Source organism: Janthinobacterium lividum (assembly GCF_034424625.1).
Taxonomy (GTDB): Bacteria; Pseudomonadota; Gammaproteobacteria; order Burkholderiales; family Burkholderiaceae_D; genus Janthinobacterium; species Janthinobacterium lividum.
In genome coordinates this window covers 2283728-2341398 of the sequence record NZ_CP139976.1, presented here as the reverse complement: position 1 = coordinate 2341398, position 57671 = coordinate 2283728, and the positions used below count along the sequence as shown (strand labels likewise).

At 63.2% G+C, this 57671-nt stretch carries 53 protein-coding genes (2 of these 53 running past the window's edge); 20 read left to right on the top strand and 33 right to left on the bottom strand.

Annotated features, from left to right (window positions below):
• The 3 genes from U0004_RS10665 to apbC all read right to left on the bottom strand — a co-directional run.
• A protein-coding gene (locus U0004_RS10665) for an alkaline phosphatase family protein (RefSeq protein ID WP_070257749.1) crosses the window boundary here: on the bottom strand, positions 1-385 show its beginning. 1292 nt of this gene lie to the left of the window's left edge; the window shows 385 of its 1677 coding nt (coding positions 1-385); its start codon is at positions 383-385; its stop codon lies off the left edge, out of view.
• Positions 386-523: 138 nt separating this feature from the next.
• The gene (locus tag U0004_RS10660) at positions 524-931 is read right to left on the bottom strand and encodes a DUF4399 domain-containing protein (protein WP_070257750.1); all 408 of its coding nucleotides are present in this window, start codon (positions 929-931) and stop codon (positions 524-526) included.
• Positions 932-1018: 87 nt separating this feature from the next.
• Positions 1019-2107, bottom strand: a complete 1089-nt coding sequence (gene apbC, locus U0004_RS10655; RefSeq protein ID WP_034758315.1) for an iron-sulfur cluster carrier protein ApbC — start codon at positions 2105-2107, stop codon at positions 1019-1021.
• Positions 2108-2267: 160 nt separating this feature from the next.
• On the opposite strand from apbC, the gene metG reads away from it, so the two are divergent.
• The 5 genes from metG to panC all read left to right on the top strand — a co-directional run bounded on the left by metG (position 2268) and on the right by panC (position 7079).
• The gene (gene metG, locus U0004_RS10650) at positions 2268-4427 is read left to right on the top strand and encodes a methionine--tRNA ligase (RefSeq protein ID WP_070257751.1); all 2160 of its coding nucleotides are present in this window, start codon (positions 2268-2270) and stop codon (positions 4425-4427) included.
• A gap of 19 nt (positions 4428-4446) precedes the next feature.
• A complete protein-coding gene (locus U0004_RS10645) occupies positions 4447-4926 on the top strand; it encodes a GNAT family N-acetyltransferase (protein WP_034778216.1) in 480 nt (159 codons plus the stop codon).
• Between the two features lie 108 nt (positions 4927-5034).
• Positions 5035-5244, top strand: coding sequence for a DUF3460 family protein (locus tag U0004_RS10640; RefSeq protein ID WP_034778041.1), 210 nt, complete (start codon positions 5035-5037; stop codon positions 5242-5244).
• Between the two features lie 17 nt (positions 5245-5261).
• Complete coding sequence (locus U0004_RS10635; protein WP_070257752.1) at positions 5262-6185, top strand: segregation and condensation protein A; 924 nt, start codon at positions 5262-5264, stop codon at positions 6183-6185.
• Positions 6186-6239: 54 nt separating this feature from the next.
• Positions 6240-7079, top strand: a complete 840-nt coding sequence (gene panC / locus U0004_RS10630; RefSeq protein ID WP_034778037.1) for a pantoate--beta-alanine ligase — start codon at positions 6240-6242, stop codon at positions 7077-7079.
• Positions 7080-7132: 53 nt separating this feature from the next.
• Here the strand turns inward: panC and U0004_RS10625 are convergent, their stop codons facing one another.
• Entirely contained in the window at positions 7133-7585 is a 453-nt protein-coding gene (locus U0004_RS10625; RefSeq protein WP_139144204.1) for a YajG family lipoprotein, read from the bottom strand.
• 294 nt (positions 7586-7879) lie between these two features.
• On the opposite strand from U0004_RS10625, the gene U0004_RS10620 reads away from it, so the two are divergent.
• On the top strand, positions 7880-8632 hold the full coding sequence (locus U0004_RS10620; protein WP_081345726.1) for an SDR family oxidoreductase: 753 nt from the start codon (positions 7880-7882) through the stop codon (positions 8630-8632).
• 72 nt (positions 8633-8704) lie between these two features.
• Here the strand turns inward: U0004_RS10620 and cheY are convergent, their stop codons facing one another.
• The 14 genes from cheY to flhD form a co-directional block, all read right to left on the bottom strand.
• Positions 8705-9103 (bottom strand): chemotaxis response regulator CheY, encoded by a 399-nt coding sequence (gene cheY, locus U0004_RS10615; protein WP_010396677.1) that lies wholly within the window; start codon positions 9101-9103, stop codon positions 8705-8707.
• A gap of 147 nt (positions 9104-9250) precedes the next feature.
• Positions 9251-10321 carry a protein-glutamate methylesterase/protein-glutamine glutaminase gene (locus U0004_RS10610; RefSeq protein WP_034778028.1) on the bottom strand — a complete coding sequence of 357 codons (1071 nt, stop codon included), beginning with the start codon at positions 10319-10321 and terminating at the stop codon, positions 9251-9253.
• Positions 10322-10492: 171 nt separating this feature from the next.
• Positions 10493-11101 (bottom strand): chemoreceptor glutamine deamidase CheD, encoded by a 609-nt coding sequence (gene cheD / locus U0004_RS10605; RefSeq protein ID WP_034758343.1) that lies wholly within the window; start codon positions 11099-11101, stop codon positions 10493-10495.
• 9 nt (positions 11102-11110) lie between these two features.
• Complete coding sequence (locus U0004_RS10600; protein WP_034778025.1) at positions 11111-11983, bottom strand: CheR family methyltransferase; 873 nt, start codon at positions 11981-11983, stop codon at positions 11111-11113.
• Between the two features lie 71 nt (positions 11984-12054).
• Positions 12055-13776, bottom strand: a complete 1722-nt coding sequence (locus tag U0004_RS10595) for a methyl-accepting chemotaxis protein (RefSeq protein WP_070257755.1) — start codon at positions 13774-13776, stop codon at positions 12055-12057.
• Between the two features lie 188 nt (positions 13777-13964).
• A complete protein-coding gene (locus U0004_RS10590; RefSeq protein WP_034758356.1) occupies positions 13965-14471 on the bottom strand; it encodes a chemotaxis protein CheW in 507 nt (168 codons plus the stop codon).
• A 30-nt stretch (positions 14472-14501) separates the two neighbouring features.
• On the bottom strand, positions 14502-16703 hold the full coding sequence (cheA, locus tag U0004_RS10585) for a chemotaxis protein CheA (protein ID WP_070257756.1): 2202 nt from the start codon (positions 16701-16703) through the stop codon (positions 14502-14504).
• Positions 16704-16746: 43 nt separating this feature from the next.
• Positions 16747-17112, bottom strand: coding sequence for a response regulator (locus U0004_RS10580; protein WP_034758362.1), 366 nt, complete (start codon positions 17110-17112; stop codon positions 16747-16749).
• A gap of 83 nt (positions 17113-17195) precedes the next feature.
• Complete coding sequence (locus tag U0004_RS10575; RefSeq protein WP_034758366.1) at positions 17196-17744, bottom strand: hypothetical protein; 549 nt, start codon at positions 17742-17744, stop codon at positions 17196-17198.
• 46 nt (positions 17745-17790) lie between these two features.
• Positions 17791-18768 (bottom strand): flagellar motor protein MotB, encoded by a 978-nt coding sequence (motB, locus tag U0004_RS10570; RefSeq protein WP_034778017.1) that lies wholly within the window; start codon positions 18766-18768, stop codon positions 17791-17793.
• Positions 18769-18826: 58 nt separating this feature from the next.
• The gene (motA, locus tag U0004_RS10565) at positions 18827-19687 is read right to left on the bottom strand and encodes a flagellar motor stator protein MotA (RefSeq protein ID WP_034778015.1); all 861 of its coding nucleotides are present in this window, start codon (positions 19685-19687) and stop codon (positions 18827-18829) included.
• A gap of 219 nt (positions 19688-19906) precedes the next feature.
• On the bottom strand, positions 19907-20713 hold the full coding sequence (locus U0004_RS10560; protein WP_230522730.1) for an SAM-dependent methyltransferase: 807 nt from the start codon (positions 20711-20713) through the stop codon (positions 19907-19909).
• Between the two features lie 66 nt (positions 20714-20779).
• A complete protein-coding gene (gene flhC, locus U0004_RS10555; RefSeq protein WP_034778011.1) occupies positions 20780-21340 on the bottom strand; it encodes a flagellar transcriptional regulator FlhC in 561 nt (186 codons plus the stop codon).
• A gap of 146 nt (positions 21341-21486) precedes the next feature.
• Positions 21487-21804 (bottom strand): flagellar transcriptional regulator FlhD, encoded by a 318-nt coding sequence (gene flhD / locus U0004_RS10550; RefSeq protein WP_034758381.1) that lies wholly within the window; start codon positions 21802-21804, stop codon positions 21487-21489.
• A gap of 606 nt (positions 21805-22410) precedes the next feature.
• Between flhD and kynU the strand changes: the two genes are divergently transcribed.
• The 5 genes from kynU (at position 22411) to U0004_RS10525 (ending at position 28294) form a co-directional block, all read left to right on the top strand.
• Entirely contained in the window at positions 22411-23661 is a 1251-nt protein-coding gene (gene kynU, locus U0004_RS10545; protein WP_070257776.1) for a kynureninase, read from the top strand.
• A gap of 8 nt (positions 23662-23669) precedes the next feature.
• On the top strand, positions 23670-24557 hold the full coding sequence (gene kynA / locus U0004_RS10540) for a tryptophan 2,3-dioxygenase (RefSeq protein ID WP_034778007.1): 888 nt from the start codon (positions 23670-23672) through the stop codon (positions 24555-24557).
• A gap of 9 nt (positions 24558-24566) precedes the next feature.
• Positions 24567-25112 (top strand): RBBP9/YdeN family alpha/beta hydrolase, encoded by a 546-nt coding sequence (locus tag U0004_RS10535; protein ID WP_070257757.1) that lies wholly within the window; start codon positions 24567-24569, stop codon positions 25110-25112.
• Between the two features lie 96 nt (positions 25113-25208).
• Entirely contained in the window at positions 25209-27263 is a 2055-nt protein-coding gene (locus tag U0004_RS10530) for a toxin-antitoxin system YwqK family antitoxin (RefSeq protein WP_139144205.1), read from the top strand.
• Positions 27264-27265: 2 nt separating this feature from the next.
• A complete protein-coding gene (locus U0004_RS10525; RefSeq protein WP_070257759.1) occupies positions 27266-28294 on the top strand; it encodes a leucine-rich repeat domain-containing protein in 1029 nt (342 codons plus the stop codon).
• Here the strand turns inward: U0004_RS10525 and U0004_RS10520 are convergent.
• A complete protein-coding gene (locus U0004_RS10520; protein WP_081345727.1) occupies positions 28291-29337 on the bottom strand; it encodes a hypothetical protein in 1047 nt (348 codons plus the stop codon). The two genes, U0004_RS10525 and U0004_RS10520, sit on opposite strands and share 4 nt — an antisense overlap.
• 134 nt (positions 29338-29471) lie before the next feature.
• Between U0004_RS10520 and U0004_RS10515 the strand changes: the two genes are divergently transcribed.
• Positions 29472-30203: an alpha/beta fold hydrolase gene (locus U0004_RS10515; protein ID WP_070257778.1), complete on the top strand. Its 732-nt coding sequence runs from the start codon at positions 29472-29474 to the stop codon at positions 30201-30203.
• Here the strand turns inward: U0004_RS10515 and U0004_RS10510 are convergent.
• The 4 genes from U0004_RS10510 to U0004_RS10495 form a co-directional block, all read right to left on the bottom strand.
• Complete coding sequence (locus U0004_RS10510; RefSeq protein WP_070257760.1) at positions 30180-30545, bottom strand: hypothetical protein; 366 nt, start codon at positions 30543-30545, stop codon at positions 30180-30182. The two genes, U0004_RS10515 and U0004_RS10510, sit on opposite strands and share 24 nt — an antisense overlap.
• Positions 30542-30892: a hypothetical protein gene (locus U0004_RS10505; RefSeq protein ID WP_070257761.1), complete on the bottom strand. Its 351-nt coding sequence runs from the start codon at positions 30890-30892 to the stop codon at positions 30542-30544. The genes U0004_RS10510 and U0004_RS10505 overlap by 4 nt, the downstream gene beginning before the upstream one ends.
• 187 nt (positions 30893-31079) lie before the next feature.
• Complete coding sequence (gene htpG / locus U0004_RS10500) at positions 31080-32999, bottom strand: molecular chaperone HtpG (protein ID WP_070257762.1); 1920 nt, start codon at positions 32997-32999, stop codon at positions 31080-31082.
• Positions 33000-33088: 89 nt separating this feature from the next.
• Entirely contained in the window at positions 33089-34507 is a 1419-nt protein-coding gene (locus tag U0004_RS10495; RefSeq protein ID WP_070257763.1) for an aminotransferase-like domain-containing protein, read from the bottom strand.
• Between the two features lie 137 nt (positions 34508-34644).
• On the opposite strand from U0004_RS10495, the gene U0004_RS10490 reads away from it, so the two are divergent.
• The 3 genes from U0004_RS10490 (at position 34645) to U0004_RS10480 (ending at position 38574) form a co-directional block, all read left to right on the top strand.
• Positions 34645-35556, top strand: coding sequence for a DMT family transporter (locus U0004_RS10490; protein WP_070257764.1), 912 nt, complete (start codon positions 34645-34647; stop codon positions 35554-35556).
• Between the two features lie 176 nt (positions 35557-35732).
• Entirely contained in the window at positions 35733-36926 is a 1194-nt protein-coding gene (locus U0004_RS10485) for an aminotransferase-like domain-containing protein (RefSeq protein ID WP_070257765.1), read from the top strand.
• Positions 36927-37215: 289 nt separating this feature from the next.
• Entirely contained in the window at positions 37216-38574 is a 1359-nt protein-coding gene (locus U0004_RS10480) for a diguanylate cyclase domain-containing protein (RefSeq protein ID WP_070257766.1), read from the top strand.
• Here U0004_RS10480 and U0004_RS10475 read toward each other — a convergent pair.
• From U0004_RS10475 to U0004_RS10455, 5 genes are all read right to left on the bottom strand, one after another.
• Positions 38571-40841: a TonB-dependent hemoglobin/transferrin/lactoferrin family receptor gene (locus U0004_RS10475; protein WP_070257767.1), complete on the bottom strand. Its 2271-nt coding sequence runs from the start codon at positions 40839-40841 to the stop codon at positions 38571-38573. The two genes, U0004_RS10480 and U0004_RS10475, sit on opposite strands and share 4 nt — an antisense overlap.
• Before the next feature lie 248 nt (positions 40842-41089).
• The gene (locus U0004_RS10470) at positions 41090-42667 is read right to left on the bottom strand and encodes an FGGY-family carbohydrate kinase (RefSeq protein ID WP_070257768.1); all 1578 of its coding nucleotides are present in this window, start codon (positions 42665-42667) and stop codon (positions 41090-41092) included.
• A gap of 3 nt (positions 42668-42670) precedes the next feature.
• Complete coding sequence (locus U0004_RS10465) at positions 42671-43066, bottom strand: hypothetical protein (RefSeq protein WP_070257769.1); 396 nt, start codon at positions 43064-43066, stop codon at positions 42671-42673.
• Positions 43023-44591 carry a glycerol-3-phosphate dehydrogenase/oxidase gene (locus U0004_RS10460; RefSeq protein ID WP_070257770.1) on the bottom strand — a complete coding sequence of 523 codons (1569 nt, stop codon included), beginning with the start codon at positions 44589-44591 and terminating at the stop codon, positions 43023-43025. The genes U0004_RS10465 and U0004_RS10460 overlap by 44 nt, the downstream gene beginning before the upstream one ends.
• Positions 44588-46198, bottom strand: coding sequence for an FAD-binding oxidoreductase (locus tag U0004_RS10455; protein WP_070257779.1), 1611 nt, complete (start codon positions 46196-46198; stop codon positions 44588-44590). Before U0004_RS10455 ends, U0004_RS10460 begins: the two co-directional genes overlap by 4 nt.
• A gap of 127 nt (positions 46199-46325) precedes the next feature.
• On the opposite strand from U0004_RS10455, the gene U0004_RS10450 reads away from it, so the two are divergent.
• The 3 genes from U0004_RS10450 (at position 46326) to U0004_RS10440 (ending at position 49295) form a co-directional block, all read left to right on the top strand.
• Positions 46326-47399: an AraC family transcriptional regulator gene (locus U0004_RS10450; protein WP_070257771.1), complete on the top strand. Its 1074-nt coding sequence runs from the start codon at positions 46326-46328 to the stop codon at positions 47397-47399.
• Positions 47400-47491: 92 nt separating this feature from the next.
• Positions 47492-48274 carry a 3-hydroxybutyrate dehydrogenase gene (locus U0004_RS10445; RefSeq protein WP_070257772.1) on the top strand — a complete coding sequence of 261 codons (783 nt, stop codon included), beginning with the start codon at positions 47492-47494 and terminating at the stop codon, positions 48272-48274.
• A 172-nt stretch (positions 48275-48446) separates the two neighbouring features.
• Positions 48447-49295, top strand: a complete 849-nt coding sequence (locus U0004_RS10440) for a DUF2071 domain-containing protein (RefSeq protein WP_081345729.1) — start codon at positions 48447-48449, stop codon at positions 49293-49295.
• Here U0004_RS10440 and U0004_RS10435 read toward each other — a convergent pair.
• From U0004_RS10435 to U0004_RS10425, 3 genes are all read right to left on the bottom strand, one after another.
• A complete protein-coding gene (locus tag U0004_RS10435; RefSeq protein ID WP_115057447.1) occupies positions 49278-50918 on the bottom strand; it encodes a methyl-accepting chemotaxis protein in 1641 nt (546 codons plus the stop codon). The two genes, U0004_RS10440 and U0004_RS10435, sit on opposite strands and share 18 nt — an antisense overlap.
• A gap of 247 nt (positions 50919-51165) precedes the next feature.
• On the bottom strand, positions 51166-51762 hold the full coding sequence (locus U0004_RS10430) for a hypothetical protein (protein ID WP_070253877.1): 597 nt from the start codon (positions 51760-51762) through the stop codon (positions 51166-51168).
• A gap of 61 nt (positions 51763-51823) precedes the next feature.
• Entirely contained in the window at positions 51824-52189 is a 366-nt protein-coding gene (locus U0004_RS10425) for a winged helix-turn-helix transcriptional regulator (protein ID WP_034777962.1), read from the bottom strand.
• 114 nt (positions 52190-52303) lie between these two features.
• Here U0004_RS10425 and U0004_RS10420 point away from each other — a divergent pair, with 114 nt between their 5' ends.
• Together U0004_RS10420 and U0004_RS10415 are read left to right on the top strand one after the other, a co-directional pair.
• Positions 52304-53011 carry a glutathione S-transferase family protein gene (locus U0004_RS10420; RefSeq protein ID WP_070253876.1) on the top strand — a complete coding sequence of 236 codons (708 nt, stop codon included), beginning with the start codon at positions 52304-52306 and terminating at the stop codon, positions 53009-53011.
• A gap of 118 nt (positions 53012-53129) precedes the next feature.
• On the top strand, positions 53130-55214 hold the full coding sequence (locus tag U0004_RS10415; protein ID WP_070253875.1) for a S9 family peptidase: 2085 nt from the start codon (positions 53130-53132) through the stop codon (positions 55212-55214).
• A 173-nt stretch (positions 55215-55387) separates the two neighbouring features.
• Here U0004_RS10415 and U0004_RS10410 read toward each other — a convergent pair whose 3' ends face one another.
• Both U0004_RS10410 and U0004_RS10405 read right to left on the bottom strand, forming a co-directional pair.
• Entirely contained in the window at positions 55388-57442 is a 2055-nt protein-coding gene (locus tag U0004_RS10410; protein WP_070253874.1) for an esterase-like activity of phytase family protein, read from the bottom strand.
• 72 nt (positions 57443-57514) lie between these two features.
• Positions 57515-57671 carry the end of a helix-turn-helix domain-containing protein gene (locus U0004_RS10405; protein ID WP_070253873.1) on the bottom strand. The gene runs 770 nt beyond the window's last position, so the window shows 157 of its 927 coding nt (coding positions 771-927); the start codon falls outside the window, past its right edge; the stop codon is at positions 57515-57517.

Genomic DNA, 57671 nt, shown 5'->3' with positions numbered 1-57671 from the left:
AATTGCCATCTTCGGTGCAATACACGGATTTTTTCGTGACGGGATCGATCCAGTTATTGCCGATCACGCCGTGCTGGTCCGGATAGGCGCCCGACAGCACGGCCGAGTGGCCGATGGCGGTGACCGTGATGCCATGCGCCTGGTGGGCATCGCTGAACCACGCGCCCTGCTCCAGCAGACGGCGGAAACCGCCCTGGCCGAACTGGTCGCGGTAGCGCGTCACCTGCTCTTGCGGCAAACCGTCCACCACCAGCACCACCACCAGCTTCGGCTGCGCCGCGGTATTGGGAACCGCCTTGGCCGCATGCGCCTGGCACGCCGCCACGCCAGCGACCAGCAGCAGCGCCTGCGCCAGTTGCCGGGAAAGGGAGAAATGTTTCGTCATATCCGCTCATCAAAAGTTAGGCCACCGGGCAGCATACGCCGACTATATGACGCAATGATGACAAAAAGCAATACCATAAAAAAGGCCGGGCTCCATCGCTGGAACCCGGCCTTTGCCGCAACAGACAAGATATCTGACTTACTTGACCGTCACCTTGATGCTTTTGCTCAACTCCGGCCCATACGACTGGTGCGCGCCATTGGCGAACTGCATGGTGAGGGTGTACTGGCCCGGCGGCAAGGTGACGTCCGTTTCCGTCTGTCCTTTGCCGAAATGCAAATGCTTGTCATCCATGGGGATCATCTCGCCCGCCTTCATCGGCCCCATATTGATGAGCAGATGATGGTGACCCGTCTTTGCCGTCATGTCGCCGGCCGGCTTGACGTCCATGCCGCTGACCGCGAACTTGACCTTGAACGGGCTGCTCACTATCGCGCCATCGACGGGCTCGACGAACGAGACGGATTGCGCAAAGGCGCTGGCGGCCAGCAGGCTGCCGGCGATTACGGCTGCGGCTTGGCGCAGGAATACGGTGGTCAATTGCATGATGTCTCCTCTTGTTTAATAACAACACGGACTGCATGAAACCATATTCCTGCTGACACTGGCGCATGGGAGCGCCACATCCGATGTTTAATCGTTCTTGATGACGATGCTCGGGAACTTGCTCGTCATGTCCTTTGCCTTTTCCGCCACCTTGATGGCGATGGTGCGGGCGATCTGCTTGTAGATCACGGCGACGGGACCTTCCGGCTCGGCCACCACGGTGGGCGTGCCCGAATCCGTCTGCTGGCGAATCGCCATGGTCAACGGCAAGGCGCCGAGGAATTCCACGCCGAAGTCCGCGCACATCTTCGCGCCGCCGCCGGCGCCGAAGATTTCTTCCGCATGGCCGCAGTTCGAGCAGATGTGCGTGCTCATGTTTTCCACCACACCGAGGATAGGGATGCCGACCTTCTCGAACATTTTCAAGCCCTTGCGCGCGTCCAGCAGCGCGATGTCCTGCGGCGTCGTGACGATGACGGCGCCCGTGACGGGCACTTTCTGCGACAGGGTCAGCTGAATGTCGCCCGTGCCCGGCGGCATGTCGACGATCAGGTAATCGAGGTCGCGCCAGTTGGTCTGGTCGAGCAATTGCTGCAAGGCTTGCGTGACCATCGGGCCGCGCCACACCATCGGTTCGTCCGGATCGATCATGAAGCCGATCGACGACACTTGCAGGCCGTGGTTTTCCATCGGCTCCATGCTCTTGCCGTCCAGGGTCTTCGGCTGGCCGCTGATGCCCAGCATCATCGGTTGCGATGGACCATAGATGTCGGCGTCCAGCATGCCGACCGTGGCGCCTTCAGCTGCCAGGGCCAGGGCCAGATTGACGGCCGTGGTCGATTTACCAACACCACCCTTGCCGGAAGCGACGGCGATGATATTTTTCACGTTGCTCATCGGCTTCAAGCCGCGCTGCACCGTGTGCGAAATGATTTTCGACGACACGCCCACGCTGACATTGCCCACGCCCGGCAGCACGCGCAGGGCGGCCAGCACGGATTTGCGGATCAGGTCGATCTGGCTTTTTGCGGGGTAGCCCAGCTCGATGTCGAGGGAAATATCATCGCCATCGACTTTCAGATTCTTGACTGTTTTACTGGAAACGAAATCTTTATGTGTATTTGGATCAATAACCTGGGCCAGCGCGGCCTTGACGTCTTCTACTGTGATGCTCATGTAAATCTCCGTGTGTACTACATATGTGCAATACGCGCAGTCTAGCGCAAAATCGCCAGGCGCGATGGCGGCAAAAGCAGCACTTGCCAGCGCTGTATCTGCTCATATTGCCTTTCCGCTGTTAAAATGTCCTATTATCCATCCCAAAAGTGCATCAATCATGACTCGCAAGCTGTTCGTCACCACTGCCCTGCCTTACGCAAACGCCGCTTTTCACATTGGCCATATCATGGAATACATCCAGGCCGATATCTGGGTCCGGTTCCAGCGAATGCAACGCGATGGCGCAGCCGGCCGTGAAGTGCACTTTGTGGGCGCCGACGATACGCATGGCACGCCCATCATGATCGCCGCCGAAAAGGAAGGCATCACGCCGCAGCAATTCGTCGCCAATATCGCCGCCGGCCGCGCCCAGTACCTCGATGGCTTCCATATCGCCTTCGACAACTGGTATTCGACCGACTCGCCGGAAAACGTCGACCTGTCGCAATCGATCTACCGCAAGCTGCGCGATACGGGCCTGATTGTCACGAAAACCGTCGACCGCTTCTTCGATCCGGTCAAGGGCATGTTCCTGGCCGACCGCAACATCAAGGGCGAATGCCCGAAATGCGGCGCCAAGAACCAGTACGGCGACAATTGCGAAGTGTGCGGCGCGGCCTACCAGCCGACCGACCTGGTCAATCCGTTCTCCGTGTTTACCAATGCGACGCCCGTGATGAAGCCGTCGGAACAGTATTTCTTCAAGCTGTCCGACCCGCGCTGCTTCGAATTCCTCAAGGATTGGCTCAACACGCCAGGCCGCTTGCAGCCTGAAATGGTCAACAAGGTCAGCGAATGGCTGGGAGAAGCGGGCGAAAAGCTGGCCGACTGGGATATCTCGCGCGATGCGCCCTACTTCGGCATCCCGATTCCCGATGCGCCGGGCAAGTTCTTCTATGTGTGGATGGACGCGCCCGTCGGCTACCTGGCCAGCCTGAAAAACTATTGCGACAAGAAAGGCCTCGATTTCGACGCCTTGCTGAACGATCCTGCCACGGAACAGATCCACTTCATCGGCAAGGACATCGTTTCCTTCCATTTGCTGTTCTGGCCCGCCATGCTGAAATTCGCCGGCCATCCGGTGATCGACAAACTGAAAGTCAATGTCCATGGCTTCCTGACGGTCAACAACGAAAAGATGTCGAAGTCGCGCGGCACAGGCATCTCGCCGCTGCGCTACCTGGACCTGGGCATGAACCCGGAATGGCTGCGCTACTACATCGCCTTCAAGCTGAACTCGAAAGTGGAAGACCTGGACTTCAACGGCGACGACTTCGTGGCCCGCGTGAACAGCGACCTGATCGGCAAATACGTGAACATCGCCAGCCGCTGCGCCGGCTTCATCGCCAAGCGTTTCGACGGCAAGCTGGCATCCACGCTGTCGGAAGGCGCGCAAAGCTGGATCAACCGCGCGCTGACGGTGGACGTCAACGGCGTCATCGTCGAGCGCCAGGCCAGCATCGCCGCGCACTTCGAGAACCGCGAATTCGGCAAGGCCTTGCGCGAGATCATGGAAATCGCCGACATCACCAACCAATATGTCGATGAAAACAAACCGTGGATCCTGGCCAAGGACGCGGACAAGACCGCCGAACTGCACGACGTGTGCACCACGGCCCTGATCCTGTTCCGCCAGCTGACGATCCTGCTGTCGCCGGTCCTGCCGGGCGTGGCGAAGAACGTGGCCTCGTTCCTCAACGACGCCGAATTCACCTGGGCCGATACGCAAGTGTTCGGCGACGCCGTCTCGAACAGCATGCTGGGCCGTACCATCGGCGCCTACAGCCACTTGATGACGCGCATGGATGCGAAGATGATCGAAGCGCTGTTTGACGCGCCGCAAGCGGCCGCTGCCATTGCCGCACCGGCTGGCGACGCCGCGAACGACGCCGCAGCGGTCGCTGAAACACCGGCCTCCGCCATCGAGGAACTGGCGCCCGAGATCAAGATCGACGACTTCCTCAAGGTCGACCTGCGCATCGCCAAGATCGTCAACTGCGAGCCGGTGGACGGCTCCGACAAGCTGCTGCGCCTGACCCTGGATGCGGGCGAAGGCCGCTTGCGCAATGTCTTCTCCGGCATCCGTTCGGCTTACCAGCCGGAAGAGCTGGTTGGCAAGCTGACGGTGCTGGTGGCCAATCTGGCGCCGCGCAAGATGAAGTTCGGCATTTCGGAAGGCATGGTCATGGCCGCCTCCGCCGCCGACGAGAAAGCCAATCCGGGCATCTACATCCTGAACCCGTGGCCGGGCGCCGAACCTGGCATGCGCATCCGTTAAGCCACCTCAAGGACCGATGATGAATATCGTGGTGCGCGAAGCAACGAATGCCGATGCACAGCTGATGGCCGAGCTGACCCGCGCCGCGTGGGCCGGCAAGGTGGCCGCCTCGTCCAGTGGACACCACGAGACGGCGCAGCAGGTGGAAGAGCAATTGCGCCACGGCGGCGGTTTTCTGTTGCTGATCGACGACATTCCCGCCGGTTCGCTGCGCTGGATGCCGCTCGACAGCGACCCCGCCATCTGGAAGATTTCGCGCATGGGCGTGCTGCCCGCCTACCGGGGCAGCCACGTTTCGCAGCACTTGCTGGAAGCCATCATTCATCACGGACTGTCGTGCCAGGCCGAGGAATTGCGCCTGGCCGTGCGGCGCGACCAGCGCAAGCTGATCGATTTTTATGCGGCCTTCGAATTCGACCTGGCCGAAGAACTGGAATATTCGCACGCCAACCCCGCCGAACCGGCGCCGATGGTGATGCGGCGTTTGTTGCGTTATTGATTTTTAGCAATTTCACCCCCGGACTTGCCGATACAACAACCCGCCAAGCGGCACGGCGCGGTAAAATACGGCCGGCTGACCTTACCGATAAGACACTCAGAAGAGAATATGAAACTGCCTGCAAAACACAACAACTACGTATCCGACCACACCTTGTTCATCGCTGAGCTGAAGGCCAAGAACCCTGGCATGGAAGCGGGCCAGCAAGCGGGCCGCGCCCTGCTGTGGGACAAGCCGGCCGTCAGCATCGATGAGCAGGAACGCCAGCTGGCGTCGGCCGTCAAGCAACAGGCTTACGTTTACCAGAACAAGAACTAAGATCTGGAACCGGCACGATGTTGCCTGAAGAGTCTGCAGTCACGCCGGAAGTCGATGCTCCCGGCGCCGGCGCAGTCATCGAGTCGCCCCAACCTGTCGCTGAAGGCGACGGCAGCGGCGACCCTGCAACAAAGGTAACGGACGCGGCGCCCGCCGCCGACCCGCTGGGCATCGCCCGCCTGTATGGCGAGCCGATGATGCGCATGCCGACGGATTTGTACATTCCGCCGGACGCGCTGGAAATCTTCCTCGAAGCCTTCGAAGGCCCGCTCGACTTGCTGCTCTACCTGATCCGCAAGCAAAACTTCAACATTCTCGATATTCCGATGGCGCAGGTAACCCTGCAATATCTGAAATATGTAGACCAGATCCGCGTGCGTAACCTGGAACTGGCCGCAGAATACCTGTTGATGGCGGCCATGCTGATCGAGATCAAGTCGCGCATGCTCTTGCCTTCGCGCAAGAGCGACGTCGAGGAAGATGGCGGCGACCCCCGTGCCGAACTGGTACGCCGCCTGCTCGAGTACGAGCAGATCAAGCTGGCCGCCTACGACCTGAATGCCATCCCGCAGTTCGAGCGCGATTTCGTGCGCACGCAGATTTTCATCGAGCAAAGCCTGACGCCCACCTGGCCCGACGTGGAACCGGTGGACTTGCAGCAGGCGTGGCTCGACGTGCTGAAACGCGCCAAGCTGACCCAGCATCACCGCATCAGCCGCCAGGAACTGTCCGTGCGCGAGCACATGTCGAGCATCCTGCGCCACTTGCAATCGTCGCGCTTCGTCGAATTCAGCGAGCTGTTCGACATTGCCGGCGGCGTGCCCGTGGTGGTGGTCAACTTCGTGGCCCTGCTGGAACTGGCCAAGGAAACCCTGATCGAAATCACGCAGGCAGAACCGTTTGCCCCCATCTACGTCCGGCTGGCGTATTCGCCCGCCTGACCCCTTCCCTTTGTCACTGACCACCGTACAACGGGGTTTTAGCGAAAGCAATCCATGAAAATTATTTCCGACATCGAAGAATTGCGCGACCAGCTCAGCGGACAGCTGCGCACGGCGTTCGTCCCCACCATGGGCAACCTGCACGAAGGCCATCTGTCATTGATGCGTCTGGCGCGCAAGCATGGCGACCCCGTCGTCGCCTCGATCTTCGTGAACCGCCTGCAATTCGGCCCGAACGAAGACTTCGAGAAATATCCGCGCACCATGGCGGCCGACATCGCCAAGCTGGAAAAGGAAGGTGTGTACGTGCTGTTCGCGCCGACGGAAAAGGAACTGTACCCGGAGCCGCAGGAATACCGCGTGCGTCCGCCCGATGACCTGGGCAATACCCTGGAAGGCGAATTCCGTCCCGGCTTCTTCGAAGGCGTGTGCACGGTCGTCACCAAGCTGTTCTCGTGCGTGGGTCCGCGCGTGGCCGTATTCGGCAAGAAGGATTACCAGCAACTGATGATCATCCGCAACATGGCGCGCCAGTTCGCGCTGCCGACGGAAATCATCGCTGCCGAAACCTACCGCGCAGACGATGGCCTGGCCTTATCGTCGCGCAATATGTACTTGTCGGAAAGTGAACGGGCGGAAGCGCCGGAACTGTTCAAGGGCCTTAATTTCGTCGCCGAGGAAGTGCGCAAGGGTAACTTGGCCGTCGCTGAACTGGAACAGGCCAGCATGCAGCTATTGAACAGCCGCGGCTGGAAATCGGACTACATCGCCGTGCGCAAGCGCGCCAACCTGCAGGCGCCAAACGCCGCCGAACTGGCCGCCGGTGAACCACTGGTGGTGCTGGCTGCCGCCAAGCTGGGCCAGACCAGACTCATCGACAACCTGGAAATTTAAGCGCCATCTCCAAGCGTCACTTGGACGGGGCCATTCGGCCCCGTTGCTTTTTCTTACTTCTCCATCCCCACCAGCTTGAGTTCCGCAAACAGCGGCTTGTTGCTGCCGCGTGCCGCTTGCAACATGTCGTAGCTGGCTGCATCGAGCACGATTTCCTCTCCCGCCCACAGCTTGCGCTGGTGCGCAGGCAGCCTCAGGCTGCGCAGGATGGCCCGGACCTGGGCCGGATCCGCCGCCAGCAGGCGGATGGCGCGGGCATGGCGCTGCGTGCCCGTGAGTATCGGCAAGCCGCCCTCCGGGCCATTCTGGCTCAGGCTGACATAATCATGGCCGCCCACGCGGTGCAGATATGCATGCCGGCCATCAGCTTCGACAGGCAACGGCGCGGCCGGTTCCTGCATTTCGACAGACGCGACAGGCGCAACGGCGGTTTGTTCAAGGCTCACGCCACAGGCCGCCAACAGGGCCGTGCTCAGGGCAAAAAATAATACGGGTGCTCGGCGCATCGTGCGCTCCTTCTTGTCGGGGTCGGGGACAGAGGTGGAATACTGCAGCGATCATGGGCCAAATTATTTGACGTGTAAAGTTAACTTTAGGAAATATTTCATTCCTTTGCGCAATGACTTATGCTCGGCGGGATCTTGCCTGTCCATATCAACCTGGCCGAGAACAATTGTTAATGAAATTTGCACACTGAAACTATCATCACTATCTTTATCCATGAACCAATAAAGATCACAATGGCTGCACTGGCTCGCAGCGACAGCATGCGGGCTTCCCACCACGACAGGAGAGCAGCCATGAACACCACATCCACCCCCGCCAGGGTCGCCATCGTCACAGGTGCCTCGCGCGGCATCGGTGCGGCCATCGCCCGCCGCCTGGCACGCGACGGCATGCAGGTCGTCATCAATTACGCCAGCGGCAAGGATGCGGCGGATGAGCTGGTGGCGGCCATCGTGGCCGGCGGCGGCGCCGCCATCGCCGTCCAGGCCAACGTGGCTGACGCGGGCGAGGTGCAAGCGCTGTTCGATGCGGCAGAAGCAGCCTTTGGCGGCGTCGACGTACTGGTCAACAACGCCGGCATCATGCCGCCCATGCTGCCGGCCCTGGCCGACACGGACGACGCCACCTTCGACAGCCTGTTCGCCATCAACGTCAAGGGCAGCTTCAACACCATGCGCCAGGCGGCGACGCGCTTGCGCCACGGTGGCAGCGTGGTCAACTTCTCCACCAGCGTGATTGGCCTGGCCCTGCCCGGCTATGCCGTCTACGGCGCCACCAAGGCGGCCATCGAGACGATGACGAATATCTTTGCCAAGGAATTACGCGGCAAGAACATCACCGTCAATGCCGTCGCCCCCGGCCCCACGGCCACTGCCCTGTTCTTGAACGGCAAGACGGAAGACACGATACAGCGCATGGGCAAGATGGCGCCCCTGGAACGCCTGGGCACGCCGGACGATATCGCCGCCGCCGTGGCCTTCCTGGCAGGACCGGATGGCCGCTGGGTGAATGGCCAAACGTTACGCGCGAATGGTGGCCTGGTCTGAGTTTTTTGCGGACAAAAAAAACGCTGCCAATTTGCACTGGCAGCGTTTTTTTTGATAACGGTCAAATCTGGATTAAGCGCCGGCTTTTTCCAGCTTCTCGAAAATCTTGTTCAGCTTTTCATCGAGGGTCGCGGCCGTGAACGGCTTGACGACATAACCGCTGGCGCCAGCTTGCGCGGCGGCGATGATGTTTTCTTTTTTCGCTTCGGCGGTCACCATCAGCACGGGCAGCTTGGCCAGTGCCGGATCGGCGCGGATATGCTGCAGCATCGTCAGGCCATCCATGTTTGGCATGTTCCAGTCCGAAACGACGAAATCGTACGATTCCGCGCGCAGCTTGGCCAGGCCCATCACGCCGTCTTCCGCCTCATCGACGTTGGCATAACCCAGTTCCTTCAACAGATTCCGGACAATGCGGCGCATCGTCGAAAAATCGTCAACGACTAAAAATTTCATCTTTGGATCAGCCATGAATAACTCCGTTGTTTCTGTAGCGGTTTGTTAATAATATCGACATGAATGCCGACATTATGGTCGACACTACGGCAGCAAGTTGTAGGATAGCATTTTCGTTGCTTTTAGGCGAACAAACTTGCCTCAGATCATATAAAACGTGGCTTACACGCGCAAAGCACGCATGCCATGCGCAGCCAGGTGTCCCAGCACCATGCCAGGCAGCGCCGTCAAAGCGCCGACCTCATGCGTAGCACCGACAGCGATCGCCTCGCGCGGCATGCCGAACACCACGCAACTGGCTTCATCCTGCGCAAAATTATACGCTCCTGCGGCCTTCATCTCCAACATGCCTTGCGCGCCATCCTTGCCCATGCCGGTGAGGATCACGCCAACGGCATTTTTACCGGCCGATTGCGCGGCCGAACGGAACAGCACATCAACCGACGGGCGGTGGCGGTTCACCGGCTCGCCCTGGTCGATCTTGGTCATGTAATTGGCGCCGCTGCGCGTCAGGGTCAGGTGCGAATGGCCGGGCGCGATATAGGCGTGGCCCGGCAGTACCCGTTCGCCGCCTGCCGCTTCCTGCACCGAGATCTTGCACAGCGAATCGAGGCGGCGCGCAAACGAGCGCGTAAAGCCTTCCGGCATGTGCTGCGTGATCAGGATGCCGGGGCAATCGGAAGGCATCTGCATGAGAAATTCGCGGATCGCTTCCGTGCCGCCTGTGGACGCGCCCACGATGATCAGCTTTTCGCTCGACGTCAATGGGCTGCGCAGCGCAGGCAGCGGTGCAGCCACCTTGTCGCTGGCCGACGGCAGGGTGCGCGCGCGGATGCGCGCCTTCGAGGCGGCGCGGATCTTGTCGGCGATCATGTCCGTGTACTCGCGCATGCCGCTCTGGATGGAGATCTTCGGCTTGGTGACGAAATCGACGGCGCCCAGTTCCAGCGCGCGCATGGTGATTTCCGAACCGCGTTCGGTCAGCGACGACACCATCAATACCGGCATCGGACGCAAGCGCATCAGCTTTTCCAGGAAATCGAGGCCATCCATCTTCGGCATCTCGACGTCGAGGGTCAGCACGTCGGGGTTGGTCTGCTTGATCATCTCGCGTGCCACCAGCGGATCGGGCGCCGCACCCACCACTTCCATGTCGGGCTGGCTGTTCACGATTTCCGTCATGACGCTGCGGATCAAGGCCGAATCATCCACGATCAATACTTTGATCTTCATATATTTTCCTTTGGGCCTACCGGCCCATTAAAGCACCTGATCCCACCTACTGCGCGTCGCGATTTGCGGCCTCCGATGCTCACTGTGCTAAAGCACAGCTGCGCGTCTCGGCCACAACTCCCATCCGCTCGCTACGGTGTGATCAGGTGTTGTTATCTATATCTCACACTATTAAAACAACTCGACCTCGCCGCCCACCGGCGCAACTTTCAAACGGCTGGCGTAATCGAGTTCGCGGCGTACCAGCGTATCGTTATGCGTCTGCATCAGCTTTTTCACCAGCACCTTGCCGCTGCGGGGGAAAAAATACACCTTGCGCGGGTGGATGTCGTTCAGGTCTTCCGCCACCACGCGCATCTTTTCCGCCTTCAGGTAATTGATGACGAAGGCCGCATTGCGCTCACCCACGTTGATCGCCGTGAAGCCGCGCAGCACGGCGCCGCCGCCGAACACTTTCGCTTCCATGTTCTCGCGCCGCGCGCCGGCCTTCAGCAAATCGTTGATCAGGATTTCCATGGCGTAGGTGCCATAGCGCATCGACGCTGAAATCGGGCTATTCGGATCGCTGCCGCCATCGGGCAGCATGAAGTGGTTCATGCCGCCCAGGCCCGTGACGCGGTCGCGGATGCAGGCCGAGACGCAGGAGCCGAGCACGGTGACGATCAGCATGTCCTTGTTGGTAAAGTAATACTCACCAGGCAAGATCTTGGCGGCGTCACAATTGAACGTCCTGTCGTAATAGACGTTAGTGGCAAATTGCTCTTTGGATTCCAGGCTCATATTTCACTCTCATGTACGATGCGACGATGCCTTGGGCGCGGCGCCCCGAGGCTGATCGAGCTCATAGACTGTTTTACCGCGCAGCTTCAATGAATCCGACACGTACAGGAAATTCTCCGAATGGCCCGCGAACAGCAGGGCATCCGGCTTCATCAACGGCACAAAGCGCGACAGGATCTTGCGCTGCGTCGCCTTGTCAAAATAAATCATCACGTTGCGGCAGAAGATGACGTCGAACTGGCCTGTCAATGGCCAGCTGTCGGCCAGCAGGTTGAGCGGCTTGAAAGTGATCATCTGGCGCAGTTCCGGGCGCACCCGCACCTGTCCCTCGCGATCGCCCTTGCCGCGCAAGAAAAAGCGCCGCGCACGGTCGGCCGGCATCTTGTCGAGCCGGTCCAGGTTGTAGACGCCATTGGCGGCCGTGGCCAGCACGTTCGTGTCGATGTCCGTGGCGATGATGGTGACCGGCGGCGTGAGCGTATTGAACGCCTCGCACACCGTCATGGCGATCGAATACGGCTCCTCGCCGGTGGAACTGGCCGAACACCAGATGGTGATCGGCCCGCTCAGTTTTTTCACATGCTCGGCCAGCAGCGGGAAGTGATGCGCCTCGCGGAAGAACGACGTCAGGTTGGTCGTCAGCGCATTCGTGAACGCTTCCCACTCGTCGCCCATGCGGCCAGCTTCCAGGTCGTCCAGGTAACGGACGAACGAGGAAATGCCGGTCGCGCGCAGGCGCCGCGCCAGGCGGCTGTAGACCATCTCCTGCTTGCTGTCGGCCAGCGCGATGCCGGCCCGCTTGTAAATCATGGCGCGGACCCGTTCGAAGTCCTTGCCAGTGAAATCAAATTCCTTGACCGAATCCGTTTTAGTTTGCGGCATTTTGTTTTTACCTCTCTATGACTACTCTGACCAATGCCTTTGCAAGTATAACTAGCGGGACCGGGTTGGCGTCAGAACTCTTCCCAATCGTCGCCGCCGGCCGCCGCCAGCTTTTTCGCGGGCGGTGGCGTGCCGGCTTGCGCCGTCGTTGCCAACCGCCGTGCCGTTGCCGCCACGCTCGGCGCCGGCCGTGCCGCCGCCTTGACTACTGGCGCGGGCACGGGCACGGCTGCCTGCGCCGCGCTCTCGCCATCGAGCTTGAAGATGCTGACGGCGTCGGCCAGTTTCTGCGCCTGGTCCTGCATGCTTTCAGCCGCCGCCGCCGCTTCCTCGACCAGCGCCGCGTTTTGCTGCGTCATCTGGTCCATCTGCGCGATGGCCTGGTTGACCTCTTCGATGCCATGGCTCTGTTCCTGCGTTGCCGCCGTGATCTCGCCCATGATGTCGGCTACCTGCCGGATCGACGTGACGATCAGGCCCATGGTCTGCCCCGCCTCGTCCACCAGGCGGCTGCCGGCATCGACCTTGTCGACCGAGTCGCCGATCAGGCCCTTGATCTCTTTCGCCGCGCCAGCCGAGCGTTGCGCCAGATTGCGCACTTCCGACGCCACCACCGCAAAACCGCGTCCCTGCTCGCCTGCGCGCGCCGCTTCGACGGCCGCATTCAATGCCAGGATATTCGTCTGGAACGCGATGCCGTCGATGACGCCGATAATGTCGACGATCTTGCGCGAACTGTCCTTGATGGAACCCATGGTATCGACCACTTGCGCCACCACCTTGCCACCCTGCTCCGCCACCGACGACGCCGACACGGCCAGCTGGTTGGCCTGGCGCGCGTTGTCCGCGTTCTGCTTCACGGTCGACGTCAGCTCTTCCATCGACGATGCCGTCTCTTCGAGCGAACTGGCCTGCGTTTCCGTGCGCGCCGACAGGTCCGCATTGCCGCTGGCGATCTCGCGCGACGCCACGGTGATGGTGTCCGTCCCATTGCGCACATCGCTGACCGTCTGCACCAGGCTTTCGTTCATGTCCTTGAGCGCCTGCTGCAGCGCGCTCGTTTCATCTTTGCCTTCGACCACCACGCGCGACGTCAGCTCCCCGGCAGCGACCTTCTGCGCCACGGCCAGTGCGCCAGACAGCGGCACCGTGATCGAGCGCGTGATGAAGATGGCGCACCAGGCGCCGATCGCCACCGCCGCGCCGCCCAGGATGAACAATACCGTCATCAGGCGCGCATCGGCCGCCAGCGAGTCGTCCATGAAGCTTTGCTGCGCCACGTGCTGCAGGTCGAGCAGCTTGTTGATATCGGCCAGCGTCGTCTTGTTCAAGGGGTCGATGCGGGTGGCAATCACCTTCGCCGCGCCCTCGCTGTTAAACGCCAGCACCTGTCCCATCGCTTCCTTGAAGGCCGCATCGACATCGCCGTCGACCTTGGCGATATTGGCCAGCAGCGCCTTCTCGCCCTCGGACAGGCCCAGGCTGGACAGCTTGCCGCGCGCGCCGTCGTACAGCTTGCGCTGCTCGCGCACCTTGCCCTCTTCCGCCTGCATCAGCCCCACATCGCCCTGCAGGCCGATATTGCGCATCGCTATACCGGTTTCCAGCATCGCGCTTTTCATCAGCGATGCCTGCGTATTCTTTTCGCTTGCCAGCTCCAGGCCCGTGAGCAACTGGGCCTTGTTACGGTAATTCAGTGCATTCGCCGAAACGATCACTACCACCAGGATGGCGAGGATGCTGCCAAAACCTATCCCCAGCCGGGTGCCTATCTTGAAATCGCGCAAACTCATTACAGTCTCCAATATTTATGTGAACGGCGCCCGTTCAACCGGACGGCGCCGTGTTGTGGCCTGGTCTCTGACGGACCTTGCAGCCTGCCGGCGCGCCTCTGCTCGCGCCGGTACATGCATATCTGTAGTGATTCTTTGCGTGCCAAAACGGCGGCGCACCGGGCGCCGCCTTGCTGCCATGCGGCCGTTTACGCCGCCAGCTTGTCGATCAGGCCCATCTCGCTGCTCGACATCAGCTTGTCGATGTCGACCAGGATCAGCATGCGCTCGTCGATGGTGCCCAGGCCGATCATGTAGTCGGTCGAGAAGGCGGTGCCCATTTCCGGCGCCGGCTTGACCTGCTCCGGCGTCAGGGTGGTGACGTCGGAAACGCTGTCGACCACCATGCCGACGATGCGGCCGCCGATGTTCAGGATGATCACCACCGTGAACTGGTCGTACACGGGCGTGCCCAGGTTGAACTTGATGCGCATGTCGACCACGGGGATGATGATGCCGCGCAAGTTGATCACGCCCTTGATGAATTCAGGCGCGTTGGCGATGCGGGTGACCGCTTCGTAACCACGGATTTCCTGGACCTTCAGGATATCGATGCCGTACTCTTCGGAGCCCAGCGTAAAGGCCAGGAATTCACGGCCGGCGATGTCCTTGCCATCGCCCGCATTGCTTCCGGATGTTTGTTGAGTATCTGACATGGTGCGTTTTCCTATCTTTATCTATCGGTATTACGAAAAAATGGACTCGTCGGCCAGCTGGCGAGAGGAACGGATCAGGGCGGCGACATCGAGAATCAGCGACACACCGCCATCGCCCAGGATGGTGGCGCCGGAAATGCCCACCACCTTGCGGTAATTCGATTCGAGGTTTTTCACCACGACTTGCTGCTGCCCCACCAGGTCGTCGACGAACAGGGCCGCCTTGCGCCCTTCCGTCTCGAGGATCACACAGATGCCTTCCGAGGGACTGGTAAAGCGCGGCGCGATGTCGAACATCTGGTACAGCGGAATCAAAGGCAGGTATTCGCCGCGCACCTTCACCACCTGGCCTTTACCGCTGATGTCCTTGATATCCTCAACGGCCGGCTGCAGGGATTCGATGACAAAGCCCAGCGGCAAAATATACACTTCGTCACCGACTCTGATCGACATGCCGTCCAGGATGGCCAGGGTCAGCGGCAGCGAGATGGAAATCGTCGTGCCGAAGCCCTTCGCCGAACGGATGTCGACGACGCCGCCCATGGCGCTGATATTGCGCTTGACGACATCCATGCCCACGCCGCGGCCCGACACGTCGGTGACCGCTTCGGCGGTGGAAAAGCCGGGCGCGAAGATCAGCTGCCACACGTCGGCGTCGCTCATCGTCTCGGATACGTCCAGGCCCTGCTGCGCGGCCTTGGCCAGGATGCGCTCGCGGTTCAATCCCGCGCCGTCATCGGACACTTCGATGATGATGTTGCCGCCCTGGTGGCTGGCCGAGAGGAACAAACGGCCCGCCTCGGTCTTGCCGGCGGCCACGCGGGCGGCCGGCATTTCCACGCCATGGTCGATGCTGTTGCGCACCAGGTGCGTGAGCGGGTCGACGATGCGCTCGATGAGGCCCTTGTCCAGTTCCGTGGCGGCGCCGTTCGTGATGAAATCGACCTTCTTGCCCAGTTTCGTGGCCAGGTCGCGCACCATGCGCGGGAAGCGCGAAAAGACGAAATCCATCGGCATCATGCGGATCGACATCACCGCTTCCTGCAAGTCGCGCGTATTGCGCGTCAGGTGGCTGACGCTGTCGAGCAGCTTTTCATGCAGCATCGGGTCGAGCGCGCTGGCGCGCTGCTCGATCATCGCCTGCGTGATCACCAGTTCGCCCACCAGGTTGATCAGCTGGTCGACTTTCTCGATCGAGACGCGGATCGACGACGATTCGGCGCCGGCCTTGTCGCCCTCTTTCTTGGCCGGTTTCTTTTCCTGCTCCGCTTCGGCCACGGCGCTGGCCACGACCGGCGCGGCGGCAGCGCTGGCGTTGCCCGCCTTGGCCGCGTCGGCGCGAATCTGCTCCAGGGGCTGGAAAAAACCATAGCCCTGTTCGGCGTCGCTCTGCACGCCGGCGGCGGCGCGGATATCCTCGAGCGGCTGGAAGAAGCCATAGCCAGGATCGGCTTGACCCTGCGCACCAGGCGCGCCTGGCAGCGGGTCGAAGAAGCCGTAGCCCTGGGCTTTTTCCTGCGCCGCGCGGACCGCATCGGCTTCGCCTGGCGCCAGTGGCGGCGCCTGCGTGATCACCATGTCGTCCGGGTTGAGCACGAACGAGCAGATGGCCAGGATATCGTCCAGGCTTTCATGCGTCGTCACTTCCAGCACCTTGCGCGCGTCGGGCAAGGTCGACACGGCAACGTCGCCCAGCAAGCCCAGTTCGGCCGCCAGCGCATCGACTTCGCGCGGCTCCATGGCCGGCAGTTCCAGGCGGATGCGATGGCCGCCGGCATGGCTGACGGCGGCCTTTTCCGCCGTATGGAAGGCTGGCGCGACAGGCGTGAGGGCGGCCACGGGCACATCCTGCGAAAACGACTGCAGCATCATGCGCACATTGGCCACGGCATCCTGGTCGACGGCGCTGCCCAGGCGATGGCCGTCGAGCTGCATCTTGAGGATATCCTTGGCCGCCAAAAAGGCGTCGACGTGTTCCGCCGTCAGAGCCATCTGGCCCTGGCGGATACGGTCGAGCAGCGACTCGAGGATGTGCGTGACCTCGCTCATGTCGGAGAGGCCGAACGTCGATGCGCCGCCCTTGATCGAATGGGCGGTGCGGAAAATGGCATTCAGGTCTTCGGCGTCGGGCGCCGCAATATCAACGGCCAGCAGCAGCCGTTCTTTTTCAGCCAGCAGTTCTTCGGCCTCATCGAAAAAGACCTGAAAAAACTGGCTAATATCGATGGTCATAGGGTGACTCCGTCAATTGCATCGTTGTGCTGCGCGGCTGGCATCAGCCGATCACCTTCTTGACCACTTCGATCAGGCGTTGCGGATCGAAGGGCTTGACCAGCCAGCCATTGGCGCCGGCGGCACGTCCCTTCGACTTCATCTCGTCCGACGACTCCGTCGTCAGCATCAAGATGGGTACCTTCTGGTAGGTCGGCAGTTCGCGCAGCAGCTTGATCAGCTCCAGGCCATCCATGCGCGGCATGTTCTGGTCCGTCAATACCAGGTCCACGGTTTGCAGCTTGGCTTTTTCCAGTCCATCCTGGCCGTCGACGGCCTCCACCACCTGGTAACCGGCGGCTTTCAGGCTGAACGCCACCATCTGGCGCAATGAGCTGGAATCGTCCACTGCAAGTATCGTTTTGGCCATCTTTGCTCCCACTTATTCCGGGCATCCTGCCCGAGTATTTGATTAATCAATCCATGCAACCACAAGCGTTCCGCACTGGCATGCTAGAACAGCTCGATGTCGCCACTTTCCAAATGCTGTTGACTGACAGCCTTGCGCAGCACGCTGCGCAACTCCAGGCTTTGAATCGCCAGCGCCATGCTGACCCGCCCCAGCAGGGCGACAATTTCTTCATTGTCGCTCTCCGGCAACATCTCCGCGCCATGCTCGCCCAGGGTTCCGAGGAACTCCCGCAAGCCCGTCACGCGCTTCAAGGTGCGCTCGATCAGCTGGCTGGTCATGTCCTGGAACTGCAGGCTGGTGATGGCGGCATTCACATAGCCCCCCACCTCATCCTGCAATGCCAGCAATTTTTCCCGCTGCTGCTCGGCTGGAATACCGCCGTCGAGCAACAGGGCGATGGTGTCTTGCTGCGCAGCAACGGCTGCGTGTATCGCCATGAAATTGAAGGACAGCTTCTCGATCGCCTCTTCCAGCAAGATGCCGGTCTGCACCAGGTCGGTTTCCACCTCCGTCAAGTGCTTGCGGCCATGGTCCGACACGCCAGACAGCAGGCGCTTTACATGCGAGCCAAGTATTTTCTTTCTTGTCATAAAGGTCTCATTGTTTCAATACACCACGCGTCGATAGCCTTGCGTGTTATTTTTTCGCCGCTACCGGGCTGGGGGCTGGTGCCGCCGCGGGGGGCGCACCGGCCGCCAGCCCGGAAGCGACAGCGGCGGAAGCGGCATCGGTCACCGGCAGCTCGATCGCCGAGCCATCGCGCAGGACATTTTCTTCCGTGCGTTTGTTCATGACGATGATGCTGATGCGCCGATTGATCGGATTGAAGGGGTCGAGCTTGTCCAGGTGGGCGGCCGAGCCCAGTCCCACCACGCGCAATACTTTCTCTTCCTTCATGCCGCCAATCACCAATTCGCGCCGCGACGCATTCGCGCGGTCGGCCGACAATTCCCAGTTGCTGTAGCCGGCATCGCTCATGTAGGGCGTCGAATCCGTATGGCCGGACAGGCCGATGCGGTTCGGCACTTCATTGAGCACGAAGCCGATGGCGTGCAGGATTTCCTTGGTGTACGGTTGCAGATTCGCATTGGCGAGCGCAAACATCGGACGGTTCTGCTCGTCGACGATCTGGATGCGCAAGCCTTCGCTGGTGATATCGAGCAGCAGCTGGTTCTTGTATTTTTTCAGCAGGGGATTGGCGTCGATGGTCGCTTCGATGCGCGCCTTGAGCGCCTGCAGGCGCTTGCCCTCCTCGCGTTCGAGCGCGGCCTTGGCGGAATTGAGGTCGAACGATTTGCGCTGCTGCTCTTCCTGCGCCTTGCGCACTTGTCCATCCTGGCGCGACAGGTCCTGGCCGCCGCCCTGGATGACGGAATTGCTTTCCCCGCTGCCGGAACCGCCCGCCATTGCCACTTTCAAGGGCGTCTTGAAGAATTCGGAAATGCCGTTCAAGTCGCCCTTCGAGGTGGAGCCCAGCAGCCACATCAGCAGGAAGAAGGCCATCATGGCCGTGACAAAGTCGGCGTAGGCGATTTTCCACGCCCCGCCATGGTGTCCGCCAGCCGTCTTCTTGATACGCTTGACGATAATCGGGCGCATGCCTTCATCGGCCATGGCGTCCCCCTTCCGTGTGCTGCAAATGACTCATGGTGTCCAGGCGTATATTCACTGCTTACTTCGTTTTCGATTTCTTGATGTGGTCTTCCAGCTCATTGAACGTCGGGCGCTCGGTCGAGAACAGCACCTTGCGGCCGAACTCCACGGCCAGCGCCGGCGCATAGCCGTTCAGGCTGGCCAGCAGGGTCACTTTCACGCACTGGAACATCTTGCTCGACTCTTCCAGCTTCTGCTCCAGCAGGCTGGCCAGCGGGCCGACGAAGCCATAGGCCAGCAAGATGCCGAGGAAGGTGCCGACCAGCGCGTGCGCGATCAGCATGCCCAGCTCAGCTGGCGGGATGCCCACCGATTCCATCGTGTGCACCACGCCCATCACGGCGGCGACGATACCGAAAGCGGGCAAGCCGTCACCCACCTTGGCGATCACGTGGGCCGGCACGGCGCCTTCGTGATGGTGCGTCTCGATTTCGTTGTCCATCAGATTTTCGATCTGGAACGCATCCATATTGCCCGATACCATCAGGCGCAGGTAATCGGTCATGAATTCGATGATATGGTGGTCGGCCAGCACGGCCGGATACTTGGAAAACAGCGGGCTTTCTTCGGGCTTGTCGATATCGCCTTCGATCGACATCAAGCCTTCCTTGCGCACCTTGCTGAGCACTTCGAACAGCAGCGACATCAGTTCCATGTACAGCTCTTTGGTATAGCGCGAACCCTTGAACAGGCTGGGCAAGGCGGCGATCGTTGCCTTGATGGCCTTGTTATTGTTACCAACAAGGAAGGCGCCCAGGGCGGCGCCGCCGATCATCAGCAACTCCAGCGGCTGAAACAGCGCCGCCAGATGGCCGCCGGCCATTGCGAAGCCGCCAAAGACCGAGGCGCAGACGATGATGTATCCGATTATGACTAACAAGTGCCCTGACTCCCAATAATGGCCGGGGCTGTGTGCCCGGCATGTTCAAACCTGTTCCTGTCTTCTGGCGGCTGCGCCGCCGGCGGAGACAGCGGCAAAAAAAGCAACCGGAAGTTAATTGAAATGCGCTGCTTTTCAATGCAATTCCGAGAAAATGCCGTGTGGAACTACAATAACGTGAGATTGCCCCACGGGCAAGCAAATAACGCAGACAATTGCTTAAAAGCACCATATGTAAAGTAAAGGGCCACCCTCTGTGGCGGCGATGGTCTTATCGGGCTCGCGTGCCGCAATCTGGAATTCGTAACTAAGAAGCATGCTACCGGGCAACATTTCCCTTTCCGCCTTGCTCCACAGGGCCGCCATCGCCGCCGGCGACAGGTAGGCAAACACGGCGTCGTAGCGGCCGAAATCGAGCGCTTCGTAGTCGCCGCGCAGGAAGCGCGCGCGGCTGCCCGCCAGCCATGCGCGCAAGCGGCTTGCCAGCCACGGCAGCGGCGCCAGCTCGATGCCGGAAAACTGCCCGTCGGGGCGGCGCCGCGCCAGGTCGAGCACCAGGCCGCCCAGACCGCTGCCGATATCGATCAGCCGCACGCCGGGACGGTCCGCGATCAGCTCCGCCACCGCCTGCCATACCTTCGGCCCCGACGGGTAAAACGGCACTTGCGTGCGGAACGTGGACCAGTACAAACTCAGCAGGAAAACAAAGGCGACCAGGAACACGGCCGGGGGCAAATCGAGCCAACTGGCCGCCAGCAAGGCGGGCGCAAACAGCAGGCCGATGGCGCACCACCAGCGCGCCAGTCCCGCGCGCCACGTGATGACAGCCGCCAGCACGCCCTGCACCAGCGCCACGGCCGGCAGCGACATGGCCACGCCCGCGCGCGCCAAACCATATACCAATAGCAACATCAAGGGAAAGGCCAGCACCTGGATCAGGATGGCCTTGAGCGCGGGCGCGCGCAGGATCTGTTGCAGCATGGAATAGCCAAAGGAGGAAAACGCCAGTGTAAGCGAAAGCAGCATGAAAAAGCCGGAGTGCGGTCAGGCGACCGGCTCCGGCTTGCTCTCTGTCTTATATATATGTACGGCTCAGGCAACCACGCCCGGCACGGCAGCGGCCGCTTCATCGCGCGCCTTCTTGGTCTTGCCGGCACGCGAAGGCATGTGGCACAGGCCGCATACATAATCGGCGTTCAGGTCGAGGCAGTTGACGACAAACTTGCCGCCGCACTTGCCGCAGGGCGCCATGTCCAGCATCTTGCTGCTGAAAAAGCGCACCAGGGTCCAGGCCCGCGTCAGCGACAGCAGCGGCTCTTCACCCGCTTCGGGCGGCATTTGTTCCAGATACAGTTTATAGGCCTTCATCACGGCTTCGATGCCCGTGGCGCCGGCGTGGTCGACGAGGAATTTATGGATATTGATGAACAGCGAGGAATGGATATTCGGTTGCCAGGTAATGAACCAGTCGGTGGAAAATGGCAGCATGCCCTTGGGCGGCGAGACGCCCTTCAATTCCTTGTACAGATTCAGCAGGCGTTCGCGCGACAGCGAGACTTCCGTCTCCAGCAGTTGCAAACGGGCGCCCAGCTGTATCAATTCGATGGCCAGCTGGATTTCCTGCGCTTCCGATACGACACTTTTTTTGGCCATGCTGTGTACTCCACTACTGACTGATACTGACTGATACTGCCTAACAAGGTTGCCAGAAAAATGTTCAGGGCAAGGCGCGTTGCCGACGACAGTACGAATGTACGGCGAGGCAATGCAACACCGCCATGGACGTTTTGATGGGAACCTTAGGCGATTTCTTCGACGCCCTGGCCGGCCATCAGGATGGCAGCATGCGATTGTGCCAGCGAACGGTCTTTATTGTAGTTCGTCAACATGCCCAGGATGGCGCTGTCGTCGAAGCGGAAACGGGCCAGCATCATGTTGCCACCAGCCAGCTTCAGTATCTGGGCATTGCTCATGCCTTCGATCAGTTCGGCGATTTCGGCGGCAATGCCCAAACGGAAGATGGCCGTTACTTTGTCCGCACGAATCATTTGCTGGGCCAGCATCAGGTAGCTCAGGTTAGCGTCGCGAATCTCAGCCATCATGTCGTTAGCAGTCATTTCCATCTCCTCAATCCGTTGAATTCAGCTGGCGTTGTGTGTTGCCAGTGAGATACATTCTGCAGGAGCAACATTAAACGCAACAGAGGCGTAGCGCTGTATTTTTGGTCGGGGAATAGCGGATGGGATCGTAGGTGTTTGTCTGACAAACACTACTCGATCATGGTCGCACGCCAGTAACGGCGCGGATGTGGGAGGTTGGCCCTGTGCCGGATTTGCCCGACTTTTGGCCTGTAAAAAATATCACTTTTTTACAACAACTTGATAAGAATCAAGCCTGTCTACTGAGATAACGGCCGCCTTGGCAGGAACTTTAGGGCTTTTTTTAAAAAATATTTAAAATATTTCCAGCGCTGCCCTGACCGATTACCGGCGTTCATGTATCTGTTGTCGGCAGCGAATCGCAGAACTTTAGGGGTTTTTGAAAATATTTTTAAAAATCGTGATTTCTTTCGTTGACGCCCCACAAGCGGGCATTTTTCGCCGTCTTTCCATGCCCGGAACCGCGCTTCGCGGCGAGGATTTGCTACACTGCCACTTCCGCGTGATACTTTAAGCCTCAAGCAATATCATGCCATCCAGATAAGTATCAATATGAAAGCCACCATGATTTCTCGACAAGACTGCAGCGCGCGCGATCTCGATGATCCCCTCGCGCCCCTGCGCCAGCAATTCGATTTGCCGCAGGGCGTGATTTACCTCGACGGCAATTCCCTGGGTGCGCGGCCGAAGGCGGCGCTGGCCCGCGCCCAGCACGTCATCACGGCAGAATGGGGCACGGACCTGATCCGCAGCTGGAATACGGCCGGCTGGTTCGACCTGCCCAAGCGCCTGGGCGATCGCCTGGCTCCGCTGCTGGGCGCCGGCACGGGCGAAGTGGTGATCACCGATACCACCTCCGTCAACCTGTTCAAGGCCCTGGCCGCCGCCCTGCAGATGCAAGCCAGCGATCCTGCGCAGGCCGCGCGCAGAATCATCGTCAGCGAACGCAGCAACTTCCCCACCGACCTGTACATGGCGCAAGGCCTGGCCGCCTGGCTCGACCGCGGCTACCAGCTGCGCCTGGTCGACAGCCCCGACGAACTGGCGCAAGCCATCGATGCCGATTGCGCCGTCGCCATGCTCACGCACGTCAATTACCGTACGGGCTACCAGCACGACATGGCCGCCATCAGCAGCCATTGCCACGCGCAGGGCGCGCTGGCACTGTGGGACCTGGCCCATTCGGCCGGCGCCGTGCCGCTGGACCTGAACGGCGCCGGCGCCGACCTGGCCGTCGGCTGCACCTATAAATACCTGAATGGCGGTCCCGGCTCGCCCGCCTTCATCTGGGTGCCGGAAAAACACCAGGCGCGCTTCCGCCAGCCTTTGTCCGGCTGGTGGGGCCACGCCACGCCGTTCGCCATGGAGCCGGGCTTCGCGCCCGCCGACGGCATCGCCCGCGCCCTGTGCGGCACGCAGCCGATACTCTCGCTGGCCCTCGTCGAATGCGGCCTCGATATCTTTGCGCAAACGAGCATGGAAGCCATCCGCCGCAAGTCGCTGGCCCTGACGGACCTGTTCATCGCGCTGGTGGAACAGCGCTGCGCCAGCCATCCGCTGGGCCTCGTCACCCCGCGCGAGCATGCGCGGCGCGGCAGCCAGGTCAGCTTCACGCACCCGCACGGCTATGCCGTGATGCAGGCGCTGATCGCGCGCGGCGTGATCGGCGACTACCGCGAACCGGCCATCATGCGCTTTGGCTTCACGCCCCTGTACACGAGCTTTGCCGACGTGTGGGATGCCGTGGAAATCCTGCGCGACATCCTCGACACACTAGCCTACGACATCGCCGCCAAGCGCGATGCGGTCACCTGAGCCATCCCATGAGCGACGACAAGAATATGAACAAGGAAAACACCAGCGGCTGCCCCATGCATGCCGGCGGCCAGGATGCGCAGTGGCATGGCGCGCAGATGGATTTCAGCGAATCTATGAGCTACGGCAACTACCTGGCGCTGGACCGCATCCTCACGGCCCAGCATCCGCTGTCGCCGAACCACAACGAGATGCTGTTCATCGTGCAGCACCAGACGAGCGAATTGTGGATGAAGCTGATGCTGCACGAAATGCACGCCGTGCGCGCCAACCTGCAAAGCGGCGACCTGGCGCCCGCCTTCAAAATGCTGGCCCGCGTGGCGCGCATCATGGACCAGCTGGTGCATGCCTGGGACGTACTGGCCACCATGACGCCGCCCGAATACACGGCTATCCGCCCCTATCTGGGCGCCTCGTCCGGCTTCCAGTCCTTCCAGTACCGCGAAATCGAATTCATCCTGGGGAACAAGAACGCCGCCCTGCTCAACGTGCATACGACGGCACCGGAAAACTACAAAGTGCTCGACGCCGCCCTGCGCGCGCCATCCGTCTACGATGAGTCGATCAAGCTGCTGGCGCGCAGCGGCTTGCCCATCTCCGCCGAGCGGCTGAACGCCGACTGGACCCTGCCGACCGCCTCCGACGCGTCGGTAAAGGCGGCGTGGCTGGAAGTCTACCGCGACCCGTCGAAACACTGGGCCCTGTACGAACTGGCCGAAAAGCTGGTCGACCTGGAAACGGCCTTCCGCTTCTGGCGCTTCCGCCATGTAACGACGGTCGAGCGCATCATCGGCTTCAAGACGGGCACGGGCGGCACGGCGGGCGTGAGCTATTTGCGCAAGATGCTCGACGTGGTATTGTTCCCGGAGTTATTCGCCTTGCGTACCGAACTTTAAGGAGCATCGATGTCGCCTCTCGTCCTGACCCTGGCCGGCCTGTGGAATTCCGGGCCGCTGCACTGGCAAACCCATTGGGAAGCGCGCCACCCGCAATGGTCGCGCGTGCCGCACCGGGAATGGCAGACGCCGGACAAGGACGAATGGGTGGCGGAACTCGATCGCGCCATCGCCGCCTGCGAGCGCCCGCCCGTGCTGGCCGCGCACAGCCTGGCTTGCACGCTGGTGGCCCACTGGGCGGCCAGCGGCTCGCCGCACAAGATCGCCGGCGCCTTCCTCGTCGCCCCCAGCGATGTGGAAGCGCCCTCCTACCCGTCCGGCACGACGGGCTTTGCGCCGATGCCGCTGCAAGCCTTGCCGTTTCCCAGCCTGGTGGTGGCCAGCAGCGATGATCCCTACGTCAGCTTCGCGCGGGCACGCGCGTTTGCCGCCGCCTGGGGCAGCGATTTCACCATGATCGGCGACGCCGGCCATATCAACGGCGACGCCGGCTACGGCCCCTGGCCGGACGGCGAACAGCTGCTGCTGGATTTTTGCGCCGCGCACCAGCCTTGAACCGGGGCGCGCACGATAGGGGCGTATTTGCCCACAAGTAAGAACGCAGGCAGAATCGTGGCCTTTCCATTGCGGCGCCCCGGCGCCAGCCCCACGATGAAACGTCTGCTTCTGCCCTTGCTGCTTTGCTCCGCCCTCGCCCACGGCGCGCCCTTTTATGAAGGCAAGAGCCTCGCCCATCCCGCCATCAGTGCCTCGCAGGACAGCGGCCTCGATATCGCCTTCCTCAAGGAAAAAGAAGGCGTCAACGGCTATTACTGCGAGTGCAAGAGCGGTAGCGCGAAACCCATTTTGCTCGACCAGTTCGGCAACGCCGTCATCCGCTCCGTCTTCTACGCGTCACTGGACCAGGAGACGGACGACAGCGTGCAAACCATGCTGGTGCTGCTGCGCCAGGGCGACAAGAACGGCTTGCGCGCCTACCGCTATCACCGCAGCTCCGGCAAATACCGGCGCCTCGATGGCTTGCAGCCAGCCTTGAACCGCATCGTGGCGCAAAGCAGTGCTCCCAACGCGGGCCAGGTCAAGGCCGCGCTGGCCAAGCTGGCGCCGATGGACTACAGCGTCCCGCGCGGCAAGAGCGGCAATGCGGACTTCGACGCCATCGACCATACGCAAGGCACCATCGTCGGCTACTACAGCGATGACGGCAAGCCCGTGGCGGCCGGCGGCAAGAACGCCATCACCTACAAGAAAACCTTCCAAAAGAAAGGCGAGCGTTTTCTCACCGCCAGCTACACCCTGTACAGCGATGCGGGCGCGGGCATCCTGCCCAACTACCGCCTGTGGCAAGTGACGTGGGAAACGGCGCCGAAGCAATTCACGGGCAGCGCAGATGGCCCGTCCGTCATCTACAGCCTGGCCTGGGACGACGGCTCGGTGGTCGAGCGGGGCGAATACGTGAAAGGCAAGCGCCAGGGACTGTGGGTACGCGAAGGCATGCACGAAGGCAGCGAAAAAGGCCATTACGTCAACGGCCTGCAGGAAGGCATGTGGCACTTCAATTATCCCAGGCAGAGCGAGAGTGGCATGTACCGGGCCGGCAAGCGCGAAGGCCGCTGGATCGTCGTCAACTATGCCGATGCAGAGGAAGTGACGGGCTTCGACACCTATGCGGGCGGCCAGCTGAACGGCCCGCACGAACGCAGCATGGGCGGCAAGCTGCAAACGCGCGGCAACTACGTAAACGGCACGCGCCATGGCGCGTGGATCACGGAAGACGGCGACGGCAGCTTTATCGACGGCTTGCGCGACGGGCCGTGGAAGCTCAAGCTCAAAGACAAGGTCACGCAAAGCGTCACTTTCGTGCAAGGCAAAAAACAGGGCGAGGCCCTCGACAAGGATGCGCAAGGCGCGCTGCGCGTGCGCGACCATTACCAGGCGGGCGTGCTCGATGGCAGCCGCACCCGCTATCTGGGCCCGGCCGGCAAGGAATACGTGGTCTACACGGCTATCTACCGCAACGGCCAGCTCGATGGGCGCGAGCAGGCGTTCGACGACAGCGGCAAGATCCTGCGCCTCGATACCCTATGGGACAACGGCAAGAAGCAGGGCCTGGATGCGCGCTACTACCCGAACGGCAAGCCGGAACGCCTGGCTGTCATCGACCAGGGCCGCCTGCTCACGCACCTGCGCGAGTATTATGAGGACGGCCAGCTGCTCAACGACATCCACCGCTGCACCTTCAAGGAGTACGGCAGCACGCGCGACGACGTATGCGAGTACCACCACATGTACTACCCGGACGGCAAGCCGCAGTATTACTATGCATTCCAGTATGGCCAGCGCCAGGAAGGCTATTCGAACTACCCGAACGGCAAGCGCAAGGACGAACTGCTGGTCGACCGCGCCGCCGACACCTCCGTCGTCAACGCCTATTACGAAAGCGGCCAGCTCAAATGCACGGAGCCGCGCAGCGGCCACAGCACGCGCACGGTGAATGGCCAGACCATGATCAGCTATGGCTCGGCCGACCGCGACGGCGACAATATCTGCTACCACCCGAACGGCAAGGTGGCCAGCGTCTACACCTTCCGCAAGCGCGTGCTCGTGGAGTGCGGCAAGCGCTACGACGACACGGGCAAGCAGACGTTCCCCGGGCCGGAAGGCTGCCCGCCCCCCAGGAAGGTGGACTATCCGATAGGACTATGACAATGACGCAAACAAGACAGCCGCAGTGCATCCAGAACCCCGAGCGCATCGACGCGGAGGCGATCCGCGCCGCCATCGCCAGCGGCCAGCAGGTGCTGGTACAGTTCAATACCCTGGCCGAGCCAGGGCCGCTGCTGGCCGACCTCGACGCCCTGGCCGCCACCTGCGGCACGGCGCTGACCATCCGCATCTACGGCTATGACCCGAGGGTGTTCGATGCCCGCATCCTGCGCGCGCTGCCGCATGTGGCCAGCCTGTCCATCGATTGCCACTGGCAAGCCATCCATCTGGAAGTGCTGGGCGAGCTGCGGCATCTCAAGCGCCTGAGCCTGGGCGTCTACCAGCTGGCGGAGGGCGACATCCTGCAGCTGGACAATTTGCGCGGCCTCGAATACCTGAACCTGGGCGAATCGGCCAAGAACAATATCGACCTGGCACCCCTGCGCCACTACGCGCACCTGGCCAGCCTGGTCATCGAGGGCCACCATCAGCACATCGACACTCTGGCCAGCCTGCCGGCGCTGCATGAGCTGTCGCTGTATCGCATCAAGAACAAGGTACCGCTGGATTTCATCTCGGCGATGGGCCGTCTGGACCGGCTGCTGCTGCAATTGGGCGGCCGCGAATCGCTCGCGCACATCGAGGCGCCGCTGTTGAAGAAACTGGAAGTGATACGCGTGCGCGGCCTGGAAACGCTGGGCGATATCGGCCGTTTCCCGCTGCTGCAGGCGCTATGGGTGGAAGACCAGATCAAGCTGCGGCAGATCGCGCTGGGGGCCAATCCCGTGCTCGAACGCCTGGACCTGCACACCTGCAAGACACTCGACAGCCTGCCCGGCCTCGCCGCCCTGCCCGCACTGCGTCAGCTGTCGGCATCCGAGACCATGCTCGACGTCGACGCACTGCTGCAGGATATGCCCGCGTCGCTGACGCACGTGCGCCTGCGCACGGGCAGGAAAACACGCGACGACGCCATCGCCGCGCAGCTGGCGCAACTGGGCTACGACAGCGCGCGCGCAGTATTGACCTAGCGGACCTGGCGGCTGGCTACCAGCTTGCGCTGCCACAGCGCCACGTCGATCATCACGCCATCAGCGCCCGTGTTGCGGATGTAGACGCGGTAGCTGCCCTGCCCCATGTCGCCATCGAGGTAGGCCGTGCGCTCATTGCGCTGCAGCCTGGCGCCCTTGGCCAGCTGGCGGTAGCGCTCGACCACCGTGTCGAAGCTGGCATAGCTGCGCAGCGCCACTTCCAGGTCGCGCGGCGGGCGGCCTTCGGCATGGTCCAGCACATTGTTCTGTTTCTTGCCCTTCAGCGTGAGCGGATAGGCAAACACGCCGGCGCCGGCCGACGTCAGCACCGTGGATTTATCGAGCAGCAGTGGCAGCAGCGCCGGCGGATACGCGGGCGGCAGCTGGGCGCGGTTCCAGCCCGGCAGGGCCGGCTGCGCCAGCACATATTCGACGCTGGCGATCTTCTGCCCGTCGGCGCCCGCTTCCTTGTCGCCCGCGATCAGCGCCAGCATGGGCGGCAATTGCCGGGCCCAGGCCAGCAAGGGCGCCGCATCCCCGACCAACATGCCCTTGCGGTGGAACACCGTCAGCACCGCATTCGGATCGGGATTGCAGACTTTCGCCAGCGGCTGCCCCTCCAGGCGGCAATGCCCGTTGACCAGGCCAAAGGCAATGATGGCGCCGCGCTTGTCGAGCAGCATGGCGCCGCGTTCGCGGCCCTGCTTGCGGTCATTCATCGAGGCCAGCAACTGGCGGCCATCGGCCAGCACGCTGCGCGTGGCGTCGCGCTTTTCGCTGATCGCTTCAAGCGCCTGCGCCAGCAGCAGTTCATCGTCTTCCGTGTAGCTGCCGCGCGCGTAACCGAAGAAATCGAACAGGGCGGCGCGCACTTGCGGGTCTTCGCTCAGGCGCGGCAAGGGGCCGCCTGTCAACAGGGAAGACAGGCTTTTCCCGACCGGCGCCGAGGGTGCCGCCGTGGCGCGGGCAGGCTGGGAAAGGACGCAAGCCGCTGCCAGCAAGGCGCCGCCCAGGGTGCGGTAATTCGAAAAAATGATATGCATGATTCTGTCTGTCGGTGATTTGACCGCGATTCCGGCCACGCATGGCGCGCCGGCGATTCTAGCATGGCGCCAGTCCCCATGCGGTGCGGCTGGCGGACGGCGCGTGTGCCGGCGTGGCTGTTATGATGGCCGCAATGACGATACCAACCCACGCCTCGCCCCTGCTTGTCCTCCTGCCCGGCATGGATGGCACGGCACGGCTATTCCAGCGTTTTGACGCCGCCTTGCGCGCACAGGCCGCCATCGACACCCAAGCCATCGCCTATCCGGCCGCGCCACTCGATTACGCGGCGCTGGAAGCATTCGTGCGCGAGCGCTTGCCGCGGGACCGCCCCTTCGTCGTGCTGGCCGAATCGTTTTCGGGCCCGCTGGGCGCCGCCCTGCGCGCCGAGCCGCCGCCCGGCATGCGCGCCCTGGTCCTGTGCTGTTCGTTTGTGCGCAATCCGCGCCCGATGCTGGCGCCGCTGCGCCACCTGCTCGGCCTTGTGCCCTTTGGCGCCATGCCCGGCTTCGCCCTGCGCCAGGCGCTGCTGGCGCCCTGCTCCACGCCGCAGTTGCAGGATGAACTGGCAGCGGCGCTGGCGCAAGTGCCGCCCAGCGTGCTGCGCCAGCGCCTGCGCGCCGTGCTGGAAACAGACGCCTCGCGCAGCTTCGCGCGCGGCACCTTGCCGGTGCTGTATCTGCGCGCCCGCCACGACCGCCTGGTGCCGCATGCGAACGCGCTGCAGATACTGCGCCTGGCACCCGACGCGCAACTGGCCGACATCGCCGCACCGCACATGCTGCTGCAGGCGGCGCCGGAAGCGGCGGCCGTCGCCGTCACCGCCTTTCTCGCGGGCCTGTCAGCCGCGCAGGTATCCGCTTAAACGCGCGCTGGCCAGCACGGCCAGCCAGCTCACGCCGCCCGACAACACGCTGAAGTAGATGGCCCGCAGCGGATGCTGGGGCAGCAGGTACGCGAGCACGGCCGCGCCCAGCAGACCGCACAGCGCAGGCTTCCACCAGCCGGGCGGCAGCAGCGCCAGCAGCAGATTCGTGCCCGCATACACGTAAAACACCAGCAGCAAGGCCAGGCCGCCGGCCACGCCGCGCGAGCCCAGGCTGCCAAACAGCTGCGTGTACAAATAAAACCCCAGCCAGCTCAATGCGATAAACAGCAGGCAGCCCAGCGCATGCGCGCCCAGGCCGGTCATCAGGCGGATTTTCACGGTTGCTTGAGTACAGGAATGAAGCGGTGGCCGCAGGCATGGCACATGAAGGTACGCGCATACTTGTCCTGCAAGGCGGCGGCCTCCTTGTCCCAATTGGCGACGAAGGTCGTTTGCGACAAGGCGATGGAGGCGATGCCCCCTGCCACGAATATCCAGAACAGGCCATTCGCGCCGGCCTGGTAAAAGACGACGGCGGCAATGACAAAAATGATCACGCCCAACACGATCAGCCCTGCCTTCTGGTGGGTCTGCATCGTCGGCCCTGCGGCCTGGCGTGACAGCAAGGTCTGGCTGCGCGTATGCGCATGGCCATGGATGAAATCACCATCGATCCTGCCGGACATATGGGTCGATGTGCCTGAAATGCCGGAGGCATGCACCATGGAGAGGCGTTGAACGTTGGAACTGTCACATGCCGGGCAATGCGCCATTGCTTTTTCCATAAAATAAAATAATCGCGCACTGTAGCATAAAAAAAGCCGGCCCTTTCACGCAGAAAGGGCCGGCTTGCTTACGTCGACAGCCAGGCGTTTACTTCGCCGAATTGAGCAGCAATTCGTTCAGGCGTTTCACGAAGCTGGCCGGGTCGGCCAGAGAACCGCCTTCGGCCAGCATGGCCTGGTCGAACAGGATGTTGGCCCAGTCGCCGAACTTGCCGCCTTCGGCATCTTCGTATTTCAGGCGCGTCACCAGCGGGTGGTTCGGGTTGATTTCCAAAATCGGCTTCGATTCCGGCGCGCTCTGGCCAGCAGCTTTGAGCATGCGCAGCAGGTTGCCCGACAATTCGTTTTCATCGGCCACCAGGCAGGCTGGCGAATCGGTCAGGCGGAACGTCACGCGCACGTCCTTGGCCTTGTCGGCCAACACGGTCTTCATCTTGCCCACCAGGTCGGCGTACGAGGTTTCCGTTTCTTCGTGCTCTTTCTTTTCCGCTTCGTCTTCCAGCGCGCCCAGGTCCAGGCCGCCTTTTGCGACGGAGACCAGTTCCTTGCCTTCGAAATCCTGGATAAACGACAGCATCCATTCATCGACGCGGTCCGTCAGCAGCAGCACTTCGACGCCCTTCTTGCGGAAGATTTCCAGGTGCGGGCTGTTCTTGGCGGCGGCGTAGTTGTCGGCCGTGACGTAGTAAATCTTGTCCTGGCCTTCCTTCATGCGCGCCACGTAGTCGGCGAACGAGGTGATTTGCTCGTCGCTGTCGTTGGCCGTCGACGCAAAGCGCAGCAGCTTGGCCAGGCGTTCCTTGTTGGCCGCGTCTTCGCCGATGCCTTCTTTCAGCACCTGGCCGAATTCCTTCCAGAAGACGGCGTACTTGTCCTTCTTGTCCTGCTCGTCGGCGTTCGCCAGTTCTTCCAGCATGCCCAGCACGCGCTTGGTCGAGCCTTCGCGGATCACCTTGACGTCGCGCGACTCCTGCAGGATTTCACGCGACACGTTCAGCGGCAGGTCGGCCGAGTCGATCACCCCGCGCACGAAGCGCAGGTAGGTCGGCATCAGCTGCTCGGCATCGTCCATGATGAAGACGCGCTTGACGTACAGCTTGATGCCGCCGCGCTTGTTGCGGTCCCACATGTCGAACGGCGCCTTGGCCGGAATGTACAGCAGCTGCGTGTATTCGCTGCGGCCTTCCACGCGGTTGTGCGTGTGCGTCAGCGGCGACTGGAAGTCGTGCGACACGTGCTTGTAGAATTCGTCGTACTGTTCCGGCGTGATGTCGGCCTTGTTGCGGGCCCACAGGGCGCTGGCCTGGTTGACGGTTTCGAATTCGTCCTTCAGGACGGTTTCTTTTTTCTCGTCGTCCCACTCTTCCTTCTGCATCACGATCGGCAGCGAGATATGGTCCGAGTATTTGCGGATGATGGACTTGATCTTCCAGCTCGACAGCAATTCGTCCTCGCCTTCGCGCAGGTGCAGGATGATGTCCGTGCCGCGCGACGGCTTGTCGATCGATTCGATGCTGTAATCGCCTTCGCCGGCCGACTCCCAGCGCACGCCTTCGGAGGCGTCCACGCCGGCGCGGCGCGTTTCGACGGTGATCTTGTCGGCGACGATGAAGCCCGAATAGAAGCCCACGCCGAACTGGCCGATCAGGGCCGCGTCCTGCTGCTGGTCGCCCGACAGCTTGCCGAAGAATTCCTTGGTGCCCGACTTGGCGATGGTGCCCAGGTGCGAGATCGCCTCGTCACGGGTCATGCCGATGCCGTTGTCGGAAATGGTGATGGTGCGCGCATCCTTGTCGAAGCTGACCTTGATCTTCAATTCGTGATCGTTGCCGTACAGGGCGTCGTTATCGATCGCTTCAAAGCGCAATTTGTCGGCCGCGTCGGACGCGTTCGAGATCAATTCGCGCAGGAAGATTTCCTTGTTCGAGTACAGGGAATGGATCATCAGGTGCAGCATTTGCTTCACTTCGGTCTGAAAACCCAGGGTTTGCTTTTCGGAGACAGCCATTTTTACCTCATAGTCTTGTGGATGGGACGGATTCTACGGAGTTGGGGATGGTACAAGCGATTTCAAGAGCCCCCGGCAAATGTGCTGTTTTAGCCCAGTGCGCGGGCGAAAAATGCCCAGATGCGCTCGTCCTGCACCGTGGCCAGATTCAGGCGCATGCGGGTCGATGGTAGCTGGCGTGGTGAAAACAGGCTGCCCGGCGCCAGCACCAGCCCCTCGGCCAGCGCCTTCTCGGCCAGGACATTCGTGTCGCAGCCCGCATCGGCCCACACGAACATGCCGGCCGGCGCCGGATCGAAGCGCAGGCCGGCCCGCTCGGCGCGGCGATACGTGCCCTCGCGCACCTTGTCGAGCCGCGCGCGCAGGCGCTCGGCATGCTTGCGGTACAGCCCCTGCGAAAGGATCTTGTACACCACGCGTTCGCCGATGTCGCTGGTGGTGAGCGTTGCCAGCATCTTGCGGTCGGCCAGGCGCTGCGCCCATTCCATTGAGGTGGCGATGAAGCCCACGCGCAGGTTGGCCGACAGGCTCTTGGAAAAGCCGCCCAGGTAAATCACGCGGCGCAGCTGGTCCAGCGCGGCCAGGCGCGTGGCCGGCTGCACCGCGCCTCCCGGGTGCATGTCGCAATAGATGTCATCCTCGACGAGAAGGAAATCGTGCTGTTCGGCCAGGCGCAGCACCTGGAACGCCTTGGCCGCCGACAGCGAGGTCGAACTGGGGTTGTGCAGCACCGAGTTGATCACGTACAGCTTGGGGCGGTGCAGCGCCGCCAGCTCGGCCAGCACGGCGATATCGGGGCCGTCACCCAGGCGCGGGATGCCGATGACGTTCATGCCCATGGCGGCAAAGGCGCCGAACATCAGCCAGTACGCGGGATCGTCGACGAAAATGGTGTCGCCGGGGCGGGCGAACTCGCGCGCCACCAGGTCCAGCGCCTGCATCACGCCCACCGTGGTGACGATCTGCTCGGGCGGACAGGCGATTTCCAGTCCCGCCAGTTTCAGTTGCAACTGCTGGCGCAGCGGCAGGAAACCCTGCGGCGTGCCGTAGCCCAGCAGCAAACTGCCGGGCTGGCGGCTGACATCGCGCAAGGCGCGCGCCACCAGGTCGCCATCGAGCCAATCGGCGGGCAGCATGCCGGTGCCGGGCGCGGGAATGGCCGGCGTCTGGCGGAACATGTTACGGATCAGCCAGACCACGTCCATCGGCTGCGCCACCGCGTCCTGCGCGCCAGCGGGCGGCGCCGGCGTATTCAGGGGCGAGCGCTCGCGCACGAAAAAGCCGGCGCCGCGCCGCGATTCCAGGTAACCGCGCGCCACCAGCTTGTCGTAGCAGGCCACCACCGTGGCGCACGACACATCCAGGCTGGCGGCGCACTGGCGGATCGAGGGCATGCGCGCACCACCACGCAGCAGCTTGTCGTCGATGCGCGCCGCCAGCGAGCGCGTGATCTGGTCGATCAGGGTTTCGCCCGAGGCGCGCGACAACAAGGGAAGTGTATTGCTCATATGACCATGACAGTATGTGAAATTATGCGTGAAAGTGTATTTGTACTGTATTGCTATTGAGCCCTAGGATAGCAGTACCGGGCGCATTCATCCACATCTGCCCGTCTTTATTCCACGCCACCCGCACCAGGACAGCCATGCCATCGCACTCCACCACCTCCCCCAGTTCCCTCCCGCGCCTCGGCGCCGACCGCACAGGCCTGTTGCTGGGCTTGATCGCCGTCGCCCTCTTCAGCCTGACCCTGCCCTTTACGCGGCTGGCCGTGGCCGAACTCGACCCCACTTTTGTCGCCCTGGGCCGCGCCCTGGTGGCCGCCGCCCTGGCCGGCCTGTGGCTATGGCAGCAGCGCGCGCCTATGCCGCGCCGCGAACAGTGGCTGCCGCTGGCGCTCGTGTCGCTGGGCTGCGTGCTGGGTTTTCCCTGGCTGACGTCGATCGCCATGCGCAGCCTGCCCGCCTCGCACGGCGCCGTGCTGGTGGGCATCCTGCCGCTGGCCACCGCCGTGTTTGCCGTGCTGCGCGGCAAGGAACGCCCATCGCCGGGTTTCTGGCTGATGGCCCTGCTCGGCACGGCGCTGGTGGTGGCCTTCGCGCTGCGCCAGGGCGGCGGCAGCTTCCACCTGGCGGACTGGCTGATCTTTGCCGCCGTCCTGCTGGCTGCACTCGGCTATGCCGAAGGGGGGCGCCTGGCGCAAGCGATGCCGGGCCAGCATGTGATTTCCTGGGCCCTGCTGCTGGCCGTGCCTTTTGTCTTGCCCGTGGTACTGTGGAACGCCTGGCCGCAGCGCGCGCTGATGGCGCAGGCCAGCGGCGCGGCCTGGCTGGGCTTTGCCTACATTTCCGTGTTTTCCATGTTTATCGGCTTCTTTTTCTGGTACCGGGGCATGGCGCTGGGCGGCGTGGCGCGCGTGGGACAAACGCAGCTGCTGCAGCCTTTCCTCACCCTGGTGGGCGCGGCCGTGCTGCTGAACGAGCCGTTGACGGGTGAAAGCCTGCTGTTTGCCGGCGCCGTGATCGCCGTCGTAGGCATAGGACGCAAGCTGAAGTAAAGTGCCTTGACGCCCATTTGCAACGCCGTTGCGCGTGCGGATGGGCAGAGCAGCGTGCAAGCCGTACAATACCGCAGCACCATGGCGACGCCTATCCGGCGCCGCTTGCGCACGCACCGCCACAAGCGGGCCAACAAATCCAGCCGGCGCAGCTCGGCATCTTCTGTGAGACTCGTATGAAAATTGAAAATCCGAATCCGATCCAATGGCGCTTTGCCGAACGCGCGGAACAGCTGCAAAGCTCGTTCATCCGCGAAATCCTGAAGATCACGCAGCGTCCCGAGATCATCTCGTTTGCCGGCGGCCTGCCCTCGCCCGCCACCTTCCCCGTGGAAGAAATGAAGACCGCCTTCGACAAGGTCCTGTCGAACAATGGCAAGGTGGCCCTGCAATACGGCCCGACCGACGGCTACCTGCCGCTGCGCCAGTGGATCGCCGACTCGCTCTCCAGCAATGGCAGCACCATCATGCCGGAACAGGTGCTGATGACGTCCGGCTCGCAGCAGGCGCTGGACTTGCTGGGCAAGGTCCTGATCGACGAAGGCAGCAAGGTTCTGGTGGAAACCCCCAGCTACCTGGGCGCCCTGCAGGCGTTTTCCGTCTACCGTCCCGAATTCGTTTCCGTCGACACCGATGACGAAGGCCTGGTGCCGTCGTCGATCAACCCTGTCGCCGATGGCGCGCGCCTGCTGTACGCGCTGCCGAACTTCCAGAACCCGACGGGCCGCAGCCTGTCCGTGGCGCGCCGCGTGGAGCTGGTGGAAACCTGCGCCCGCCACGGCCTGCCGCTGATCGAGGATGATCCGTACGGCGCCCTGAGCTACAGCGGCGAGCCGTATCCGAAGATGATCAACATGAATCCGGACGGCGTCATCTACATGGGCTCGTTCTCGAAAGTGCTCACGCCGGGCATCCGCCTCGGCTACGTGGTGGCGCCGATGCCGCTGGTGCGCCGCCTGGAACTGGCCAAGCAGGCGGCCGACCTGCACACGTCGCAGCTGACGCAGATGGTCGTGCATGAAGTGATCAAGGATGGCTTCCTGGAGCGGCATATCCCCAGCATCCGCAGCCTGTACGGCAACCAGTGCCAGGCCATGCTGTCGGCGCTGGAAGAGCATTTCCCGGCCGGCGTTACGTGGACCAGACCGGAAGGCGGCATGTTCATCTGGGTCACCCTGCCGAAGCACATCGACGCGATGACATTGCTCGATGAAGCCATCGCCAACAAGGTCGCCTTCGTGCCGGGGGCGCCGTTCTACGCGAACACGCCGGAAACGCACACCCTGCGCCTGTCGTTCGTGACGGTGCCGCCGGAACGCATCCGCGAAGGCATCGCCATCCTGGGCAAACTGATCGCCGCAAAAATGTAACTCGCCTCTTCGCGCCCCGCTGCCGCGGGGCGTGTCACTGCTGCCCCCGGCGCCAAGGGGCACGCATCTTTTCCGCTAAAAACCGCCTTCACGATGGCAACTGCGTGTATTTATTCATAAAAATATTAAAATAATAATATTTTACCGCCTCGTGCACCATCGATTTTTCCACCCAAAAAATTAGCAAAGCGGTATGATTTGACCGCTGTATCCGATTTGAACCCAGTCAACATCACTTAAAGTGCAGCAAACGCTGGCATCGCAAAGTACATCGAGAAGGCCGGAAGCAATGAGTCCAGGCAGTGTGGAGCATTCCCATAGGCGCAACGCCGCCATTTTGATTGTCGATGATGCGCCGGCCAACCTTGAGCTGCTGCGCAAGCTGATGAGCGAACAGGGTTATCAAACCTATGTCGCCACATCCGGCGAGCGGGCGCTGGCGATCGCCCAGCGCGCCCACCCGGACCTGATCCTGCTCGACGTACTGATGCCGGACATGGACGGCATCGAAACGTGCCGCCGCCTCAAGCAGCATCCGCTGACGCAGCGCATTCCCGTCATCTTCATGAGCGCCAAGACGGAAACGGAAGACGTGGTGGCCGGCTTCGACTGCGGCGCCGTCGACTACATCAGCAAGCCGCTGCGCATGGCCGAAGTGTGCGCGCGCGTGCGCGCCCAGCTGCAAATCCGCAGCAACAATGAAAACCAGCAGGAACAGGCCGAGCGCCTGCGCACCATCGTCAACAACATGGCCGAGGGCTTGCTGATCATCGAAGCCGATGGCCGCATCCAGTACACCAACCCGGCTTGCGACCAGTACCTGGGCTACCGCGAAAACGAACTGGCCGGACGCTCCATCGGCGAACTGCTCAGCCCCCTGGTGACGCAGGAATACCTCGATTACTTCGCCATGTACGCGGCCAATCCCGAGAAGGCGCACAACCACGGCACGCGCGAAGTGGCGATCCGCCACCGTAACGGCGAGACACTATGCATGGACCTGACCCTGACGCCCATGTATCTGCGCCAGCCCCTGTATATCGGCCTGCTGCACGACATCACGCACCACAAGCAGTCGGAAGATGCCTTGCAGCGCGCCGCCTACCTCGATCCGCTGACAAAAATCGCCAACCGCCGGCATTTCGACAGCTTCCTGGAAAAGGAATGGCAGCGCGCCGTGCGCGGCGGCGGCGCCCTGTCGCTGGTGGTGCTCGACGTCGACCACTTCAAGCTGTACAACGACAGCCTGGGCCACCCGGCCGGCGACAGCTGCCTGCAGCAGGTGGCGCAAGCCATCGCCTCGCACGCCGCCCGCCCGGGCGACCTGGCGGCCCGCTACGGCGGCGAGGAATTCGTCCTGCTGTTCGCCGACACGGATGCCGAAAGCGCCCTGCACCTGGCCGAAGCCATCCGCGCGCACATCGAAGCACTGCAATTGCCGCACCCCCGATCTGGCACCTCGCCATGGATCACCGTCAGCATCGGCGTGGCGACCATCCACCCGCACCAGCTGGACGACCGCAAGGTGCTGTTCGTCGCCGCCGACCGCGCCCTGTACGTGGCCAAGGAAGAGGGGCGCAACCAGGTGCGCGCCACGCAGTCGGGCAGCACGGCCTGGGAAACGGTCAAGGCGCTCGTTTTACGTTAGAACTTTCTCGACACGCTCAGTTTCGCATTGCGCCCCACGCCCGTCACGGCTTCACTCAGGTACGGCATGTAGTTGCGGTTGAAGACATTATCGACCGTCAAGCGTACTTCCGTGCCACGCCACACTCCCTGCCTGCCATGCCACGAAGCGAACAGGGTGTGCAGCGCATAGCCTTTCGATGGCGGCAGGCGGTAGACATTCCCCACCGGCAGGACGCGCTCCTGCTTCGCCACGAAGCGGCCCTGCCAGCCGATGCTGGCCCCGAGGTCGGGCATGCGCCAGCCCAGGCCCGCCATCAATTTATCCGGCGCGATGGTCGACACGGGTTCGTCCTGGCCCCACGGGTCGCGCTGGGAACCGGTGCGCGTGCCGCGCTGCTTCGACAACGAAGCGCTGGCAAACAGGCGCGGCGAGTTGTAGTAGGACTCGACTTCCACGCCCTGCGTGTGGAAACCGGCCAGATTGCGGTAGGACGACAGGGCTGGCGGCACCTTGCCCGATCCCGGCACATAGCCTTCGATCAGGATGCCCAGGCGCGGGCCGATATTGTCGCTGACCTTGTTACGGTACGCCGTCAGGCGCAGCTGCACGTCGTCGCGCTCCATGAATACGTTCTGCCGGTGCAGCATGACGCCCGTGCGCACGGCCGTCACCCGCTCGACGGCCAGGTCGCGGCTGGTGCCCGGTGTCGATGAACCGAGCCTGGACGACACATAGTATTCGTTCGAATACATCTCGTCGATCGTCGGCGCGCGCCAGGTGCGGCTCAAGTCGCCGAACAGCGCCACGCTGCCCGACGCCTTCCAGAACAGGCCCAGGCGGGGAGACCAGTCCTCGTGCGTCTTTTCGCTGAAGTCGTGGCCAGCCGCCGCCAGCGGGCTGTTGTAGCGCGACGCCTTGTTCGGCACGCCCTCGGAAACGACCCGGTCGTGGCGCAGCGCCGCCGTCACCGTCAGGTCGCCATACGTCATCGCATCCTGCAGATACAGGCCCGTGGTTTCCTGGCGCCCGGCCGGCATGTAGTAGGGCTGGAAGTAGCCGTAGTTGTAGCTGGGATCCTTCAGCGCCGTCGACGACGGGTAGTACATCAGGGTGTCGCGCACGTTCTTGTGCCATTGCAGGCCCGTTAGCAGCACGTGCGAAATGGCGCCCGTCGCAAACACGCTTTCGTTGCGCACCTCCGCAATGCGGTCCACGTACGAGGCCCAGCTCTCGTTGCCCAGGGATCCCAGGTAGGAGCCCAGCGAAGCGGACGGCAGGCGCTTGTCATGCTGGTCCGTGTGCGAATAGCCGGCGCTGGCCGTCAGCTTGATCCATGGATTGCCCTGCGGCGCGTACTGCCACTTCACGGAATACGTATCGTCGTCCTGGTCGCGGTATACGGCCTTGCGCTGCCACGCTTCTTCCAGTCCGTACTTCCGGATCTCCGCCTCGGTCGGCGTGGGCACGTCCTCGCCCATGGCGGCGAACGGGCCCCAGCCCGTGCTGCCGCTCTTCATCGCCGTCAGGGTCAGGAGCTGTTCCGGCGTCAAACGGATATTCAGCTTGGCCAGGCTCGATGGCGCGTCGATGGCGGAAAAGCGGAATGGCTTGCCATCGGGTTTGCGCAAATCGTCGGACTTGCGCTGCGTGGTGAAGGCCATCGCATCGAAGCGGCCATCTTCCGTGCGGCCGTAGACGGCCACGGTGGCGTCGTTTTCCGCATTGTTCGAATGACGCGAGTACTTCACCATGGCGCCCACTTTCTCGCCGCCTTCCAGCAAGTCTTGCGCGTCCTTGGTCTCGACCGTGATGACGCCGCCGAAGCCGCCATTGCCGTACAAGCTCGTATGCGCGCCCTTGTTCACCTCGATCTGCTTGATCAGTTCCGGCTCGATGAAGATGGAACCCTGGCGGTATTTTTCAAAGCCCTTGGGCACGCCGTCGAGGATGACTTTCACGTCCTGGACTTTATTGAAGCCCCAGATATTGAGACTCTGGCCGCTGGGACGTGCCGTGCCGGCCAGGTCCACGCCAGGCAAGGTGTCGAGCAAGGACGCGACATTGTCGGCCTGCTGGCGTTCGATATCGGCGCTGTTGATGTACGAACGGCCGGCCGTGCCGGCGCTGATGGCGTCGCCAAACACGCTGATGGCGGGCATCTGCACGGCGTCAGCCTTGTCTGCCTTGTCGGCCATCGCCGCCGCCCACGCATGGCCGTGCGCGCCGCCCAATGCCAGCGCCAGCGCGGCGGCCAGCGGGGTCAATCCATTTTTGCTGCTCTTCATCGCTATCCTTGCCTGGGTTTGCTTACTGCTTGATGCTTCTGGAATGAAAAAATGCTGGGGCAGAGGAAGGCGGTGCACGATCAAGCGGCGGCGTTGAAGGAAGCGTTGCGGCGAACTCTGCCCGCGCGGACACGCCGCCGGCGCATGGCCGGCGGCGCATTGCAGTCACCGGAATAAGTTGCCTTAGTGAAATGCGGAACACATCATATATTAAATGCGAATGATTCGCAATACGATTTAATGCGTAGTTATTCCGGATAGCCTGTGATGTCGGCGATCTCGCGGTACAGGGGCTGCAGCCGCGCATACATCTTGCGGTACACGCGCCGGTACAGCTGTTCGTAGATCTTGCGGTGCTCGGGATGCGGCTGGAATACCTTGCCCTTGCGCGTCATCGCCTGCACGGCAGCGGGAAAGTCCGCATGCCAGCCCAGGCCCACGGCGGCGGCGATGGCCGCGCCCAGGCCCGAACTTTCATACACGTGGGCGCGCGCGGCCGGCAAGCCGAAGATGTCGGCCGTCAGCTGCATGGCAGAGTCGCTTTGCGAACCGCCGCCCGCGATGCGCAGCTCCGTGATGGCGATGCCGCTGCGCTGCTCGATGCGCTCCTTGCCTTCGCGCAGCGCATACGCGAGGCCTTCGAGGATGGCGCGGTAGATGTGCGCGCGCGTGTGCACGTCGCCAAAGCCGATCATGGCGCCCTTCGCTTCCGGGCCCGGCACCTTGATGCCGGGACTCCAGTACGGCTGCAGCATCAGGCCCATGGACCCGGGCGGCACGGCGTCGACCAGGCGGTCGAACAGCGCTTCGGCGGACAGGCCCGTGCCGTCTTCGGCGGCGGCCGCCCGCTCGCGGTCGCCGAACTGCTCCTTGAACCAGTTGACCATCCAGTAGCCGCGGAAGATCTGCACTTCCGTGCTGTAGGCGCCCGGCATGGCGGCCGGGTACGGCGGAATGAAGCGCGTCACTTCCACGTACTTGCGGTTGGTGGTGTTGATGGTGGCCGTGGTGCCGTAGCTCAGGCACGCCACGTGGGGCTCGACGCAGCCGGCGCCCAGCACCTCGCACGCCTTGTCGGCGGCCGCCGCCAGCAGGGGCGTGCCTTCCGGGATGCCCGTCGCCACGGCGGCGGATGCCGTGATGCCGCCCATGCGCGTGCCCGGCGTCACCAGCTCGGGCAGCATGGAGCGCTTGATCGCCAGCGCCTGCCATTTCCAGTCGAAGCGCCCGGCCCACGCATGGCGCTTGTAGTCGAACGGGATGTACGCCACTTGCGAGCCGGTCGAATCAACGTAGCGCCCGCAGAGGCGATGGTTCAAGAAGCCCGACAACAGCAGGAATTTGTGCGTGCGGCGCCAGATGTCGGGCTGGTGCGCGCTGATCCAGTTGATCTCGGCCTCGCGGCGGAAGTAAGCGATCGTGCCATCGAGGCGCGTGGCGCGGAAGGCGGCGCGCCACCATGGCGCCAGTTGTGGGATGTCGCGCGTGCTGCGCTGGTCCAGCCAGGTGATGGCGGGCCGCAAGGGCTGCCCCTCCTCATCCACATTGACGACCGTGCCGCGCTGCGTGGTCAAGGCCACGCCGGCCACCAAGGATCGATTGATGTCCGTGCCGCGCCACAGTTGCTGGCATGCTTCGCACACGGCTTGCCAGTAGCCGTCGGCGTCATGCTCGGCCCAGCCGGGGTGGTCGGAATAGTACGCTTCCAGAAACACTTGCGCCTTGGCCGCCAGCCTGCCGTCCCGGTCGAACAGCAGCGCGCGCACGCTTTGCGTGCCATTGTCGATGGAGAGGATATACGGACCATCGTCCGCCAGGGAAGCCATGGCTTATGCCACGCTGGCCAGCGCGGCGCGCAACGCTTGCAGCAGCGCCTGCGGATCCTTGTCAGGCTGCGCGCTGAACACGGGCACTTCCCAGTCCTGTCCCCGCACGGCCACCACGCGCAGGCGCCCCTGCGCATGCCAGGCCGGATACCAGCCCACATCGACGATGTCGCCATTCGCGCACGTGATTTGCAGCAGGTCTTCGCCCAGGTCGTCGGCGAGGGCATCCACGGGCAGGCGCAAGTCCAGCGGAGACAGGCTGTCGTAGGTGATGCGGGCGTCGCCCAGTGCCAGGGGCTGGCCAAACAGGGTGGTCTCGATGATGTTCTCCTCTTTTATAGTTTTTATCGTTGCTTCATGCGCCTTGCGGCACGCTGTAATGGCGGCGCCACAGGGCAAGGTAACGCTGCCGCTCTTCCTCCCAGCGCGCGTCATCCCAGCCCAGTTCATGCTGGCAGATGGCACGCAGGCGCGGCATGATAGCAAGCGCGCCGCCAGCCAGCTGCAAACCGAGGCGCGTGCGCCGCAGCAGCAGGTCGTCCAGGTGCTGCACGTCTTCCATGCGCGCGCCCCAGCGCAGCTGCGCCCACAGGGTCTGCGTGCCGGGAATCGGCGCCAGTTCGCCATCCTGCGCCGCATCGCACAGGGCTTGCGCGGCCGCGCCATGACGACCCAGCAGGCGTTCGCGCTGTTCGCCATCGAGCGCCAGGGCCTTGCCCGACAAGGATGGCGTGGCGTCAAAAATCGGCAAGGGGCGCAAATCCGCCTGCCAGCCCGGCAGCAGCGGGGCCGCGCGGCGCAAGGCGTCGAGGGCGATCATGCGGAACGTCGTCAGCTTGCCGCCCGCTACCGTCAGCAAGCCGTTTTCCAGCCATAGCGCATGTTCGCGCGCTTCCTTCGACGGGTCAAGCTGGCCGCTGCCGATCACGGGACGCACGCCGGCAAACGTGGCCAGCACGTCGCCTTCGCCCAGCGCCAGCTGCGGGAACTGCCACTGCAATGCGGCCAGCAGATATGCGAGTTCGCCGCGCGTGATGGCCGGCTCCAGGTCCAGGCCGGCGCCATGGTCGACATCGGTGGTGCCCACCAGGGTCACGCCCTCCCACGGATACGCAAACACGGGACGGCCATCGTGCGGATGCATCAGACTGACGGCTTGCGCCAGCGGCAAACGCCACGCGGGCAGCAGCAGATGGCTGCCACGCAGGGGCCGCAGTTTCGGCTTTTCTCCCACCTGGCCGCGCAAGGCGTCGGCCCAGGCGCCCGTGGCGCTGATCACCAAACGCGCGCGCACGGTGGATACCGTGCCATCGAGCGCATCGTTCAACGTGGCGCCGGCGACCTTGCCGTCGTCATGCAGCAGCGATGCCACGCCCAGGTAATTGACGGCCACGCCGCCATGGCGGCGCGCCTCCTGCAGCACGCGCAGCACCAGGCGCGCATCGTCCGTCTTGGCGTCCTGGTACAGCATGCCGCCCTGCAGGCCGTCGCGCCGGATGTGCGGCGCCAGCATCGCAAAGTCGGACGCATCGACATAGCGGCGCGCGCGCCGCCCCGCCATCACGTCATAGATGGCCAGGCCCAGCATGAACTGGCGCCGCCCCGGCTTCCTGCCCGCGTAGTCGCCAAAGGCAAAACCCTGCGGCTCGACCAGCCCCGCCGCATCCGTCAGCAACGCTTGCCGCTCATGCACCGACTCGCGTGTCATCGCAAACTGGCCCTGCTTCAGGTAGCGCAAGCCGCCGTGCACCAGCTTCGAGGAGCGGCTCGACGTGCCCCAGGCGAAATCGCGCTGCTCCACCAGCAACGCCTTCAAGCCGCGCCGCGCCGCTTCCAGCAGGATGCCGGCGCCCGTGATGCCACCGCCGACGATCAAGATATCCCACTCGCGCGCCAGGATCCCAGGCAGCTCCCCCCTGTTCACGATGGGCCTCCGGCGTCAGGCAGCAGTTTGCCGGGGTTCATCATGCCTTGCGGGTCGAACTGGCGCAGCAGCGCGCGCATGGCGGCGATGCCCAGTTCTCCCTTTTCCGCCGCCAGCCAGGACGCGTGGTCCGTGCCCACGCCATGCTGGTGGCTGATGGTGCCGCCGTTGGCGACGATGGCCGCGCTGGCCGCGTCTTTCAAGGTACGCCAGCGCGCCATGTTGTCTTCAAAGGTCGGCGCCAGCCGGTACACATACGTGGTGTAGACGCTGGCCCCCTGCGCATACACGTGCGACAAATGCGTGTAGGCGTGCACCTGCTCGCCATGCGCCGCCAGCGCATTGGCGCCCGCCTGCTCCAGCGCCGCCATCATCGCCGTGACGCGCGGCCAGTCGACGGCCGTTTCCACCGTATCGATGACATAGCCATGCTCCCAGGCGCCGTTGCGCAAGTAGACGTTGCGAAAGCGCCCCTGCTTCCACTTGTCGCCCATGTGGCGTCCCACGTGCACGCCCTTGTGCCGCCGCGCCAGCGCCAGGGCGCCGCGCAGGGCCGCGCGCGCCGGTTTTTCTTCTCCGCTGACGCCCACCATCAGCATGCATTTTCCCTCGCCGCAGCCGCGCAGGGACAAATAGCGTTCCAGCAGCCCCACCAGTTTTTTATGCCCGGCCAGGGTCAGCATGGTTTGCGTTTCCAGCGCATTCGACAGGCGCAGCATGCACAGCGGAAGGCGCGACTGGGCCAGCGCCCGCACGGCCTCCTGCGCCTGGCCCCAGTCGGCGAAAAACACGGCGTGGAATGCTTCATAAGGGGGCAGCGGCGAGACGCGCACCGTCGCCTGCGTCACGATGCCCAGCCGGCCCTCGGAGCCGAGCACCATTTCGCGCAGGTCGATGCCGGCCGCCGAAGCGGGAAACGTGGGGATGCTCAGGGTACCTGCCGGCGTTTCCACTTCGCCGCCCGCGAACAGCTGCTCGATGCGGCCATAGCGCAAGGATTGCTGGCCCGACGAGCGCGTGGCGATCCAGCCCCCCAGGGTCGAATATTCGAACGACTGCGGGTAGTGGCCCAGGGTGTAGCCGTGCGCGCGCAGCTGCGCTTCCAGGTCGGGGCCGTACACGCCCGCGCCGAACGTGGCCAGCTGCGCTTCGCGGTCCAGGTGGCCCAGCGCGCACAGGCGCCCGAGGCTGAGCGCCAGCACGGGACGCGGCCCCGCCGCCACCGTCAAATGCCCGGCCACGCTGGTGCCGCCACCGTGGGGAATCACGGCCACGCACGCCTGGCGCGCATACGCGAGCAGCTGGCGCACCTGCAGCGCGCTGTCGGGAAAGGCCACGCCATCGGGCACGGCGCCGATGCGGCCATGGCGTAATTTAAACCAGTCGGGCAGGCTTTGACCGAGCGCATGGCGCACGCGCGTGGCAGGCTTGGTGTCGATCAGCGGATGCGGCGCCAGGCGCGAAGCGGGCACTTGCGCACAGGCATCGTCGAAGGTGGCGTCGACAACGGCACTGCCCGGCCCCAGGCGCGCGCGCAAGAAAGCCAGCGCATCCTCGCTCAGCGCATACGTGATGCTCTCGTCTCCCCAGCCATTCCAGCGTTGCATCGACATCCCCTCTTATTGGTCCAGTTGCGCGCCACGGCGGCTTGCTATACTGTCCTTGCCTTCTCAACAGCATATGCCGCCACAGGCCAAGGGTATTGGTTTTTCATGACAATCGCATTGTTCCATCATGACAAGTACTGACGGCCGGGTCGCCGGCGCCTATCTGCAGCCGCTGCTCGAAGCGGCCGGCGCGCACGGCATCGCGCCTGCCAGCCTGGCGCAGGCGGCCGGCGTGGCGCCGCACAGCCTGGAAGCATCCGCGCCCAGCCTCGCCGCGCGCGACTACGTGCGCCTGCTCGATGCGGGCGCACAGCTGGCGGGCGATGCGCATTTCGGCCTGCACGTGGGGCAGCGCGTACGCATGGGCACCTACAGCGCGTATGGCTTGATTTTGCTCAGTTGCAGCAACGTGGGCCAGGCGCTGGAACAGACGGCCCGCTATGAACGACTGGCGCACGACCTGGGCCGCTCGACCCTGCAGCGCGATGGCGCCGTCGCCCATTACCGCTGGACCAGCAACTATCCGGGCGCCAGCCGGCACCTGGTCGACAGCGTCTTTGCCGGCATCCGCGTCTGCGGCGACTGGCTGGCGGGCATGCCGCTGCCGCCGGCCCAACTGGCGTTCAGCCACGATGGCGGCGGCGACCTGCTGCGCCACGCGGCGCACCGCGACGAATACCTACGCGTGCTGGGCAGCCTGCCCGCCTTCAACGCCTCCGCCAACACGGCCACCTTCGATGCGCAATTGCTGGACTGGCCCGTGCCGAACGCCGACGTCAGCCTGTACCCCGTGCTGTGCCAGCATGCGGAACAATTGCTGGCGCTGCGAGAAGCTGAAACAGACACTGGCGGCGCCATCGACGCGCAAGTGCACGCGGCCATCGTGGCGGGTTTGCGCCAGGGTTCGGCACGGCTGGCCACCGTTGCCGCCGCCCTGGCTGTCACGCCGCGCACCTTGCAGCGCAAGCTGGCCGACGCGGGCACCAGCTTCCAGGCCCTGCTGGACCAGGCCAGGTACGGCCTGGCGCGCGACTATCTGCGCGAGCCGGATTTGTCGCTGGTCGACATCGCCTTCCTGCTCGGCTACCAGGAACAAAGCGCGTTCAATCACGCGTTTCGCACCTGGGCGGGTACCAATCCCGGCGCCTGGCGGCTACAGGAAATGCTTGACAAGCGGATTGACAAGCAGCAAGTCCCTTAGGCGTGCGCGGGGCATGCGCGGCCCGTTTTCTCGCTATACTGGCGCAGTCAGGTTTTCCACGATCACTCCAACCCGCAATGCAAAGGATTAATATGCAACTCAAAGACAAAGTCGCACTGATTACCGGCGCCGCCAGTGGTATCGGCAAGGAAATGGCCATCGAATACGCGAAACAAGGCGCCAAGGTCGTCATCGCCGACCTGGCCCTGGAAGCGGCCAGCAAGACGGCCGAGGAAATCAAGCAGTCGGGCGGCCAGGCGTTTGCCGTCGCCATGGATGTCTCCAGCGAAGAACAGGTCGACAAGGGTGTGGCGGATGCGGCGGCCCACTTCGGCGGCATCGATATCCTGATCAGCAATGCGGGTATCCAGATCATCAGCCCCGTCGTCGACTACCCGTTCGAGCAATGGAAAAAGATGCTGGCCATTCACATGGACGGCGCCTTCCTCACCACGCGCGCCTGCATGCGCGAAATGATCAAGGCCGGCCGCGGCGGCGCCATCATCTACATGGGTTCCGTGCACTCGCACGAAGGCTCGCCATTCAAGAGCGCCTACGTGGCCGCCAAGCACGGCTTGCTGGGCCTGGCCAAGGTGGTGGCCAAGGAAGGTGCGAAAGACGGCATCCGCGCCAACGTCATCTGCCCCGGCTTCGTGCGCACGCCGCTGGTCGACAAGCAAATCCCCGAACAGGCGGCCCAGCTCAACATCAGCGAAGAAGACGTGATCAAGAAAGTGATGCTGAAAGACACCATCGACGGTGAATTCACCACGACGCAGGACGTGGCGCAAACTGCCGTCTTCCTGGCCGCCTTCCCGTCGAACGCCTTGAGCGGCCAGTCCATCGTGGTCAGCCACGGCTGGCACATGCAATAGTGGTGACACCCGCCCACATCGGCTGCGCGGCGCGCTATGCGGCCTGTGATGCTCGCTGTGCTCCAGCACAGCTGCGCGTCTCGGCCACACATCGCTGCCGCTCGCGATGATGTGGGCGGGCGTTGCCGCGTAAGCGTATTAACCTTTCCGTATTCCACCCGAAAGCTTTTCCTTGCAAGACAACACTTACCGACACCCGCGCGCGGGCTGGCCGGGGCGCCTGTTTGCCGCGCTCGCCAATTCCACGCGTTTCGCCAACCTGCGCCAGGCCGTCATGTCGCGCCTGCCCTTCCTGACCCTGCACAGCGACGTGCGCGACGTCGTCTACGTGAGCTGGCTGGTCGACGCCGCTGCCGCGCAGCAACTGCTGCCCGCCGGCGCGACCTTGTGGCAGCGCGACGGCAAGACGCCATTTAGCGTGCTGACCTACCGTCATGGGCATTTCGGTCCGGCCCTGCCGGGTCCGCTGCGCAAACTGCTGCCATCGCCCCTGCAAAGCAACTGGCGCCTGTACCTGGACCACACGCCTCCGGGCGCGCCGGCCGTGCCCTGCGTGTACTTTTTGAAAAACATCATGGACAGCTTGCCGCATGCACTGGGCACGCGGCTGTTCAGCGACATCCTGCCGACCCACCTGGCCGACGGCATGACGCTGGAAGTCACGCCCACGCAAGCCCGCTGCAGCATTGCAGGCGGCGCCGGCAGCGCGCCATCGCTGGACGTGCAGGCGGACATCGTGAGCGAGCATACCCTCGATGCCGACTGGCAAGCGCTGTTCGGCAACTGGCGCGACGCCGTCGCCTTCCTCGCTTGCCAGGATGCGGCCATTGCCCACGTGCCGCGCAACGGCAAGCTGGTCTTCGGCGAAATCGACTTGCCCGTTGATGTGGATCAAGTGCAAGCGCTGACGGCCTTGCGCGCCGACTGCGGCTTGCTGGGGCAGTTGCCGCCCGTCTCGAAGCCGTTTGCCTTTCTCGTCCCCAAGGTTCCCTTCAAGGCCCTGTCAGAGCGGCTGCTGTAGCGCGGTGGCGGCGCGGCGCTCCGGCGCCCGCACGGGCGTAGCCGGGCCGCCGCGCCGCCGCTCCAGCTTGAACAGGGCCATCGCCTGCTCCAGCTGCAAGGTCTGGTCTTGCAGCGAGGCCGAGGCGGCCGCCGATTCCTCGACCAGCGCCGCGTTCTGCTGCGTCACTTCATCCATTTGCGTGACGGCCATGTTGACCTGGCCGATGCCGTGGCTTTGCTCGCGCGAAGCCGAGGCGATCTCTTCCATGATGCCATGCACGCCCTGCACGGCACCCAGCATTTCGGCGCTGCTGGCGCCCGCCTGCTGCGCCAGCTTCGCGCCCGCCTGCACCTGCGCCAGCGACGCCGTGATCAATTGCTTGATTTCCGTGGCCGCCGCCGCGCTGCGGTGCGCCAGGCTGCGCACTTCGCCCGCCACCACGGCAAAGCCGCGCCCCTGGTCGCCCGCGCGCGCCGCTTCCACGGCCGCGTTCAGGGCCAGGATATTCGTCTGGAAGGCGATGCCTTCGATGATGCCCGTGATGTCGCCGATCTTCTTCGATGAAGCGTCGATGTCCGCCATCATGTTGACCATCTGGCCGACGATCTCGCCGCCGCGCCCTGCCAGGCCGTGGACCTTGCCCGCCATGTCGCTGGCCTGCACGGCGTTGCCGCTGTTTTGCTGCACCGTGGCCGCCAGCTGCTCCATGCTCGACGCCGTCTGCTGCAGGGCCGACGCCTGCGCTTCCGTGCGGCCCGACAAGTCCATATTGCCGGCGGCGATTTCCTGGCTGGCCATGCTGATGCGCAAGAAATTGCCGCGCACGTCGCCAACGATGGAATGCAGGTTCACGCGCAACTGGCGCAGCGAGCGCAGCAACTGCCCCATCTCGTCGCGCCGTGTGGTGTCGAGCTCGCCCGTCAGGTCACCGCCCGCCATCACGTCGCAGGCCTGGCGCGCCCGCTGCAAGGGTTGCAGCACGGCACGGTGCAAGCTGTGCCAGAAATACAAGGTCGCGCACAGGGCCACCACGGACAGGCCCGTCAGCCAGCCGCCCGCACCGGCCGGCAACGCCCCCGCATTCCACGCCAGCTGCAGCAGCAATACCAGGCTCAGCAAGCCCAAATTCCAGCCGATGCGCTTGCCCAGCGGCAGGTCGCGCAGGCTCGCCAGCCGCGCCAGCCAGCCAGTCCGCACGGCAGCGCCCTGGCTGATGACGATGCCATCGGCCTGCCCCGCCTTGATGCGCGCGTACAGGGCGGATGCCTGCGCCACCTGCTGGCGCGTGGGCTTGGTGCGCACTGACATGTAGCCGACGGCCACGCCGTCTTCCACCACCGGCGTCACGTTCGCCAGCACCCAGTAGTAATCGCCATTCTTGCAGCGGTTTTTCACCATGCCGCTCCACGAGCGGCCCGAGCGGATGGTGGCCCAGAAATCGGCGAACGCTTCGACCGGCATGTCCGGATGGCGCAGGATGTTTTGCGGCGCGCCGATCAATTCTTCCGCGCTGTAGCCGCTGACGGCGATGAAATACGGGTTCGCATACGTGATATTGCCTTGCAAGTCGGTAGTCGAGACGATGGTCTCGGTATCGCTCAGGTTGATCTCGGTATCACTGACGGGAAGATTGAGTCGCATGGTCGGATCCTTGGCTGTAGCCCGTGCAGGCACGGGGGAAAGGGCAAATGCGGGACGGCAGAAAGCCGGCGGCAGTCTGCACCGATACATTAATTTTAATATTTAATTATTAAGTTAAATGGGCAATTTTTACTGGCGAAATTGCCTTGCGAATCTGCAAAGATTGCAGATGGCGGCGTGGCCGCTGGGGAATGGCGGGAGCGATGCCGGAACAGCGTGACTGTCCCGGCGGCAAACAGGGCGGCGTTTAGCGTGGCACGTAACGCCAGTTGCCATTTTCCAGCATGAACGTCAGTTCCGTCTTGATGCCTTCCGGACGGCTCGGCACGCTCAATTCCGTATCGCATACGAGATAGCCCGTCTTGCGCTTGACGTCGCACTCATTGACGGCCTTGACCTGCATGGTCGTCTGCGCTTCCTGCATCTGCACATCCTTGGCCGCTTCCGGATTGCGCGCCACTTCTTCCTTCGCCCAGCTTCGGATCATGGCTTGCGCCTCGGCCGGCGACGGTCCCGCGAACTTGGCGTCCTTGCGCTCGACGCCCACCCAGCTACCGTTCTCGTTACGCAGCGGCAGCACCATGAAAGCATCGCGCATGCCGGCGCTCATGGCGACCAGGCACACCACTTCGCCCGGCACTTCCTGCGAATCCTGGCAGCCGGTCAAGCTGGTGACCTTGACGGCGATCGGTACCGGCACAGTCGATTGCATTTTGGCCCGGGTCTTGGCCACGCCCGCCTGCACGGCGGCGTGGATTTGTTCGAGCGTCGGCATGGTGGCCGCCTGGGCCGGCAAGGCGGCAAACAGGGCGGCGGCGGTCAGGGCGAAGGAAGTCAGGCGCATGGGTGTCGAGAGTAGTGATCAAAGGCCGGCAGTCTAGCACTTTGCATCAAATCAGCTGTTTCTATAGGGAATTATCCACGGCATCGGGTGCGAGAAAGGCCCCGCCCGCGTCCGCCTGTCCGCGCAGCCGCAAGCCAATGGTTCGCAGCATCTCGACCAGCTCGCGCAAGCGCAGCCCCTCGTCCGTCAGTTGGTACTCGACCTTCACGGGTACTTCCGCGTAGATCGTGCGCGTCAGCAAGCCCGCCTCTTCCAGCGCGCGCAAGTCCAGGGTCAGCATGCGCTGCGAGATATTCGGCACGGCGCGGCGAATTTCGCTGAAGCGCTTCGGCCCCGCCATCAGATAGCTGAGCAGCACCACTCTCCAGCGCCCGCCCAGCAGTCGCATGGCTTCTTCCACGGCGCAGCCGGAGACATTGTCTTTCATGGTTCGCTTCCCATCTGGTATAAAAAATGTACCTATACTACATTATTCTGCCTTCTTCCAAATAGTAACCATCACGATTAGACTCCCCTTCTTTCCTCTCACCGGAGCTCCAGCATGGAAACCACCCTGATCTACAGCGTGCCGTTCGGCTGCTCGTTTGCCGCCATCGCCGCCCTCGAATGGAGCGGCTTGCCCTATCGCCTGGCCCGCGTGGAAGCGCGCGACCCGGCCAGCAAGCAGCATCCGGCCTTTCTCGCCATCAATCCGCTGGGCCAGACGCCGGCCCTGCTCACGCACGCGGGCGCGCCGCTGCTGGAAAGCATGGCGATTCTGCTGCACATCGCCGCCCACACGCCGCACACAGGCCTGGGCTTTGCGCAAGGCACGCCGCAATACGATCGCCTGAACAGCGTGCTGTCCTTTTTGCACACGACCTTCCACGCCGCCTTCATGCCGGCCTTCCAGGCATCGCGCGCGGCACAGGACGATGCGCGCGCAGCCGTGTGGCGCGAGATGGCCGTCGACAAGGTCAACAAAAGCCTGGCGCACCTGGAGCGCCTGCTCGCTGGCCGTGCCTGGCTGGCCTCGGACACGGCACCGACCATCGCCGACGCTTACCTGGCCGCTACTGCGCGCTGGGCCGAACCGCTGCAGTTGGCCAGCCTGGCCGATTATCCGCACGTGGCGCGCCTGCTGGCCGCGCTGGAACAAGACTCCGGCATACGCTTTGCCCACGCCATCGAGGCGGGCTTGCCGGCCGCCAGCCAGGGCGGCTTCCTGGGCCATGTAGCGCTCGACCAACTGGCACTGCCGGCCGGCTAACCGGCGGTCAACTCCCGCAGCAAGCGCGTCTTTATTGCTATGATGTCGGGCTGCCGGCGGTACAGCCCGCCACGTCAATACCATATCGATAACGTCGTCATAAGAATCGGGAGTTTGAATGAGTTTACGTCTGCTGCTCTTGGGAGCATTCAGTGCCGCCATGGCCACCACCGCAGCCATCCCTGCGCTGGCCGCGCCGCGCGGTTTCACCGTGGAAGACATGGTGGCCATGGAACGTGTGGGCAGCCCCGTGCTGTCGCCGGACGCCACGCGCGTCGTCTACACAGTGCGCACCACCAACCTGGACAAGAACCGCGGCAACACGCAGCTGTGGATGATCGACCTGCGCGCGCCGAACGCGGCGCCGCGCCAGCTCACGCGCGGCGATGCCAGCGCCAGCGACCCGCAATGGTCGCCGAACGGCGACGCCATCTACTTCCTGTCCGGCCGCTCCGGCTCCTCGCAAGTGTGGCAGCTGCCCCTGACCGGCGGCGAAGCGGCCAAGGTCACCGACCTGGCGCTGGATGTCGACACCTATCGCTTGTCGCCGCAGGGCGACCGCCTGGCCTTCAGCATGGGCGTCTTCCTCGATTGCGCGGACATCGCCTGCACGAAGAAGCGCCTCGATGAAAAAGCGAAAAACAAGGCGACCGGCATGGTCTACGACCAGATGTTCGTGCGCCACTGGGATACCTGGGCCGATGGCCGCCGCAATGCGCTGTACTCGGCGCCGATCGACGCCACCGGTAAGGTCAGCGCCACGCCCGTGAGCCTGAGCGGCACCCTGGACGGCGACGCCCCATCGAAACCGTTCGGCGACAATGGCGAATACCATTTCAGCCCGGACGGCAAGACGGTGGCCTTCTCCGTGCGCGTGGCCGGCCGCACGGAATCGTGGTCAACCAACTTCGACGTCTACACGATTCCTGCCGCTGGCGGCCAGGCGCCGCGCAATCTCACGGCCGACAATCCGGCCTGGGATGCGAAAGCTACCTGGTCGCCCGATGGCCGCACCCTGGCCTATGTCGCCATGACCAAGCCGGGCTTCGAAGCGGACCGTTTTCATCTGGTGCTGATGGATGTCGCCACCGGCAAGAAGCGCACCGTGGCCGACGACTGGGACCGTTCCGTGGCCGACTTCCGCTGGACGCCTGACAGCAAGGCTTTCCTCGTCGCCGCCGATGACGTGGGCCAGCACCGCCTGTTCCACATCGACGCAGCCAGCGGCAAGGTCGCTGCGCTGACGGGCAAGGGCGCCGTGGGCGACTTCGACGTGCGCGGCAATACCATCGTGCTGGCGCAAGCCAACCTGGCCTCGGGCGCGCAGCTGTACACGCGCAAGCTCGACGCCAAGTCGGAAAACGCGCCGATGGTCCAGCTGACGAAGCAGAACGCGGCAGCCCTGGCCGACGTGCGCTTCGGCGAATATGAGCAGTTCTCGTTCGCGGGCGCGAATGGCGAAACCGTCTACGGCCACGTGATGAAGCCATGGAATGCCAAGGCCGGCGAAAAGTATCCGGTCGCTTTCCTCGTCCACGGCGGCCCGCAAGGCAGCTTTGGCAACAGCTGGAGCTACCGCTGGAATCCGCAAGTGTATGCGGGCGCCGGCTACGCCACCGTCTTCATCGACTTCCACGGTTCGACCGGCTATGGCCAGAAGTTCACGGACTCCATCAGCGGCGACTGGGGCGGCAAGCCGCTGGTCGACTTGCAGAAGGGCCTGGAAGCGGCCACCAAAAAATTCCCGTGGCTGGACCGCGAACGCAGCTGCGCGCTGGGCGCGTCGTATGGCGGCTACATGATGAACTGGATCGCCGGTAACTGGCCGGACGGCTTCAAATGCCTGGTCAACCACGACGGCGTGTTCGACAACCGCGGCATGGCTTACGCAACGGAAGAACTGTGGTTCACGGAATGGGAAAACGGCGGCCCGTACTACGATGCGCCAGCCAAGCACGAACAGTTCAATCCCGTCAACTTCGTGAAGAACTGGAAGACGCCGATGCTGGTGGTCCAGGGCGACCTGGATTTCCGCATCCCCACCGCGCAAGGCCTGGGCACCTTCACGGCACTGCAGCGCCAGGGCATCCCGAGCAAGCTGCTGGTCTTCCCGGACGAGAACCACTGGGTGCTGAAACCGGCCAATTCGCTGCTGTGGCATCACACGGTGCTGGACTGGTTGAATACGTATACAAAGAAGTAACCCGCAGCGCAAAGGCTGGGGTCGGACCCTCAGGGTCCGACCCCGGTACTTCTCCTTCAGGGGTTAAAAAAGCCGCGCAGTGCAGAGATGCACCGCGCGGCTTTTTTCATGTTCACGTAGGTCGGATTAGCGGCGTGCAGCGCCGCGTAATCCGACATCACCACCGCTCCCGCTCAATAGCTATTAAGCGCCTTGGCAAACTTCACGATCCACAAGCGGCTTGGGCGTTCGCGGTCGTCGCCACGCGCCACGCGGATGGTGTTGGCGGCATTGCAGCCGGCGGCGGCGCTGGTGACGATAGTACCGCTGGCATCGACCGTGCACTTGGTCACGTCGGCATCCGCCACTTCCACGCCGTTCGCGTCAAAGATCTTCGTCTTCAGGCCGAAGTCATTGTCGTTGGCCAGCGCGATGGTGGAGTCGTCGATCAGGGTCAGGCCTTCCGCCTTTTCCGCCGCCCAGCCGATGGCATTCAAGTCCAGCAGCAGGGTTTTCTTCAGCGGCGTGACGGCGGCCCAGTCGGCGCCGTTGACGGCCGCGCCGCCCATGCTGCTTTTTTCCAGGTCCGAGGTCGTCGCGTTGAAGGCAGCGGCCGAGATATCGGTGGCGCCCTTCAATTCGACCAGCATCAGTTTATTGAACACCTTGCCCGACGGCGCGGCGCCCTGCTCGATGACGAGGAACTTGCCGCCGCCCAGCGCCACCATGTCGCCCAGCTTGGCGTTGCCCGTGCGGCCGTCCTGGTAGTCGGCCGCATTCAGCGGATAGGCGAACATCTTGCCGCTGGTGCCCGTCACCGGGTCGAATTCGATCCAGCGCGTGAAGCGGGCGAAGCGCTCGACCTGCTCATTCTTCTTCGTCACCGTGTATGGCGCCGTGCCGTCGGACAGGGGGCTTTGCAGGAAGGCGTACAGCTTGTCGTTGCTCGTATCTAAGGTCATGCCCTCCATGCCGCGGTTCGCGCGGCGCTTGGCGAACAGGGTTGGCAAGCCCTTGCCCGGTTCGTACTTGGCCTGGATGATGCCGGTGGCCGCATCGATCTTGATGATGAAGGGGCCGTATTCGTCCGAGACCCATAGCACATTGCGCTTCGCATCGACGACGATGGCTTCCGAATCGAGGCCGCCCGCATTGAAGACAGCCTTGCCGTTTGCATCGAACTTCATCGCATCCATGACGGGAATCTCGGCCGAATTGCCGACCGCGCCCACGGGCACGGGCAAGCCCGAACTGTTGACGGTGGCGGACACCTTGATCGGCGTGCTCGACGCCAGCACGGCACCGTTCTTGCCCACCGTGAGTACCCCGAACGAAGGCGTGAAGCTGGGCGACGGGAAGATTTTGCTGCCGATGGTGCCCTTGCCAGATGGATCGGGTACCAGCGGGCCGTCGCCGTTCGGGCCGCGGTCCGTCAAGCCATAGAATTCCAGGTCGCCGGCCGCATTCTTGCCCTTGTAAGCCAGGCCCGAGCCGTACGACGGCAGGAAGCCGTTCGGGAATTCGCCCTTGATCTTGGCGTTGGCGCCTTCGTACGGCACATAGAACTTATCGGCCGCCTGTATCTGGTAGCGCGTCACGGTGACTTTCACTTCGCCGACCGGATTGGCTTGCGTCAGCGCCTCGTTGACGGGCGCGCCCGCTTTCGAGGCCAGGGTGTCTTCGAAATGCTCGCGCACGAGGGCGCGGCGCTCCGCATCGACCGTGCGGCCGGCGAATTTCCCGCCCACCGCTGCCAGATGCGCGGCCAGGGCCGCGTTAAAGACGGCCGGGGCGGCGGCAAAGTCCAGCGTCTTGCCGGCCAGCGCCGCCTTTACTTCGGCCGTCAGCTTGATGCCGTTCGACGGATCGCTGTCGTCATCGAGCAATTGCAGCGCCAGCAGGCGGTTGACGACCTTGTCGTCCGCCACGTTGGTGCTGGCGGCCAGCGCCAGCGGCGTGACGACGGCGCCGCATGGCGCCGAACCCAGGGCCAGGCCGCCCACGCTGAAGGCCACCGTATCGCCCGGGTTGCACATGAATTCTCCCTTGGCATTGGTGCTGGCCTTGGCCGCGCTGCCCGCCACGTAATCGAGTCCTTCCACCGCGCCATCGAGGAACACGCCCGTCTGCGCCACGGGCTTGGAAGGCTCCGCCGGCGGATTGTCGCTGCCGCCGCAAGCGGCCAGGGTCAGGCCGGCGGCGATGGCCAACAGGGTCAGTTTCGGGATCGACGTTACAGCAGTGTTCATGCATTCCTCGGCTAAGGTGGGTGGGATAGCCGTGGAGCATAACCAGTCAAAGTGACAAGCCCGTGACAGCCTTCAGGCCTGTGGCATATCCGCCACGGGCCCGCCGATGCCGCCAAAGCGGCCATCTGCCTGGCGCCGGAATTCCTTGGGCGTGACGCCCTTCACCTGCAAGAAGCGGCGGTTGAAATTGGCCACGTTCTGGAAACCCACGTCGTAACAGACGTTCGAC

Coding starts and splice junctions, on each gene's coding strand:
- U0004_RS10660 (WP_070257750.1), bottom strand. CDS start 931: ATGCAATTGACCACCGTATTCCTGCGCCAAGCCGCAGCCGTAATCGCC.
- apbC (WP_034758315.1), bottom strand. CDS start 2,107: ATGAGCATCACAGTAGAAGACGTCAAGGCCGCGCTGGCCCAGGTTATT.
- metG (WP_070257751.1), top strand. CDS start 2,268: ATGACTCGCAAGCTGTTCGTCACCACTGCCCTGCCTTACGCAAACGCC.
- U0004_RS10645 (WP_034778216.1), top strand. CDS start 4,447: ATGAATATCGTGGTGCGCGAAGCAACGAATGCCGATGCACAGCTGATG.
- U0004_RS10640 (WP_034778041.1), top strand. CDS start 5,035: ATGAAACTGCCTGCAAAACACAACAACTACGTATCCGACCACACCTTG.
- U0004_RS10635 (WP_070257752.1), top strand. CDS start 5,262: ATGTTGCCTGAAGAGTCTGCAGTCACGCCGGAAGTCGATGCTCCCGGC.
- panC (WP_034778037.1), top strand. CDS start 6,240: ATGAAAATTATTTCCGACATCGAAGAATTGCGCGACCAGCTCAGCGGA.
- U0004_RS10625 (WP_139144204.1), bottom strand. CDS start 7,585: ATGCGCCGAGCACCCGTATTATTTTTTGCCCTGAGCACGGCCCTGTTG.
- U0004_RS10620 (WP_081345726.1), top strand. CDS start 7,880: ATGAACACCACATCCACCCCCGCCAGGGTCGCCATCGTCACAGGTGCC.
- cheY (WP_010396677.1), bottom strand. CDS start 9,103: ATGGCTGATCCAAAGATGAAATTTTTAGTCGTTGACGATTTTTCGACG.
- U0004_RS10610 (WP_034778028.1), bottom strand. CDS start 10,321: ATGAAGATCAAAGTATTGATCGTGGATGATTCGGCCTTGATCCGCAGC.
- cheD (WP_034758343.1), bottom strand. CDS start 11,101: ATGAGCCTGGAATCCAAAGAGCAATTTGCCACTAACGTCTATTACGAC.
- U0004_RS10600 (WP_034778025.1), bottom strand. CDS start 11,983: ATGCCGCAAACTAAAACGGATTCGGTCAAGGAATTTGATTTCACTGGC.
- U0004_RS10595 (WP_070257755.1), bottom strand. CDS start 13,776: ATGAGTTTGCGCGATTTCAAGATAGGCACCCGGCTGGGGATAGGTTTT.
- U0004_RS10590 (WP_034758356.1), bottom strand. CDS start 14,471: ATGTCAGATACTCAACAAACATCCGGAAGCAATGCGGGCGATGGCAAG.
- cheA (WP_070257756.1), bottom strand. CDS start 16,703: ATGACCATCGATATTAGCCAGTTTTTTCAGGTCTTTTTCGATGAGGCC.
- U0004_RS10580 (WP_034758362.1), bottom strand. CDS start 17,112: ATGGCCAAAACGATACTTGCAGTGGACGATTCCAGCTCATTGCGCCAG.
- U0004_RS10575 (WP_034758366.1), bottom strand. CDS start 17,744: ATGACAAGAAAGAAAATACTTGGCTCGCATGTAAAGCGCCTGCTGTCT.
- motB (WP_034778017.1), bottom strand. CDS start 18,768: ATGGCCGATGAAGGCATGCGCCCGATTATCGTCAAGCGTATCAAGAAG.
- U0004_RS10560 (WP_230522730.1), bottom strand. CDS start 20,713: ATGCTGCTTTCGCTTACACTGGCGTTTTCCTCCTTTGGCTATTCCATG.
- flhC (WP_034778011.1), bottom strand. CDS start 21,340: ATGGCCAAAAAAAGTGTCGTATCGGAAGCGCAGGAAATCCAGCTGGCC.
- flhD (WP_034758381.1), bottom strand. CDS start 21,804: ATGACTGCTAACGACATGATGGCTGAGATTCGCGACGCTAACCTGAGC.
- kynU (WP_070257776.1), top strand. CDS start 22,411: ATGATTTCTCGACAAGACTGCAGCGCGCGCGATCTCGATGATCCCCTC.
- kynA (WP_034778007.1), top strand. CDS start 23,670: ATGAGCGACGACAAGAATATGAACAAGGAAAACACCAGCGGCTGCCCC.
- U0004_RS10535 (WP_070257757.1), top strand. CDS start 24,567: ATGTCGCCTCTCGTCCTGACCCTGGCCGGCCTGTGGAATTCCGGGCCG.
- U0004_RS10530 (WP_139144205.1), top strand. CDS start 25,209: ATGAAACGTCTGCTTCTGCCCTTGCTGCTTTGCTCCGCCCTCGCCCAC.
- U0004_RS10525 (WP_070257759.1), top strand. CDS start 27,266: ATGACGCAAACAAGACAGCCGCAGTGCATCCAGAACCCCGAGCGCATC.
- U0004_RS10520 (WP_081345727.1), bottom strand. CDS start 29,337: ATGCATATCATTTTTTCGAATTACCGCACCCTGGGCGGCGCCTTGCTG.
- U0004_RS10515 (WP_070257778.1), top strand. CDS start 29,472: ATGACGATACCAACCCACGCCTCGCCCCTGCTTGTCCTCCTGCCCGGC.
- U0004_RS10505 (WP_070257761.1), bottom strand. CDS start 30,892: ATGTCCGGCAGGATCGATGGTGATTTCATCCATGGCCATGCGCATACG.
- htpG (WP_070257762.1), bottom strand. CDS start 32,999: ATGGCTGTCTCCGAAAAGCAAACCCTGGGTTTTCAGACCGAAGTGAAG.
- U0004_RS10495 (WP_070257763.1), bottom strand. CDS start 34,507: ATGAGCAATACACTTCCCTTGTTGTCGCGCGCCTCGGGCGAAACCCTG.
- U0004_RS10490 (WP_070257764.1), top strand. CDS start 34,645: ATGCCATCGCACTCCACCACCTCCCCCAGTTCCCTCCCGCGCCTCGGC.
- U0004_RS10485 (WP_070257765.1), top strand. CDS start 35,733: ATGAAAATTGAAAATCCGAATCCGATCCAATGGCGCTTTGCCGAACGC.
- U0004_RS10480 (WP_070257766.1), top strand. CDS start 37,216: ATGAGTCCAGGCAGTGTGGAGCATTCCCATAGGCGCAACGCCGCCATT.
- U0004_RS10475 (WP_070257767.1), bottom strand. CDS start 40,841: ATGAAGAGCAGCAAAAATGGATTGACCCCGCTGGCCGCCGCGCTGGCG.
- U0004_RS10470 (WP_070257768.1), bottom strand. CDS start 42,667: ATGGCTTCCCTGGCGGACGATGGTCCGTATATCCTCTCCATCGACAAT.
- U0004_RS10455 (WP_070257779.1), bottom strand. CDS start 46,198: ATGCAACGCTGGAATGGCTGGGGAGACGAGAGCATCACGTATGCGCTG.
- U0004_RS10450 (WP_070257771.1), top strand. CDS start 46,326: ATGACAAGTACTGACGGCCGGGTCGCCGGCGCCTATCTGCAGCCGCTG.
- U0004_RS10445 (WP_070257772.1), top strand. CDS start 47,492: ATGCAACTCAAAGACAAAGTCGCACTGATTACCGGCGCCGCCAGTGGT.
- U0004_RS10435 (WP_115057447.1), bottom strand. CDS start 50,918: ATGCGACTCAATCTTCCCGTCAGTGATACCGAGATCAACCTGAGCGAT.
- U0004_RS10430 (WP_070253877.1), bottom strand. CDS start 51,762: ATGCGCCTGACTTCCTTCGCCCTGACCGCCGCCGCCCTGTTTGCCGCC.
- U0004_RS10425 (WP_034777962.1), bottom strand. CDS start 52,189: ATGAAAGACAATGTCTCCGGCTGCGCCGTGGAAGAAGCCATGCGACTG.
- U0004_RS10420 (WP_070253876.1), top strand. CDS start 52,304: ATGGAAACCACCCTGATCTACAGCGTGCCGTTCGGCTGCTCGTTTGCC.
- U0004_RS10415 (WP_070253875.1), top strand. CDS start 53,130: ATGAGTTTACGTCTGCTGCTCTTGGGAGCATTCAGTGCCGCCATGGCC.
- U0004_RS10410 (WP_070253874.1), bottom strand. CDS start 57,442: ATGAACACTGCTGTAACGTCGATCCCGAAACTGACCCTGTTGGCCATC.